We start from the raw sequence: 55,692 nt of genomic DNA on the forward strand, positions 1-55,692 counted from the left end.
CGACGTAGCACTTGCGCCCGTTGAGGACCCATCCGCCGCGGCGGCGTTTCGCGGTGGTCTCCATGCCCAGCACGTGTCCGCCGGAGCCGTGCTCGGTCACCGCGATCGTCGGGAGACAGCGGCCTTCCGCGATCTCGGGCAGCCACTTCTTCTTCTGCTGGGAGTTGGCCCAGTGGAGGATCTTCGCGTCTCCGAGGATCGACGCTTGGGCTATGCCTCCTGCTGCTGCGGAGTACCGGGACAGTCCTTCGATGATGAGGACCCTGGCGAGGTGCCCGGCACCCATCCCTCCGTAGCCGGTGCCTATGGTGACTCCGAACCAGCCCTGTTGCGCGATGAGCCGGGCGAGTTTGTGCTGGACCTCCTTGGAGGCTTCCATCTCCGGGATCCTGGGTACGACCTCGGCCTCCGCGAAAGCGCGTACCTGGGCGCGGAGGTCCTCGTGCCGTTTCGTGATGAAGTGAGAGGTCACGTCTCGTTCCCCTTCTCGTCGTCCTCGGCCTTCCGGTTACCTGGGGCCTCCGCCGGTGCTTTCGTGGATGTATTCCATGACGTCTCTCCGGTGAGCCTTGAGCAGGTCGATGTGTTCCTGCCGGGTGTTCTCGTCGCGGGTGACGGTGTCGACGATGCAGAACGTCCCGAGCATCGTGTTGGTCCGTTCATCCACGAGGCCGATGCCGTAGTAGGAGTTGATGTTGAGGCGGTCGTGGACCTCGTTGGCTCCGAATGCGGCCCACTTGGTCACGTCATGCAGTGCGAGAGCGCGGCCTTCCTTCTCCAGCACGTGCGGGCAGTAGCCGTGATCCCTGGGCATGTTCCGGGAGACCGTCTTCGGAGCCAGCGCGTCTTCGGAGCTGGCGGTGGCGTTGGTTGCAACGTAGAGGCCGGCGAAGTATTGCGTTCCCTCGACCTCGTCGTTGGTGAAGTTGATCATGGCGTACGGGGCCTTGGTGGCCTCCCCGAGCCGCCGGGCAAAGGCGTCCAGCGCGCTGTCGGGGCGGTCTCCGAGTCCGAGTTCCCTCAGCCGGGCTATGCGGTGTTCCAGGCTGTAGTTGACTGTCACAGCAGTGCTCCCGTCGATGCGGTAGGGGTTGCGGGGCTGTTCGTGTTCAGGGCGATGTGGTGGCGCACCAGCGCGATGAGGACGTGGGCCGAGCTGACCGGGTCGCGGGCGTCGCATCGCACGAGGGGCACGGACGGGCCGACTTCCAGTGCCTCGCGGACGTCGTTCAGGTCGTACCAGTTCGGTCCCGTCGGCTGGCTGCCGGTGGTGACGGTGCCGGCCTGGTGGGAGTGCTCGAAGCGGATGCCGTCAAGTCCTCGCCACGTCTCGGGGCCGTCGAACTGGTTGACCGCGACGATGTACGGAACGCCGACGTGCTCGAAGTAGTCCACCGCGTGGAAGCTGGCCTCCAGACGGCGGGTGTCGACCATGACGATGGTTCCGATCGCCCCGCGTGAGAGGTCGGGCCAGGTGAACCAGTACCTCAGCTGTCCCGGCACGCCGAACAGGTGCAGGACCACGTGCAGGTCGGTGAGGGTGCGTCGGCCGAAATCGAATGCCACGGTGGTCGCCGTCTTCTCCTCAAGCCCTGACAGGTCATCGACCGGTTCGCTGGCGCGGGTCATCAGGGCCTCGGTTGACAGCGGCTCGATCTCGCTGACCGAGCGGACCAGCGTCGTCTTCCCGGTACCGAATCCTCCGGCGACCACCATCTTCAACGGGAGTGGTGGGCCCACCGGTTGCTCAGGCAATGTCCTTGAGACCTGCAATGACTCTCTCCAGAAGCTGGATGGACGGACGGTCGTTGGTGGTGGGCATAGCCATGACGAGGAAGCCGGTGTCGATCAGGTCAGAGACGAGGATCTTGACGACCTGCAGCGGCAGTCCGGTGCGGCCGGCGAGCTCGACCACTGCGGAGGGACCGGCGCGGCACTCGGTGACGAGGTCCTGTTCTTCCTCGTCCAGGTGGTCTGTGCTCCCGGCCTCCGCTCGGGTTCGCACGTAGCTGGAGATGTCTACCGGCTGTGTCGGGTGCGTCCTCCCACGAGTTACGGCGTACGGGCGCAGCTCCTCTGAGGACTCGGTGGCCCACGCTGTTTCCGGTGTGGTCATCTCAGCCGAGCGGTCCCGGCGTCGTGGTCGGGTGGTGTACCCGCGGGTCTACTCCCAGGTGCTCACCGACGCGTTTGACGAGCTCTCCGAGTTCGTGGCCCACCATGCCGACGTCGGCCGTGGGCTCGGTGAGCGCGGCGAGGATGCCGCCTTCGCCGGCGGACGCGATGATGGCGATGGTGTCGTTGGCGTTGACGACCGTTTCCACGTGCCGGGTGTTCGGCAAGCCTGTGACTTTCTGCAGCGATCCGTTGAACAGGGGCAAATGACCGCTGACGATCGCGCTCAGGTAGTCGGCCCGCTCTTCGTCCGCCAGGCCGTGGCTGGCGAGCTTGAATCCGTCGATGCTTGACAGCTGGACTGCCCTGACATCCGGGATGGTGCTGACGAACTGGTTCATCAGCCAATCCAGGTTCGGCATGGCGGGCGCGCGGTGTCCGGTTGTCTCGGTCATGTCTGGTCCTCCTGGGCGGTGTTCTGGTGGCTGGCCGACGGCGATCCGTAGCGGCCGGCGAAGTATTGGCCGGCGATGCGTCCCGGGTTCTCCGACACCGGCGGCGGCTCGGCAGGACGTGTGAGGTCCATGTCGGACATAGGCCCTCGGCCGGCGGCCTCGCTGCGCCTCGGCAGGCGGGGCTTCTGGCTGCTGCGGGTGGGCTCAGCGGCGCGGCGGGGCATCGGCTCACGGCTGGTGGAAGGCACCTGGGGCTCTGGGTATGTGGGGCGAGCTGCCGGTCGCTGCCGTGCAAGTCGTGGGGGCGGCGGTACTGCGGCGGTGTGCTGCGGCGTGGTGGCCGGTGGGCCTGCCGGGTGTACGGCTGTTTCTTCGTCCTCTGCCCCGGTGGCCAGGAGCTTCTTGGGGATGATGACGAGGGCCCGGTTTCCGCCCTTGCGGTTGCGTCCCAGGTGCACGTCGACTCCGTAGCGCCGGGCGATTTCGGCTACGACCCGCATGCCGAGCCCGATGTACTGCGTGTCCTGGGGTTCGGTGGGGGTGGCCGGGTCGAGGACGCGGTTCAGGGCCATCAGTTTGGTCTGGCCGATGGGCAGTCCTACGTCATCGATCTCGATGGACAGCCCGTTGGGCACGTGTGTGGGCTTGACCTCCACGTCCTGCTCGGGTGGCGAGTATCGGACGGCGTTCTCCACCAGTTCGGCCAGGAGGTGAATCAGGTCGGGCACGGCGTAGCCGAGGACGGCGCTGTCGCGTCCGGGTATGCGCCTCACACGGCCCTCGTTCTGGACCTCGGAGACGGCCGAGCGGACCATCTTCTTGGTCAGGGTGTTTTGCTCCTGGCGCCTGGGCCTATCTCCGCCGATGATTGCCAGGCTCTCGATGAAGCGACGCATCTTGGTGACACGCTGGTCGACCTCGAAGACGAGGTCCATGGTCGGTGGGTCTTCGATCTTCCGGTTCAGCTCGTAGAGCCAGTCCAGTGCCTGGCGGACCGTGGAGTGGAGCCGCTTGGTCACGTACTTGGTGATCTCGCTGTGGTCCTTGGCTGCGGCGCGTTCGACGGCTCGCTGGGAGTCGTCTACGAAGGCTTGGAGGGCCGCAGAGAACTCGGCGTAGGGATTCGCTGCTGGCTGAGTGCCATTGGGCGAGAGCGGGGGCTGCTGCTGGAGAGGCAGGAACTGGCGACCGCGGCGAATGTGGGGCCACAGTTCCACCTGGAGCCAGTGCTGTACGCGGCCGATGTGCTCCGAGGTGTGCTGGGCTTCTGCCTTGAGGCGCTTGTGCGAGCTGTTCAGGGCCTTGGCGTAGTGGGCCGCGATCATCGTGGCGCTTCCGCATACGAGTACGGCGACCGCGGCGGCGGTCCAGGTGCGTGCTCCTTCGATCGCGGTGACGTTCCAGGTGAGCCATGTGCCCATGCAGGCCGTTCCGATGGTGAGGAGCGGCAGAAGGGCCAGGAGCCTGAGCTGCGCTTCGGGCTTGGCTATGAGGGCCCGGGGCTTCGCCCGGCGTCCGCGGTGCCGCCGGGCTGGGGCGGGGTGAGTGGAGGAGTCGGACATCACGATCCTGAGATGAGGAAGAGGAGGTGCGCCGGGCCGGGGCCAGGTGCAGGGGCCTGTGAAGGGTGTCCCGGCCCGGCGCGGTCTGGTGGTAGCGGTTTTCGGCTTCCGCTATTCCTCGTGCGTGGGTGTGTCCGTCCAGGTGGTCCGGGTGTGGGTCATCGGTGTCCTCGGTGAATGTGCGGGGCGGTGTGATGCCAGGGTCGGCAGAGAGGGCTTCTGCCATGGGGGATTCGGTGGAAGCTCCTGTCGGCCCTGGCGGTCTAGAAGCTGATGCTGGAGAGCATCTGGGCAACGCTGGTCGTGGCGTTCCTGATCGTGGGGGCGAGTGAGGTGCCTGCGAGGTAGAAGCCGAGGAGCACGCTCGCGATGGCGTGGGACGGCTTCAGTCCTCCCTTGCGGATCAGGAGCACTACGACGACCGTCAGGACGACGGTGGCCGAGATGCTGAGCTGCATCAGGCTGCGGCGACGATCACAGGGTCGACTCGCTCATGCTCGGTGGCATGTACGGGGCTCGTGGCCCCAGGGTTCTTCTGCGTGCGGTACGCCTCGTAGAGGCTCCGCAGGTCGGTTCGGTCGGCCCGGAGGACGTCGTCGGGCGGCAGCATCCAGAGGCGGCCGTGGCTGAGCGGCTCTCCCATCCGCACCTGCGCGGCGCAGTCGGCGGTGTGGGCGAGCTGGCAGCCGGCTTCGCCGGCGAGGAGCCAGGCGACGTTGAGGTCCTGGCTCACGGGAACCAGGTACTGCATGTGCATCGCGCAGGCGATGACGGGAGAGATCGGGACCTTGTTGTGGCGGAGGATGTCGAGGGTGCGGGCTCCGATGCCGGCGCCGAAGGCGGCGTAGAGTCCGGGCCTCGCGTGCTGTGGGGTCTCGGTGAGCTGGACTTTCCAGGGGTGCTGCGTCTGGAGCACGCTCGGTGGGGTCATGGGGCGGCTTCCGTTGAGGGGTCTGGTGGAGGGGTCTGGGACTTGCGGCCGGGATCCCGGCTCGTGCGCTGTGCGGGCGCACGATGTGCATGCCGGGTCTCTCGGGCCGTATCAGGTCCGTCGGGTGGCGGACCTCTGTTCTTCTCGTGGTGGGGCTGGCCTGCTGAGTCGCGCGAGGAGAAGGAAGAGTCCGATGCCGATGAGGCCGGTGACGCTGATGGCCTTCCAGATGTCCGGCACGAGGTGTTCCCTCCCTTGTCTCGTGCGTTTCTGCTCCCCGGTGTGCATCCGGGGCGGTCTGCGTGGCTGGTCACCGAATTCGGGCATAGCGGCACCCCGCTCTGTCCGTGACCCGGTGCTGTGCTCCGGTCGCGCAGGGCACCCATCATGACGCAAAAAAAGGACCCTGACTTTCACAAAATGTGAAAGTCAGGGTCGGGGCTGAGCAGCGGTGTTGACGGTGAGTCAGACTCCGATCCAGCGGGCGTAGTCCTTCAACCGCTTGTGCGGCTCTCCGTTCCGGCGGAGCAGCGCGAGTACGGTCTCCCTGGTCGTGGGGTGGTACCGGGTCTGGTCGGAGGCGAGCCTTCGTGCCTTGAACAGTGCCTGGCAGCTCTCCTCGTGCAGCTTGATCTTCTCGTAGGCACGGGCCATGTCCATGTAGTGGTGCGCAGAGCGGTTCCTCGCCCACCCCTTCGGAAGCCGCACCGTCTCACCCGTTTCGACCGCCTGTCCTGGCTCGCACAGGTCGATGCGGATGGAGGTGTCGTGGACGTCGATGTTGTGCTGGTCGAAGATCAGGCCGTACGGGTCCGGGCCGGTGAGCTTCCCGGCCAGGTCGCGGGCTGCTGCGATGCGGGCGAAGGCGTCGTCGCGGGCGGAGTCCCGGCGCTGCCTGGAGTGGAGCACTGCTGCCTTTAGGTGCATGGTTCCCATGGCCGAGGTGGCGGTCGGGTCCCCGCGGCGGACTCCGTCCTCGAGGAGGCGTTCCATCGCTCGGATTCCGCGCAGCCCGAGATCGTAGGCTCCGTGATGGAGGAAGTAGTCGGACCGGTAGTGCGTGACCACCGTGGGCAGGTAGGGGTCGCTGGACTGCTCTGCTGCCATCTGCATGCGGTCCAGAGCGATCAGGGACAGGTCCAGAAAGCCGAGTTTGTGGGCGAAGCAGTTCGCCAGCCGGTACGCCTGCGCCAGGGTGCCGTATGCCTGCTCACGACGGTGGAGTGACGGGGCGTCGTGAACGTGCTCGATGAGCTCGTTGATGACGGCCGGCACTTTCACTCCGAGGCTCATGTACTCGCCTCGGAGGCGGCTGCTGTCGAGTTCGGTGAGTTCGGCGTTGACTTCGTCCAGAGCCCGTGGCGGCACGTCGGTCTCGACTCCGGGCAGGATCGGGTTCGAGATGGCGTGCCGGAGGGGCTGCACGAGCTGTTCCAGGCCCTCGTCCTTGAGTGGCGACAGGTAGGGCTGACCGGTGAGTTCGGTTACCGACACCTGTAGGGCTGCCGCGCAGGCTGCCGTGGCTTTCGGTCCGGCGGTTCGGAATCCAGCCTCGACCTTGGTGATGAGGCTGTAGGAGAGGTTGGCGCGATGGGCCAGCCCTTGTTGTGTCATGCCGCGCTGCTTGCGGATCGCGGTGATGTTCTGGCCGATGCTCGGGTTTTCCGGCCGGCTTTTAGGGGTCTGAGACATACTGGTCTCCGTTCCTCTCATCCACGTGGAACGGTACCCGCGGGTAGCCGCATGGGTACATGCCTTGGGGCCCCGGGGCCGACCGCAGCCCGTCCCGGGGTCCCGAGGCGTTGTTGTCGCTTCGGTCCGGCTCTACTTCCGGTGTTCTTCTGCTCTGGCGTCCGGTAACGGCACGTCAGGGAGCTGGCGGGGTGTCCGTCGGCTGTGGTGGCGCCTGCACTGGGCGGACGCGCCATCATCAGCCCTGGCGCCGTGTCTACTGCTTGATGCCGATTCCGGCCCAGATGGACACTTCCTCGTCCGGTACGTCGGTTCCAGTGCCCGTGAACGCCTCGTGCTGGGGCCGTGTCTCGGGGCGCCACTTGTGTGCTGGCACGATGCCCGGATCGAGGAATTCGAGACCGGTGAAGAACCGCTCTACCTCGTCTCGGCTGCGGGCCTGCGCGGACACTCCCTGCGCGTTGTATACCTCCACGACACGCGGGATGTACGTCTGGTCCAGGTCCGCGGTGACGTGTGTCAGGCAGAGCGCGGAGCCTGACGGGAGGGCGTTCAGGAGCTGGGCGATGATTCCGTATGGGTCGTGGTCGTCCGTGACGAAGTGCAGGACGGCGTTGGCCGACAGCGCGACGGGCTCTGCCAGGTCGAGTGTGCTTTGGAGCTCCGGCGCGTCGAGTATGTGCTCGGGCTGTGTGATGTCGGCCTGCACGAAGTCCGTGTGGCCTTCGTCCGTGCCGGTCAGAAGTGCTCGTGCGTGGGAGAGCACTATCGGGTCGTGGTCGGTGTAGACGACGCGGGCTTCCGGTGTCACCGCCTGCGCGATTTCGTGCAGGTTCGGTGAGGTGGGGATGCCGGTTCCGATGTCGAGGAACTGGCGGAACCCCTGACGCGCCAGGGTGTGTACGGCGCGGTGCATGAAGTGGCGGTTTGCTCGTGCGGCCTGTGCGACGTGGGGCCACACCTCGCGAGCTTTGTCCGCTGCGTTCCTGTCGGCTGCGTAGTGGTCCTTCCCTCCGAGGAAGTAGTCGTACATGCGGGCTGCGTGGGGTCGTTCCTGGGCCCCGAGGGTGATCCCGCTGTCTGGACGTGATTCGTCGTGCTGCACAGGTAGCTCCGTCGTATGAAGGGGTCTGCCCGCGCGGTGGTGATGCGCGGGGGCGGGCTTGTGCGCCGTAAACAGGATGGCTGATGGGGTGGTTGACGTGCCAGCGATCTTGGTGGCAGATCCGTTGCTGGTGTCCGTTGTTGTGCCGGTGGGTGACGTGTTGGGCGATCTTCACCCGCATAGCCCATTACCATGCGTATGTGCTTGGTATCTCCGTGTTTCTGCTGACCCTTGGCTCTGTCGCCCGTATCACCCGTTTCCTCAACACGGACGTCCTTGCTGCCCCTATCCGCGCGAGAGTGATCGCCTGGCGCGGACCTGACTCCAAGGCATCCGAGCTCATCCAGTGCCCCTGGTGCCTGTCCATCTGGGTCGCAGCCGCCGCGGTCCCGACAGCATCCTTCGCCGGTGACAGCCTCTGGTTCCAGATCCCCGCAGCCATCCTGACGATCAGCTACCTGTACGCCATGGTTGCCCAGCTCCTCGACCACTGACCCGGGAGGAGTGGTTGACCATGGCTTTCCGCAACAAGAAGACCCACACCAGCTCGCCGCGCGAGCACCTTCCCGGCTCCCCTCCCGTCGTGATCTCCTCCGCCGCTCTGGTGGACATGGGCACCGTCGGGAAGGCGTCGAAGAAGACGGAGTGGCAGCAGCAGGCGTGGTCGTACTACGACGACGTGTCCGAGCTTCGGTACGGCGTCGGCTGGCTCGCCAACGCCTTGTCCCGGTCCCGCCTGTACGTCGGTAAAACGGATCCGGAGAACCAGGCCCGCCCGTCCCCCGTACGGTCCGGTGCTCCGCTCGTGCCGCTGGAGGAGCTGTTCGAGGGCACCTCCGGGCACGGGCAGATGCTCTCCCGCATGGCCACGCACCTGTCGGTGCCCGGCGAGACGTACCTGATCGGCATGGACCACAAGGGCAAGCGCCGCTGGCTGTGCTCCTCCAACGAAGAGTTCGAGACCACCCGGCAGGGCAAGACGAAGGTGCGGCTGCCGGAGAGCGACCAGCAGGTTGAGATCACCCTCGGCTCCTCCACCGTGCTGCGCCTGTGGCGGCCCCATCCGAAGCGGGCGTTCTACTCCGACAGTCCTGTGCTCGGGCTGCGGTCGGCGCTGCGGGAGCTGACCGGCACCTCCGCGCACATCTCCGCCACCCTGAACTCTCGCCTCGCCGGCGCCGGCGTGTGGCCTATCCCCGAGTCCGCGAGCTTCCCACAGCCCGCCGAGTCGGAGAACGTCAACCCCGTCCACTCCGACCCGGCCATGAACGCCCTCATCCAGGCGATGGTCACCCCGCTGTCCAACCCGGACAGCGCGGCCGCGATCGTGCCGCTGCTGATGCGGGTCTCCGACGATGCGCTGAAGAACCTCAAGGACCCGATCAAGTTCCACACCCCGTTGGACGACAAGATCGTGTCGATCCGGGACTCCGCGCTGCGGCGTCTGGCGATCGGGCTCGACGTTCCTCCGGAAGTTGTGCTGGGCAGCGCAGATCTGAACCATTGGTGTGTAGACGACAGTACAGAGATCTTTACGCGTGATGGGTGGCGCAGCCACGACCAGCTCTCCTCCGGCGACGTCGTGCTGACGCTGAACCACGACACCGGGGCGAGCGAGTGGCAGCCGGTCGGTCAGGTGAAGCGGTGGCAGGTCGAGGACCTTGACATGGTGGCGATGGAGGGCCGCTACCACTCCTCGCTCAGCACGCTGAACCACCGGTGGCCCGTGCTTCGCGGTAAGCACGCCTCCCGGCGCGACCGGGTGTTCACCACCTCCGAGAACCTGCAGCAGGACGACTTCCTGGTGACGGCCGCCCCGTGCTCGGACGTCCCGACGGAAGCGAAGTACGCGGACGCCTTCGCTGAACTGGTGGGCTGGTTCTTCACCGAAGGGTCGTGCCGTCGCCGCGAAGGCCGCGACTGTCCGCAGGTGTGCATCAACCAGTCGATGGACGCCAACCCTGAGAACATCTCCCGCATCAAGGCGTGCCTCACGTCTCTGTACGGCCCTCCGGCAGCCGGTCCGCTAGGCAGCGGGGGTAGGAAGTCGACGCCGGAGTCCCAGGCCCGCAGGGAGGAAGCTCGCAGGCTGTGGGCGCAGGACCCGCGGCCCTCCAAGCAGGAGATCGGCCGCCGTCTCGGTGTGTCTGCCACGATGGTCGCGAAGTACCTGACCAAGGACGCCTCCACCCACGACTCCACGCCCCGGTGGCGTGTGGTCTACCGGGACAACGGCATGGTGACCTTCCTGCTGAACCGAGCCGCCGCACAGCCGCTGGTCGACGTTGCTCCGGACCGTGCGGTGTCCCTGGACTTCGTGCGCTCGCTGACCGCCGGGCAGCTTGAGCTCTTCATCAACGCGGCCATCCGCGGTGACGGCTCCACCCAGGCCGGCGGCACCCGGTGGATCAGCCAGAAGCAGCTGGAGATGACCGAGGCGTTCGAGCTCGCCGTCATTCTCTCCGGACGGTCCGTGCACTCGTATCCGTCGCAGCACCACGGCTACCGCACCCACGTGCAGCACGTCGTCTCGATGCGGGAGAAGGGCGTCTTCGGGCCCCGCCACCGCAACACCAGCCGCCGCAAGTACACCGGTACCATCTGGTGCCCCACGACGCCTAACAGGACGTGGCTCGCTCGCCGCAACGGCAAGGTGTACTTCACCGGGAACACCGCCTGGCAGGTGGAAGAGTCCGCGATCAAGCTGCACATCGCTCCGCTGCTGGGGTTGATCTGCAACGCGCTGACGGAGCAGTACCTTCGGCCGGCGCTGACCGCTCTGAAGGTCAAGGACGCCTCCAGGTACGTCATCTGGTACGACACCAGCGATATCCAGATGCGGCCGAACCGGGCTCCGGAGTCGATCCAGCTGTGGGACCGCGGGCTGCTGTCGGACGACTCCACGCTGCACGAGCACGGCTTCTCCGAGGAGGACAAGCCTGGCGAGGACGAGCGTCTGCGGCACCTGGCGGTGACGCTGGTGACGAAGAACGCCGCTCTGGCGCCGTATCTGCTGCCCTACCTGGGGCTGGAGTCCACCGTCCCGGCCGGAGCCGCCGGCGGCGGTGGGGGCGGTGAGGGCAGTGAGGTGGAGCGGGCCGACGGCGGCGGGGATCCGCAGGACGAGCCCTCGCGTCCCCGGGCGCTCCCGGCGGCCGACGCGGACGAGGCGCCCGGAAACGTCCGCTCCTCGGCCGCACAGTGGCGCCTGAACTGCCTTGAGGTGTCTGTCGTGCGTGCCCTGGAGCGGGCCGGGAACTGGCTGCTTAACCGGAACCGTTCCGCGCGTGGCCGTATGTCCGAGGTGCCTCTGCACGAGATTCACGCGCACCTTCCGGTGCCGGATCGGCAGCTCGACCAGATGCTGTCCGGCGCCTACCGCGAGCTCGTCACGGCTCTGCCGGAGGAGACGTGCCTGCACGCCACCGTGGACGAGTACGTACGGGCTCTGCTGGTCTCCGGCCAGCCGCACGAGCGCCGCTACCTCTCGCTGGCTCTGCTCCGCTCGGGGTGCGTGACTGATGCGGCGTGAGGAGCCATGGCCGGCCGGGCGCGGTGAGGTGGAGCTGCTGTGTGAGGAGCTGACAACGGAGATCTTGGTCCCCGCCCTGTCGGCCCTGGGGGTTCCGGGGCCCGAGCTGTACTGGCTGGTCTTCGATGCCCGCCCGCTCCGTTTTTTCAGGAGCCGTGATGCCTCCTGAGCTGAACGACCCGTGGCTGACCTCCCGCATGCGGGGGGCGGCGCAGATCGCCCGCGCGGAGCAGGCGATCCACGCTGGCACCATCGCGGCTATGACCGGCTACCTCGACGCCGTACGAGCCGGCGTCCTCGAGGGTCGCGCGGTCACCGCGGCCGCCGGAGGATCGGGCGGGGAGCCGGACCTGAACGGCTGGCCCGAGCCGTCGGTGTGGCAGCGGCTGGTGGAACGGCACATCCTCCCTCCGATCGTGGCTGCCTGGGGCGAGCGGTTCTCGCGGCTGGCTCGCGGCGCGGCGGTGAGCGACATCCGGTACCGCGAGCAGTACATGGAGACCGTGCGGGACCGGCTCTCTCCTCGCAGGTGGCCTCGGGGAGTGTTCGAGACGGTGCGGTACGAGCTCGCGGAGGCCATCGCTCAGGGCGAGTCGTTCGCAGCGATGCGGCAGCGTCTCGGGGATCTGTTGCACATCAACGCCGCCTCCCGGCGGTACCGGGCGCGGGCGGCCGAGCTGCGGCAGATCCGCGACGATCCTGACACGCCGTCGGCCGATCGGCGCCAGGCGCGGGCGGAGCTGCGGCAGGTGTACGAGGGCTTGGACGACGCTGACCGGCAGTGGCAGCCCGACGCCATGCGCATCGCTCGCACAGAGTCTGTCGGGGCTCATAACGGGGGTGCGTACGCCGGGGCGCAGGCGTGGTCGCAGGAGTCGGGTGTGGAGCAGTACAAGCAGTGGCTCGCCACCCACGTGCGCGGCCCTGGCGGCGCCCCGGGCGGGTTCGATGACCGTGTGCGGCCCACCCATCGGCATGCCGACGGGCAGCTGGTTCCGATGGACGAGCCGTTCTCCGTGGGCGGGTTCTCTCTGGACTACCCCGGCGACCCCTCCGGACCCGCAGCAGAAGTCATTCAGTGCAGATGCGCCCTACTGGTGTGGGAGCCCGACGATCCCGAGATTCAGCACCTCATCGCTTCTGGAGGAGCCATGGCTGACGACATCGACACCGAACAGCTTCCGTCCCGCTGGTCCGGGCCGCTGGCGCCTCTGGACACCCCGTCCGGGGACCGTCGCATCCTCGCCGCACCGCCGGATGGTCTGCGGGTGCGGGAGATGCCCCTCCCTCTGCTCTACAAGCCAGTCACCGGCCCCGGGCACGACGACGCCTACGAAGTCGGCCGCATCACCGAGGCGTGGGTCGAAGACGGCCAGCTGATGGGCGCCGGCGAGTTCGACCTGGCCGATGAGACTGCGGTGAAGGCCGTGCGGCGCATCGTGGACGGCTACTCCCGCTGGGTCTCGGTCCGTGTGGACGACGAGACGATGACGCTCCGCTACGAGAACGCGGACGGCAAGGAGGTCTCCGCGGAGGAAGCCCGTGAGCTGGCGGAGCAAGCCTGGGACATGGGCGAGGAGCCCGACATCACGGTGTACTTCGTCACGGCGGACTGGCGGCTGATGAACGCCGTCCTCGTGGGCGAACCTGCGTTCGACACGGCGAAGATCTATCCGGTGTGGGACGAGGACGGCCAGGACCAGGACGACGAGGACGGCGACGGTGAGGGCCGGTCTGCGGAGCACTCCGCGCAGGATGCTGCGGAGGTGTCCGAGTACGCGCTGGCGGTCGCGGCGACGGAACTTGTAGCGGACGAGGGCGCTCTGTCCGAGGACTACCAGGTCGGGGAGTCTGCGGCGGTGTTCACGGTGGTGGGGGACACCGACCTTCCGTTCGCTCCGCGGGGCACCAAGTGGGACGGTTCCGGCGCGAAGAAGCGGATTCTCGCCTGGGCGGACGGCGACGTGAGCAAGATGCGCAAGGCGTTCCTGTACCGGGACCCGGACAAGGACCCGGCCACCCGTGCCGCGTACAAGTTTCCGTTCGCGGACGTTCGGGACGGGCGTTTGGAGGCGGTGTTCGCCGGCGTGCAGTCGTGCGCTGCGTTCTTGGAGAGCGGCGACATCTCGGAGAAGGACCGCGACGCGATCCGGAAGAAGCTGACGACTCTCTACAACCGTGCGGCGCGGGATTTCGATGACGACGGCATCAAGCCGCCGTGGAAGAAGAAGGCCGGCAAGGAGTCGTCCTCCCACTCGGCGGCCCTGGAAGCGGAGGCCCCGGCGCCCGGATCCAGTTCTGAGTCGAAGGTTCCGGCGCAGCGCAGGAAGGAGGTGCCGCGTCCTGTGGTTGCATCTGCGGTCACGGACCTGGTGACGTTGACGGACCCGGCGACGGACGAGGCGTGGCGGCCACCGCACGGCTGGTTCACCGATCCGAAGCTTCCCGGTTTCACCCGGGTGGTGATCGAGGAGTCCGGGCGGCTGTACGGGCACATCGCGGACTGGGAGGCGGAGCACATCTCCTTCCCGGGGCAGGGGGTGACGCCTCCGCGCAGCCAGACGGGGTACGCGTACTTCCTGCGGCGGGCGATCGAGACGGACTCTGGCGAGCACGTGCGGGTCGGGCAGCTGACGTTCGCGGCTGGGCATGCGGACACGTTGTGGTCGGCGTTCGAGTCGGTGGACCACTATGACAACACCTGTGCCCAGGGGGCCGTAGTGGCGTGCGGAGAGGACGAGCACGGCATCTGGGTGGCTGGTTCGGTCCTTCCACACCTGCAGGTGCCGGAGCGGAACTCGCTGGGGCTGACGGACTGGTCGGGTGACTGGCGCGTGATCGGCGGGAGCCTGGAGATGGTCGGCGCGCACGCGGTGAACACGCCGGGTTTCCTGGAGCTGACTCACGAGCTGGAGCGGGAGCGGCTTGGGCTGACGGCGGCCGGGCCGACGGCGACGTACCGAGTCACGGCTCCAGTCGTGCGTACGGGCAACGGTGGGCGTCCGTGGGCGCTGATCGCTGCTGGGATGCGACCTCGGCGCCCGCAGAAGGGCCTGAACCAGCGGGAGATGGTCCGCGAGATCACTTCGGGCGTGCTGGGTGAGCTGCGCGCTTCCGGTGTGATCCCGTCCACCCCTGCTGGGCGGCAAGACGGTGCCGAAGAACCATCCAGGCGTGCGGGCGGTGCTGCTGGGGCTGCTTCCGGCGTGACGATTCACACGCCCGAGCAGACTGGCGGGGGCTACGACTCGACTGCCGGGCGGGCGCTTGCCGCGCGGGCGCGGATGGCGCAGGCACGGATGCACTCTGCTGGCCGGCTCAGGTGAGCTGGCGGTGCTCAATCAGTCGGGCGGCCCGAGCAGCGTGGGCCGCGTTCAAGGAGGGACGTGACATGGGTTGTGGATGCGGCGGCGGTGCTTCGACGCGCCGTACGGGCGGCGGTGGCACTGCTGCTGGTGGCGCGGGCACGGTGTGGCGGCACCTGCGCCCTGATGGGAAACATCGGGACTACTTGACGTCGGCGGAGGCGTACTCGGCGCAGTCTTCGGTCGGGGGCCGTGTGGAGCCGGTCGCTCCTGGGTCGTAGCTGCGACCGGGGCGTGATCGTCGCTTAGGGTGGTGGTGCGCGCACCCGCTGCGGGGTGGGGAAGCGTGCGAGGGGTGTCGCGGTGCTCCCGTGCCAAGGCTCCACGAAGTGCCGTGACGGTCCTCAGATGCCGTTTTCTGCCCCTTGGGCGGGGCGGTTTCGTGGATGGTGAGCGTCCGCGGTGACGGTGTCCACAGCAGATGGGCCCGGCTGGTTTCGCGCCTGCCGGGCCCATCTGTGGTGTTGTGGTGTCCGGTGGCCAGTCCTCCTGGCGTGGGCCTGCACGTTCCAGTTCCGTGCGGCCTCGGCGTTGTGTTCAGCCGGTGGTACTGGCGTCCCAGTCCCAGGTCCCGAAGTATGCGGTCCTTCCGGTACGGCGTGCCTTGGCGACTGCCGTGAGCCGGGCGAAGTCGCGTTGCGGCATGTGCGGCTCCCACTCCTTCAGGGGCAGTACGGCTGCCCGGTCGTGCTCGGTGGGTGCGAGGTTCAGGGTCTCGATCTGCTGGTCGGTGAGTCGTCCTCCGTCGAAGACGAATCCGACCGTGGCGTAGGGCCAGTGTCCTCCGGGGAGTCCGAACACCGAGGCGAGCAGTACCGGCGGACCGTCGAGGGTGAGTCCGGTCTCTTCCTGGCACTCGCGGATGGCGGCCTCCCATGGGCGCTCGCCGGGGTCCACGTTCCCTCCGGGCATGTGCCATGGGTGGGCCTGGGAGTACACCGCGTGGAGCTGCAGTGGGTGCTCGTGCTTGTCGGTGAAGTAGACGCATGCGAACGCCACGGCCTTCTGCAGGGTCTCCGCGTATTCCTCCATCAGCAGCAGGTTCGGCTTCGTTCCGTTCGCCTGACTGGGGGTGGCGTTGCTCATGAGGTCGTCTCCAGGTGTTTCCGCGCCCCTGCGGGGACTCTCCGGTCTGGTCAGTCGACGTCGCGCGTCGGTGGGCGTCCGTGGCTGGTCGCGCTCGGGTCGTAAGGGCGGCGGTCGGGAACGGAGTGCTCCTACACGTTCTCGTTCCCGACCGCTCAGTGTGGTCAGGGCGCAGGCGGTTGATGCCCGCTGTGGCTGCTCAGATGATGCCGAGCTCGGTGAGACGTTGGGTTGCGTGCCGGATCTGGTCGCCGGTCATGCGCTTGTTCTGGGCGTCCTTCTTCGGCTCGCTTGCGGCGCCGTATTGCCACCAGGACTCCCCTGTGGCGCGGTCGGCCACGAGAAAGCGGTCCTTCATGGCGGGGCCGCGGACGATGAGGGAGACGGTGTAGGGCTCGGCCACCGCCGCGTGGATCATGCCGTGGTGCAGCGTGTATCCGTGCCCGGCCTGCTCGGTGCGGACCATGTACGGCTTCAGGTCGGCCACGGGGGTGTCCTCGTCGAGGTCGTCGTCGAGGCCGTAGAGGGTGTGTTGGTAGCTGCCTCGCAGGAGGCGGGAGCTGTAGGTCCAGCGGTGGTTGTGCGGGCGGTCGTAGTAGCCGGGCAGGAAGACGTGAAGCCGAATGCGGAACCCGAGGTCGTCGTCGTGGAGGACGATCTTGTCGAGGATGTCGTAGTGCTCTGCGAGCTTGCACAGGCGCTCGTCGTCCGGGACCGCTTCTACGGCGCGGCGGAGAAGATCTCGGTCAGCGGCGAGCGATTCGAGGACCTTGCCGGTGGTGGCTTCGATCTTGGGGACGTCATTCCAATCCAGGGCGCGCAGAGGCTCGACCAGCTGGCTGATGTCGGTGGTCATACGGGTGTCCCTTTCTCAGGATGCTGCGGATGCGGATGCGGATGCGGATGCGGGTGTGTGCAGGTGCGGTCGGGCCGGCGTGCTTCCCGGTGGCCGTGTTGAGCAGTGGGCGGACCCGACGTCGCATGCCTGCCGGAGGGCGGAGGCCAGTGGGCGGCCCTCCAGGTGTGCGGTGGCTAGTCCGGCGGAGAACGCGGCGCCGGCGCCGTGGGTGTGTACCACGGGCACGGCGCGTGCGGTGACTCGGTGCGTTCCTTCGCTGGTGACTGCGACAGCCCCTCCGGCTCCGAGGGTGACCACGGCGGCGTGCGGTCGGAGCGCCCCGAGCAGGTGCGTGGCCACGGCTTCGGCCTGGTCTTCCTGTTCTTCGGGCAGGCCGGTCTGGACCGCCCACACGGTGGCGTGTTCGGCCGCGCTGCGGACCGCAGGGTCCAGCGGGTCGTTGCCTAGGTTGAGCAGGAGCGGCACACCGCAACGGGCGGCGGTGCGGATGGCTCCGACAGCGTGTTCGGTCAGTACGCGGTAGCAGTCGATGTAGGCCATCCGTGCTCGGCCGAGCGGGCTGGTGTCGGTCTCCTTCAGGCTGATGTAGGCGTGGGTGAGGTCAGCGAACCAGGTGCGTGTTCCGGCCCGGTCGGCCACGACGGTCATCTGCGGTGTCGCGGAAGGCGTCGGTCCGGTGGCCTCGTTGCGTACTCCTTCGGCGGCGAGGACCCGGCGCACGTGCTGCCCAGTGGCGTCGCTTCCGACCTGGTTGGTGACCAGGGTGGTGCGCAGTCCGGTGCGGGCTGCGGTCAGCGCGGTGATGGGTCCGTCGGCGGCGAGGGAGGTGACCGTGCTGTGCACCTCGGCTCCGTGGTCGGCTCTCGGGTAGGTGTCGACGTGGAGGACCTGGGTGTGTGCGAGGTAGCTGAAGCACGCCAGGTCGGCCTCTGCCGCTGTCACTGCGTGGTGTCCCATCCGCGCTCGGAGTACGGGCGCTGCTTGGCGATGTGGTCCAGCGCGGCGGCGGCGTAGGGGATCATCTGCTCGGGCAGGGCGTCGGGCGAGAACCACTTCCATCCGGCGCACTTGTCCGGCTCGCGGTTGGTCACCTCGCCGCTCCACTGCGTGGCCTCGAAGAACAGGGCGAGGCGGCCGGAGTTCGTCCGGTGGTGCATCGTGTGGACGAGGGTCAGGTCGGCCGGGTCGATGCGGATGCCGGCTTCCTCGTCCGCTTCCCGGATCAGGCCGGTCGTGGCGGACTCTCCGTCCTCGAGGTGTCCGGCGGGCAGGTGGAACGCGCCGTCCATGAATCCGGTGTTGACGCGTTCTCCGAGGAGGATGCGCTGTTGGCCGTCGCGCAGCACCAGGTGGAGGTCGATGCAGGAGGTGTAGCGGTCGGACATGGTTCGGGTTCCCTTTCTGTGTGGGTGGCCGGTGGGGCAACGCTCGTGTTGCCCCACGGTGGGTCAGTTGGCGGGGACGGACTTCCACAGCCGGCACACCGGCACGATTTCCGGGTACTCGGCGCACGAGGAGCCGCCGTCAACGATCTCCTCGGCCGGGCAGCCGCCCATGCACGACGCTGAAGCCTTGCAGCCGCCACAGGCTGGCTTGGTCAGTGCGCTGGTGAACAGGTCGAACTCGTTGTCGCCCTTGTTGAGGACGACCTGGCCGTCGCGCATCTCGGCGTAGTGCAGGTCGGTGTCGAACAGGAACGAGCAGACGTAGCAGCGTCCGTCAGGGAAGATGCTGATGCGGTCCAGGGTGCGGCCGATGCAGCCGCGGTATCCCTCCTCCTCGAAGCGGTGCATCTCCTCGCGCCGCGCGAAGGTCGGCTGGTACCAGACGCGGGTGCGGTATCCGGCCGATGCGGTGTGGAGGCGGTCGCAGAAGTCGAGCCACTCCGGCGGAGTCATCCCGTCCTCGAGACTTCCGTGGCCGCGGCCGATGACGGAGAAGACGTGGAATTTCAGCAGGCTGACGCCGAGCTCGTCGCACAGGTCGAGGAGCTTGAGGCAGTCGCTCTGGTTGGTCTTGTTGACTGTGCAGATGATGCGGGTGTCGAAGCCGCGGTCGCACAGCTCTCTGATCGTCTCCACGGTCTCCGCGAACCGGCCGGGCCCGCGGACGGCGTCGTGCGTCTCCGCGGATCCTCCGTCGACGCTGATCTGGACGTAGGAGAAGTCGTCCGGCTCCATGCGGGCGAACTTTCGGCGGGCCGGAATGAGCCCGTTGCTGGTGGTGATGACGTGCTCGTATCCGAGCTGTCTGGCCAGGCGGATGGTGTCCTCGTAGCGGGGGTGGAGCGTCGGCTCCCCTCCGAGGATGGTCAGCTTCGAGCCGCCCATCTGCCGCCACGTGGTCAGCGTGGAGCGGATCTCCTCGTAGGGCATCTTCAGGGCCCTCTCCAGCCGCTCGCCCATGTAGCAGCCGGAGCAGCGCAGTTGACAGGCTTCGGTGATGTACAGGTAGACGTTCCGGAAGCGGCCGTAGGGCACGCGGTCGATCTTGGACGGTGCGGTGTCGTGGGCGGAGGCGGGCATGCGGGCGTGCCCGTAGGCGTCCGTCTCGCCGGTGCGGAGGCGGGGTGTCGGCAGCGGGACAGTGGTCATGACAGGGCTCCTGCTTCTTCGGTGACGGTTCGGTACGTGCTCTTGGCTGCGCTGATGACGGCCGCTTCGCTCTGGTTGGCGTTGATCCGGTGCCAGGGCACCTGGTGGCGGCAGAGGTAGGTGCGCAGGGCGAGCGCGTGGTGGTGGTAGCGGGACCGGCGGAGCGCGGTCAGGGTGCCCAGGTCGCTCTTGCGGTGCTGGAGCGGTCCGCCGCAGCGGTTGCAACTGCCTGGCCGGTCAGGGTTGGGGTGCGCTGGACGGCGCGGGCCTCCGGCTGCTTGATCGCAGGCGGGACACACCTGGCGGCGCGCGATACGTGAGGCGGTCTGGTGGTCGGGGACTTCCAGCTCGATCACGCTGAGGTGCGATGGGCCCGGGAGGTGCTGCAGCATCCTGGCTGCCTGTGCTGCGTTTCCCGGGTAGCCCTCCAGCAGCACGGGCCGGTCCGGCGTGGGGGCGTAGTCTCCGCGCAGTGCCTCGGCCAGCAGGCGGTCGGCCACTTCGTCGGAGAGCCATCCCAGCAGGTCGGTGGACCGGCGGATCGCCGCATCCACCCATGGCGTTGTGGGTGCTTGGTCGTGGGCGAAGTCCCGAAGGCGCCATACCAGCGGCTTCTCGGGCAGGGACTGCAGTGCTGCTGTGACCGTGCTCTTGCCTGTGCCTGGTGCTCCGAGTACGGCGACGAGTGGTCCGGAGAGCTTGATCATCCCAGCGCCTCCTCGGGTTGAGGGGGCTGGTAGTAGCGGATCGTCGCCCGCTTCGTGAAACCGAGGTGCTGCACTAGCCGGAGGGCCGTGGTATCGCGGTCATCCACGACGGTGCGGGCGATGGTGGCTCCCGCTGCGTGGGCAGCGGCAGTCAGGGCCCAGCGCGCGGCGTGCAGCGCGAGGTGTGAGCGGTCGTGAGCATCCGGGTGGAGCAGGAGGTCTCCCAGCAGCGCCTCTGCTGATTCCTCCGGGTGGGTGTGGGCCAAGGGGTAGACGAGCGCAGCGGCGAGCAGCCGGTCTCCGTCGTCGGCGAAGGTCAGGCACGAGTTGCGGAAGCGCTCGTCGCTGCGCCACCGGTCCCCGGCTCGGGCCGCGTTGCGATCGCCGGGACGGGCGGCTGCATAGAGGGCGTCGATCCGTGTGAGGTCTTCATCGGGCTGGGCGCATCGGACCGTCGTGGGTGGTGGTCCCGTTGGGCTCGTCAGCGGCAGCAGCGCCTTCCACAGAGTGGCTCCGTTCAGGTCCTTTCCCCATCCGGCGGTCTGGAAGAAGGTGTGGGTTCCTGGCCGGTCGTTGGGGATTTCGGTGGTGGTCACCGTTCCGTCCATGGAGCGGAGGGCGGGGGTGAGGGCGATGAGGAGACGGCGTCCCAGCCCGCGTCGACGGTGGCCGGGCCGTACGAGAGGCCCCCACAGCCGTCCGGTTCCGCCGGGAGCTGCCGGCGGCCGCAGGGCGGCGGCCCCGATGAGGGTGCGGTCGCCAGACGAGCGGTAGGTGGCCAGCATCGTGTGCGTGGCTGTTCGGTGTTCGGCCAGGCGGGAGCGGACGAGGCTGGGGGTGATGGGCCTCTGGTCTGCGAATCCGCGTACGCAGTCGTACCCGAGGTCAGCCAGCTCGGTGTCGAGTGCTGGTACGGGCGTGTAGGGGGCGAGGTCGGGCGCTCGGTAGGTCATGGGCGGCTCCTGGGATGCGGGCCGGTGGCGGTGATGCCGACGCTGGTGCTGCCCCTTCCGGCGCGGACCGAGGGGGCGAGGGCGAGCGGCACGGTGTGCGGGGCGGTGCGAGTGTGGGTGCGTACGGTGGCGAACACCTCCTCGAAGCAGGCGGCGACGTCGCCGGTGCTGCTGAAGGGAGCGGGCCGGGACGGCCGGGTGCGTTCCGCGTGCGCGAGGCTGATCCGCTCCCGTGCTGATCCGGGCCAGGAGGTGAGGGCGGTGACGGCCATGATGTGGCGGCCGATCTGGTCGTACTCCAGCGCGCCGCTGTCTCCTGCGATGCGTGCCGTGTAGAGCAGCAGTCCGTCGCGGGCGAGGAGCTTCGCGAACCGGGCGACGGTCGCGGTGCGCTGCTCTGGTGTGGTGAGGAGGGAGAGCAGCCCGTCGGTGATGATCAGGTCGTAGTTTCCGTCGCAGGTGGCCAGTTCCGGGGCGTGGTCCTGCCGCTCCGTCACGCGCAGCCCTGTCCAGTAGGCATGGGCGCGGCAGAGGGCGAGTGGGGTGGGGCAGGCGTCGATCACGTGAATCTCGAGTCGCTCGCTGCCGAGGAGCCGTTCCAGCACGTTAAGCACCGTGTGGTCAGCGGCTCCCGCGACCAGTACCCTCAGGCGGCCGGGCGGCCGTTCCCAGTGCTCCAGGGCGGTGCGGTAGAAGCCCGTGTGCCACCGGGGTGTTCCCTTGAGGCCCGTAGTGCGGAAGAGACCCCAGGCGGCGTGGTAGCTGAAGCATTGCTCGGTGCAGTGTTCACGGGCTGTACGGAGGCCATCGAGTGGGCTGGTGAAGGTCAGCTGCTCGCTCACGTGTCGTCCCGGGTGATCCGCGCGTAGGCGATGAGGTGGAACAGCCTGGCGATCTGCCGGTACGGGTCGGTGCGGCCGGCCTCCCACTCGGCCTCCAGGACCTCGGAGAAGTCTCCGCCAACGGGTTCGTTTCCGAGGTGGTCGGTGAAGCACCTCACTCCGTACCAGTGGTCGAGATCGATGCGCTGGTCGGCAAGCAGCTGGACCACGGACTCCCGGTCGATACCCCGGCTTACCGTGCCCAGGCTGCCGGACTCGACGTTGCTGTGAAGCGCGGTGAGGACCCCGCTCCAGTCACGTTCGAGTCCTCGGCGCATGGCCAGCGAGCTGGCCGCTTTGGCGAGGATGGAGACGAGTCCTCCGGGCCTCACGCAGCGGGCGACCGCGTGCATCAGCGGGCCGGGATCCTCCACGTACATCAGCACGCCGTGGCACAGCGCCGCGTCCCATCCGGTGCCGGCCAGGTGCGGTGCCTCCTCGCCCGCGCCGAGGAGAAAGGTGACGCTTCCCGGACAGGAGTCGTCGTGCTGTCGCTCGGCGCGGGCCTTGTCGAGCATGGCCTGGTCCGGGTCGAGCACGGTGACATGGTGGCCGCGGTCGGCCAGCATCCTCGCCTGCACTCCGGTGCCTCCCCCGATGTCGAGGACACGCTGTGGTGCCGGTGGAAGGTGCTCTGCCAGTGCCCGCCCGACCAGCTGGTGGCGGAGGGCTCCGCGCAGGCTGCCGCTGTGGTCGGCGTATGGATCAGCGAGTGATGCTCCGTCGGTGGGGGTGATCCAGGTGTTGTTCATCGACTACTCCCGCTGGTGGTGATCAGGGTCCGGACCAGCTCGGCGTGCTGCAGGACGAACCTGATGGACAGGTATCGCCCGGTCAGAAGCCGACTCAGCTCCTCGGGACCGCCATCTGTGCTGGACCGGCGCTTGAGGCCGAGGAGCTGCTCCAGGTGCTGCTCGAAGAAGTCAAGGTCTCGCTGGCGGATCGGTCCTCCCAGCCACGCCTGGGCAGCTTCGGCCGGCAGCAGCTCCCACACGGGAAGGTGATCCTGGCTGGTGGCGGTGGAGCGGACCAGGTGCGGTAGGCGCACGGTCCCCGTGGGGAGCGGCGCGGGTGGTGCCAGGCAGCAGGGGCCGACCACGGCTCCCGGTCCGCGATGCTGGGCAAGGTGCTCGGCCACCGCCAGGGCCAGGCCAGCGTCGTCTTCTCCGCTGCCTTCTGGGCACAGTTCGACGGGGCCGTGGGCGGATGCTTCCAGCGCCTGTCCCAGCAGCTCCGTCCCGGGGCAGGAGGACCACCACAGCGGAGTGTCATCCGTCAGGCGGACTCCGGCGGCGGCGTGCTTCCGGGAGGCGCCGTCCTCGGCCTTGGCGGAGGTCAGGTAGCCCGGCCCCGGGTGGGGAAGGACGAGGCCGATGTCTCCGAAGGTGAAGTGCTTCTCGATCATGCGGCGGGCTCTCTGGCCGCGTTGCGCGGGCCGAAGCAGGCGTAGTAGCGCTCCAGCAGCCCGGATTCCGCGAGCCTGGCGTCGGTGCGCGCGACGTTGTGGCCGGGTGCGAACCCGTGGTCGGGGTGGGCGAGCGTCGTCGTACCGACGATGAGGGAGGCCAGGACGAGGTCCGCGTACTTGTTCGGCAGACTCTCGGCCCAGTGGAAGTTGATGGGGTATCCGTCGGCTATGAGGGTGGCTCGTGTCCCGTGGGGGAATCCGAGTCTGGATCCGACCTGGCCGGCGTCCTCGATGTCTTCCGCGGCTGCGCGTAGCTCCGTCAGGGCGAACTCGCGGTCCCGGCTGGTGACGGACACCAGGTAGCAGTCCCGGAGCAGGGAGGCAGCGTGTTCTCCTCGCAGCGACGTGGCACCGGTGGTGCCCATCACCAGGATCGGCTGATGCCGGCGCAACAGCGCGTGCAGGTCCGGGCTGGTCTCGAAGCCCTGTTCCATCGCCGTGACCAGGGCCTCGGTGGAAGTGTCGTGTACGGCGACCCGCATGCGCTTCTGCCGCAGTACCTCTGCGAGTGCGCTTCCGATCCGGCCGAAGCCCAGCACGCAGGCGGCTTGGCCCTCCCACTTCTCCTCCGGCACCAGCGCCCTGAGGTTCCGTACCGCAGCGTCAGCGATTCCGTACGGCTCGATCGCCGCTTTCAGCCGTGACTCAGCGACGGAGAAGACGGGCATCGGGAGGTCCGGGTACTTGGCGAGCTTGGCGATGCCGCTGGCTGTCTGCTCGACCAGGCCGACGAAGTCGGTCAGGAGTTCGGGGCACTGCTCCATGAGAACCGGCAGCGTGTAGCCGCCGTCATCGACCAGTACGCCCTTCCTCTCCGCTCCACAGGCGCGCGCCACATGGTCCTTGAGGGCGGTGGCGGCGTCATTCCACGGCCACACCCGTACCCTCTGGGCCTCCAGGTGGGCGTCGACGCGTTGGGTGTTCCGGTATCGGTATCCCTTGTCGAGCACGGTCATGGCTTCCGGCGGGACTCCGAGGCGCTGCAGCGCCTCCACCATGACGAGGAAGTCGTACATGTGGTGCACCGTCAGGACGGGCGCGATGTGCGAGAGGCAGTTCGGTGGAAGGTGTTCGGGTATGCCGGCGGTGAGTGGCATCTGCCGGGTCAGCTCTCGCTGCTCCAGGCTGGTCAGCGGTACCCGCTTGGCGACGGTGAGAGCGGCCTCTGCCTGCTCTCCGTACAGATTCGTTTCCGGACCGTCCAGGATGACGGTGATGGTGAACGTGCCGGCCGGACGGGACCTCGGCGGCCACATCGGCTGGGCGAGCAGCCGCACGTTGAATCCTTCGTCCGTCTCCAGGTAGCGGCACGATGTGCGTTGCGTCGCAGCCGTGACGTGCAGACCTTGGCCCATCGCGCTGCTGATCTGGTTCAGCACGAGCTCGCGCTCCTCAGGGTCTGCTCGCACCTCGAACGTCACACACCGGAATTGGTCGTCCGCTTGGTCATGTTCGGGCTCACGGCTTTCGGAGGCAGGGGGGACGCGTTCGTTCACGGGTATCCGTCCTTCGTGCTGGGCACTTGGTCGCTGCGGGTCAGGTGTCCGGTAGGCGATCGGTCGGGTCTGCTGGCGGTCCTGGCTGGAGCGCGGCTCGGCGGCGATCACGTGCGTCGCTGGTTAGCGGGTATCGACCTGGGTGCCTGCGCTCAGTACCGTCCTGGTTGGCGTGCTGCGCCTGGCAGTTCCTCCTGCGCTTCTCCGGCTCTCTCGTCCGCGGCCTCCGCGGTGGTGGGTGCTGCGGCGGTGAAGCTGGCGCCTTCGGTGGTGGTGAGCTGGCCGAGGATCAGCAGTGCTGGGACGTGGAGAGCGGCCCAGAGCGTGCAGAGGAGCGAGTTCCTGTCGGAGGGCGCGCGGTGTCGTGCCCCGCGAGGTGTGCTGAGGGCCGGGTCAAGCAGCGTCGTGGTGTTCATGGTCGGGCTCTGCTTTCATCTCGGCCCAGACCAGCTTTCCCCAGCTCCTCATGTCGGTTCCCCACTTGGTGGTGAAGGCGTCCACGAGGGCGAGTCCCCGCCCGTTGTCGTCGTTTTCTCCCGCCGGTCTGATGGCCGGCAGGCGGTGGGACTTGTCGACCACTTCTATGCGGACGACGTCGTACGACGGGCGGTCGATGGAGACGCGGATGCAGGAGCACCGTGTGTGCAGCACGGCGTTCGTGACCAGCTCGCTGATGACCAGCTCGCCTTGGTCGGTGAGCGTGTTGAGTCGCCAGGTCATCAGCGCTGTCCGGATGAGCCCGCGGGCGAGGGCTGCCGCTTCGGGTGTTCGCGGCATGTCCTGTCTGTAGCCCGGGTGCCCTGTTGGGCGGGCTCTCACGATCTCGTGCATCTGCGCCTCAGGAGAGGTTGAGGAGGGGTCTGGGCAGTGCTTTTCGTGGTGGGGCCGTGCGGGCTGGCTGTGCGTCACCAGCCCGCTGGTCACCACCGCTTGTGCGGTAGCGGTGGCATGGACAGCATCGTGTGCGCGAAACTGCCCGTGCAACCCCACATGGGATTTTCAGGGAAATGGCATATGCGATGGGCTGGGCTACGGGCTGCGCAAAGGGGACTGGGAATGTCACACTCTGAGCACGCGGCGCGACGTGGAGGGCTCCCTCCCTCACGCGACTGGCTCGACCCCTCGGGAGGCACACACGTGGCAGCACCCACCGGACCGACGGTCCGCCGCATGCAGTTGGGCTGGGAGCTCAAGCGTCTCCGCGAGAAGGCCGGCCTCACTCTGACCGAGTCGACGGACGGGCTTCCGTTCTCGACATCCAAGCTGCACCGGGTGGAACGGGCGCTGACCGGTCTCCAGTCCGCTGCTGACCTCCGGGCCCTGCTCACTCGGTATGGCGTTTTTGACGAAGAGGATCAGGAGTTTCTGGTCGAGATACAGCGCGACTCGCTGAAACGCGGGTGGTGGTCGCAGTATCGCAGGAACATGCCCTCCGGAATGGATCTGTTCGTGGGGCTGGAGAGCGGCGCCCACACGATCCGCGGGTGGCAGCCGAACGTGGTGTACGGGCTTCTCCAGACCGAGCGCTATTCCCGGGAGATGCTTCTGGCTGCGAAGCCGGTGGAGGAGACTACGACCGAGTTCGTTGAGCGGACCATCGACTTGCGGATGGACCGGAAGAAGGCCATCACACGCTCCGACAACCCGCTTGAGCTGTGGGTGATCCTGTGCGAGGCAGCTCTGCGCAGGACGGTCGGCTCGTCGGACGTGATGCTGGAGCAGTACGAGGAGATCGCGCGGATTGCCAAGGCCGACAATGTCACAGTTCAGGTCCTGCCGTTCGACATGGCCACGTACCGGTCGAGTACCGACTTCGCTCTCATGGAATTCGACCGTCCTCTTCCCACAGTTGTCCAGAACGACGGTGTCGGTGAATCGAATGTCACTGACAGAGACACCATCGTCTGGGCGTTCTCCCGCAAATTCGACACCTTGCGGGCGGGCGCTCTCGCCCCCAGCGAGACGCCCAATTTCCTGTCACGACTATCCCGAGAGATGTGAGATGTCTTCTCTGCGTATAGCTCCAGAAGGTTCCTGGTTCAAGTCCTCGTACAGCGGAAACGACGGCACCAACTGCGTGGAGGTGGCTGATCTGACCGCCACCGACCACCACGGTGTCGGCATCCGCGACTCGAAGGTCGAGTCCGGCCCGGCCCTGGTGGTCGGCCCGGATTCGTTTGCGCAGTTCGTTGCCAACGTGCGCGGCGGTCGTTTCGACGCCTGACCTTCCCTGGTCCGTCCTGCGGCGGTCCGCCCTCGGCGAGTGAGGGCGGACCGCCGCTTCGTGTCTAGGCTTCCCCAGGGCTCTGCCAACCCTGCTGCTTGGAGCGCTTGTCTTCGAGCTGGCGGTGGAGGTCGGCGGTGGCGTTGGTGAGGCGTTCTGCCTCGCGTTCGATGGCGGGGCGTGAGTCCTGGGCTGCCCATCGGTGGAAGAGGCTGGCGCGGCGTTCGGTGAGGTCGGTCAGTCGGGTCAGCCAGTCGATGTCGCGGTCGGCGGTCGGTGTGGCGTTGAGGTGTTGGTTCTCGTCCCTCGCTTTTTCGAGGTCGGCCAGGAGGTCGTCGGGGAGGGTTCTGGGTGCGATGAAGCCGGTTCCGACCTTGATCCCGTCGTCGGTGGTCGGTCGTTTCCCGGTGCCTCTGTTGTTTCCTGAGCCGTTGATGATGGCAGGTAGGGGGGTGGTGTCGGTGGCGTCGCCCCATCCGGGCAGCAGGATGAGGTGCGCGTCGTGGAGGTCGTGGCAGATCTGCCGTACGGCGCGGGGGCCGATGGGTGCTCCGTTGTCGCCGTGGATGAGGCCGAGCTGGGCGCGGGTGACGCGTCGTCGGGCTCCGGCGGCCCAGGCGATGTAGGCGTAGACGCGGGTCTCGGTGGTGGTGAGCCTGTTGAGGCGTTCGGGGGTGGGCGGCATGCCGGTCCACCGTCGCTTCGGTGTGCGCTTCCCGGGTGTGGTGGTCAAGCCTGTGCTCCTGGAGAGACGAGCGGGCCGCCGGGGTGGTGGCGGCCCGCTGTAGCTGTTGGTCAGGTACGTGCTGGTGTGCGTTGCCGGTGTGTTGGTGCAGGCACGACCCGGAATCCGCAGGTGTCGCGGATAGCGCAGCCGCTGCAGGTGGTGGCGGCCTTGCGGCGGTCCTTGTTGCTGGTGCGGGAGAACGTGACGAGTTTCTCGAAGATCTCGGGGTCGTCGGCGCAGGCGGCGAGTCCGTTTTCGCTCCTGGGGACGGTTACGACCTTCTCCGTGGATTTTTCTTGCATGCGTGCATATTTGTCGTTCTTCATTGCGTGTTGACGTCCTGTTGTTCTTCGGGGTCTGGGTTGATCTGACAGCAGTATGCGATGAGTACGGGGCGCCAGCACATACTGGTGCCCTTCCTCCACATGGGTGAGTAGTGCGGGTTTTGTCACCTGTTTGGCCGGTAGTGTGCGTGATCCGGGTGCCTGAGCGACGTGGTCGCTCCCGCTCTGCGCGGGCCCGGCCGTTTCCGTATGCCGAGAGGGGCACGCCGCCGTGGTCTGTGGTGCGTCGCGGCTGTGGAGTCGTGAGCGGTGGGAGGCGGAGCTGGAGTCCCCGTGGTGTCCTACGTGCCGGGCCGTCCTTGAGGGGCTGGATGTGGCGGTCCCGGACGGGGCGCGGCTGTCGATTGCCGTGTGGCGTCCGTGCGGTCACGTGGTGCTGGTGTCGGATCGCCTGGATCGGGGCCCGTATTCCGGGTGACGTGCGTGGTGCCGTGGCAGGGCTTCTGGAGTGCTGGACGGTTTCTCGTCAGCAAAATACCCCCTTTGGATATTGCTTTTTGAGTTGCCATAAACTAGGATGAAGGCACAAGGAAAGGCACAGTCCCCCTCCCCGAAAGAGAGGACCAAGCATGTCCACGATCATTCGGCCGCACGACTTCCGCTTTCCCTTCAGCGACCCGCAGCACGACGTCTGGACCGGCTCCGCGTTCGCCACCGTCGTCTCGGTCCTGAAGGAGACGACGGTGCACATCGTCACCGACACCGAGACCGGCCACACCGTGATGGACGCCCGCCTCGGACCCGTCGCCGCACGCGGCACCGGCAGCCTCCACAACACCGGTCACGTCCTCATACAGGCCCCCAGCTTGCCCAAGAAAGGCTTGTGGCACCCGCTTGACACGTGCGGGATCGTCCTCCCGGTCGAGGCTCACGACGCCAAGTGGGACGCCATGGTGCTCTTCCTGGAGCAGCGCTCCGAGGCCATCCGCTGTGTCCGTGAGCACGAGGAGCACGGCAGCCACGCCTCCGGCCGTATGTGGGGCCGGTGGACCGCCGTTCCGCTCTCCGCTCCCGGCACTTTCGTGGTGAGGTACGAGCCGAACACCCGGGACAAGACGCTTTCCAAGATGTGGGGCGAGCCGTTCTCCGGCCACGTCGCCCTCGACTCTGACGGGCGCGGCCAGGTGACCGACGTCTACCGCACCCGCCGCGCGGCCCCGGGTCGCACCTCGGCGGAGCGCTCGGCCCGCCGAGCACTCGCTGAGGGCTGACCGCCCGCACTCTGCCCGTTCCCCACCCCTCTCGGCCCCCGGCACGCGCCGGGGGCCGACCCGTACGCGCTCAGGAGGACCCTGTGTACGACCCCGACGACCTCGAGCACCGCGCTTGCGCGGTCGCCGTGTTCCGTGAGTGGGACCACTCACACGAAGGCGCCAGTGAGCTGCTGTTCCTCAACAACGGCGGCCGGTCCAAGCTCGATCTGCTTACCGGTTTCGGCCAGCCGGGAACCACGAAGCGGCTGGCCCCGGTGATGCACCGCGCCTTCGTTGCGGAGACGATCGCTGCCGCCCACGCCTACGCCAAGACGGTCTTCGGGCGTCGCGCGGACTGGCCGGTGCGGTTCACCATCTCCCGGCCGGATCCCGCGCTGATCTGGCTCCTCGTCCACTGCTCCTCGTGCCCGTCGGGGCACTACCGGCCCCGGCAGGGACGGTTCGACGGTGTGTGGGTGTGCCGCTGCGGACACGCCGTCACCTGCCCGGACCTGGACGGCGGCACCGGCGACCGGTTCCGCACCGACGGGGGCGCGCTGCAGCGCGGCACCCCGGAGACGGCCGAGTACCGCATGGGCCACCCCTCCGATGACCGTGACCGCCTGCTGAGTTCACCCGAGGTCCTGGCGTTGCCTGAGCTGCTGCGCTCGCTGCGGGAGTACCGGTCGTGGTCGTCGGAGGAGATCAGCCGGACGCTCGGCTACGTCAACACCCGCGGTGTGTACGAGCACGTGTCCGGCTACGGACTGCGCACGCACATCCGTCGCCTTGCCTGACCTCCTGCGCTCCCGGCGGGTGCGGGCAGATGCCTGCACCCGCCGGTCCCCCTCAACTCCCCTTCACGGAGAGGAATCTTCCATGTCCAACGCCCTGCGCCCCTACGACTTCAACCCCGACGGCTCCGACCCCCAGCGGCAGATGTGGTCCGGCGCCGTTTTCGCCGCGATCATCGACGTCCTGTACGAGCGGAAGGTGATCCTCGTCGTGGACGAGTCCACCGGCCGCACGCTGATCAACGTGCGGCTGGGCGGGATGCGCACGATGAACGGGACTGCGCACGTGCAGGTCTTCCATGATGCCGCGGGCGGCGCCGGCGTCTGGTACGTCCTGCGCGACTGCGGGCCGGTGATCCCGGCCGAGGCCATGCCGCACAGCACGCTCGATCTGGACGAGACCAAGCGGGCCGCCCGGAGGCGGGTGCACGACCAGCAGCTCAGCGCCGTCGCCGTCGCCCAGGACGACGCCCGGTTCGGCATCGAGGCGTCCGGCCGCTGCCGTGGCTGGTGGTCGGCGCTGCCGATGGACGAGCGCGGCCTGTACCTCGTGCTCTACGAGCCCTCGGCCGACGCCGCCCCGGACGAGGCCGGAACCCGCCTGGCGCTGGAGGTGAAGGTTGACCAGCACGGCGACTGCGGCGAGGTGCGCAACGTGGTCACCGATCTCTCCGCCCGCCTGACGCCCCTTCCCTGACGGGGACGCAACCCGATCGTTGCCCCGTCCTCCCGGCCGGGGCACCCACCTTCACCAGAGAGGACTCCTGGCATGGCTACTGCCGTCTCCGGCCTCGTCCCGCCAGATGCGTTCACCGCACGCGAGCTGATCGAGTACCTGAAAACGATGCCCCCCGGCACTCCCGTGGTGCTGTCCACGGACCCAGAAGGCAACTCGTTCCGGTTCGCTCAGTCGCACACGATCGCGCTCTACAGCGACGGTGACCTGCTGCCCATCCCGCCGGACCACACCCGGATCGCTGCTCGGCACGGCGTACCCGAGCACCAGGTGCTGCCCTCCCACACGCCCACGGCGGTGCGCGCGTTCGTGCTGTACCCGGGCAGCGCCTGACACCCGGCTGACGACCTGCGAAGGGGGCCGTGCCGCCGCACCCCAGCGGCACGTCCCCCTTTTCCTCTTGGGGAGTGATGACGATGCGGACACGTGACGTTCTGCGAGTCCTGGACGACGTGCGGCGGGCGGGGGCGGCTGCGGCCGCGTACCGGCGTGCCGTTCAGACGGCGCGGGCTGGAGAGGACGGCGTGGTGCCGTGGCGCGAGGTCGAACGTGCCTGGCGCCGGGCTGAGACCGCGGCCTCCCGCCGTGCCGGGCTGCGCCCGGTTCTCTCGCGGTGGCCGGCGCCGGGTGACCGGCGGCGGGTGACGGGCGTGGTGCTGGACCGGCTGGCCGACGGCCCGGTGGAGCTGATGCGGGCGGCGGACGCGGTCTGTGTGCAGTCGAGCGGCGGGAAGGACTCGGCGGTGGCTCTGGACCGGGCGGTCGAGGCTGCCCGTTCGGCTGGGTGCGTGGAGAAGCTGGTGGTGGTGCACGCGCATCTCGGTGAGGACGCGGAGTGGCCTGGGGTGGAGGAGCTGGCGCGGCGTCAGGCTGCGCGGTACGGGCTTCCTCTGGTGACGGTGGCGGCCGATGGCGGGTTCACGGGGATGGTGGCCGAGCGCGGGCGGTGGCCTGATGCAGCTCGTCGGCTGTGTACGGCGCGGCTCAAGCGGGACGCGGCGGCACCGGAGATCACCGCGGTGGTGGACGCGCTCGGGTTGGACGAGCAGGCGGTGGTGCTGAACGTCTTCGGTATTCGGGCGGCGGAGTCGCCGTTCCGTGCAGGGAGGCCGCGGCTCGCGTTGGACGAGCGGGCGACGAGCGGCCGGCGGATGGTGCTGGCCTGGAACGTGGTGCACCGGCTGTCTGAGGCGGAGGTGTGGCGGGAGATCGCGGAGCGTGGGCTGGAGTACCACGAGGTGTATGACGCGGGTCTGGAGCGGCTGTCGTGCGCGCTGTGCGTGATCGCTGGCCGAGAGTGGCTGGTGCGAGCGGCTCGGGTGTGCTTCGCGCTGGGGCTGGCGCACCCGCAGGTGTATGTGGCGCTGGAGGCGCGGATCGGGCACGACTTCAAGCACGGGCTGCCGATCAGTGATGTGGTGGCTCGGGCGCGGGAGCTGGAAGCGGTGGAGGGGCCGCTGACGTGGCGGCGTGGTGATGCGCTGCGGCGGCACGTCGGTGAGGAGGCGGCGGAGGCGTACCTGTTGCGGTTGGCGGCCGACCGGTCGGTTCCGTTGTTCGTGTAATCCACCCAAAAATACCTCCCTTGTATATTGCATATAGGTGTGCAATAAAATAGAATAAAGGCACAAGGAAAGGCACGGAACCCCAGCAGAGAGGGCGGAACATGAGCGAGACCCCGGACTTGGCAGCCATCTTCGGCAAGGCCGCGCAGTCGACCAGCTGGCTCACCACGAACCTCGGCGTGCGCACCGACGTTTCCCACCACGGCTCCGCCTACACCGTGTTGTTGCCGAAGGAGGGCGAGGGCGCGGCGTACATCTCCGGTTGCGAGCACATCGGTGGCACGGACCTCGCAGAATGGGAGGCCACCCTTACCCAGACCATCCCGATCGTGGGAGCGGCGCGGTCCGCCCTTCGGATTCTCTGACCTTCCTTCGGCTGGCGCCGTCTCCCGGGTCTTCCGGGAGACGGCGCCAGCACCGTTCCCCAGACCCCTTCACGCAAGGAGCATCACCCGATGACGCATCCCGAGCAGTCGCAGCCGGCGTGGCTGACGGCCTGGCACGCCCTCGCGGACGAGGAGTACGGCGCTGACCAGCTCAACGAACTGCGCTCCCTGATCGAGTTCGGTGTTTCCGAGCCCGAGGACACCCTGAACGTGGCCGTGGCCGCCGCCGAGAGTGGACAGGCCCTCGCCTCCGCCCTTGAACGCCCCTGGTCCCTCTACACCCCGGCACAGGCGGCGCAGGTCGCCTCCGCCGCCCTGGCCCAACTCCATTCCGGCGCCCAGGCCCTCGTGCAGCTGGGGGAGGTCCTGCAGACGGTCATCGGACGCGGTGAAGCCTCGGCTCCGGCCGACGGCGACTGCTGCCCTCTGCGCCTTGCCAAGGACCTGGCTGCTGAGATCGAGGTATCAACGGCCCGGTCCGGGCCACTCCTGGTGAGGCGCCTGCAGGAGTGGCCGTCCCGGCTGAGTCTGCCCGAAGGCTGCCACGAGACGCTGGCCGCCGTCTGCGGCCTGCTCCCGGCCGCCCGCATGGAAACAGCACATGCCGAGGACGCCTACGAGGACGACGAGGACTTCGGCTGCGGATGTTCCGTGGTGTTCGACCACGAGGGCGAGGAGTGGAACCTGTCCCGCGGCGACAGCGGCTGGTCCGTGCACCGTGTGCGTGAGGAGCGACCACTCGGTGACGGTTCCATCGTCGTGACGCCAACGTTCGTGACGGTGACCGATGCGACTCCGCATCCCGGTGCTCTCGTCGCATCTGTTCTTGCCGAACTCGAGGAATCGGGCTGACTGTCCTGCAGCAACACGCCCTTGATGCTTTCAACGTGCCTGGTCGCAACATCTTCCACCACAGCGTGGATGTCACGTGCATGGGCGGCTTGTGGCCGTCCTGCGGATACTCGAATTGCCATACGCCACATCAGTCACCTGGTGACTGATGTGGCGTATGGTTCTGCCGTCGTGACGATCACTCAATCGAGGAGGGAGCGTCGGGCATGAAGCACACGTCCGTGGCGACGATGGACCCACAGAGCGTGACGGTGCCCTTGTGGGTGCTTGATCGCTGCAGGGGCGTCTCGTCCTGGGTATACGCCCGGTTGACGGCTCTCTCCGGCGACGGTCAGGTCATAGACGGGTACGCGCTGCCGGACCTCGCTCGGCTGCTGCACCTGTCTCCTCGGATGGTGCAGCGTCACCTCGCGGACCTCGCGAAGGCGGGCGCGGTCGACATCCACCATCAGGCCAGCGTGACGGGGCAGCGTCTCCCGAACCGCATCGTGATCAACACCCGGCCTCCCGAACACGCGGCCGAGGACGTCCCGGAAGGAGGGACTGCGGTGTAAGAACGCGCTTCCGGCTCTCTCTCTTCCCACGGCCCTTCGTTCGGCACGACGGGCCGCTGGGGTATCGCCGGCTCCGGCCGGTGGCGCACAGAGAGAACGACCCCCGGATGCTGTGGCAGGCAACGGTGGGGGTCGTTCTTCTCGATCGGCGCTTCGAGGGTAACCCGCGGCCCTGGGCAGTGCGAGTGCGGTGGGTTGAACCTGAGAGGCAGAGACGTAAGGAACGTCCATGACACAGATGAGAAGCACCGCCCATACCGCTCACCGGCAGTCCCGGGCCGCCGCCTCCTGCGACCGAGGGGAGCTGGTGCCGGATGAGTGACGGCGAACGGTCCTCCTCCCTCGAGGGCGCTCCGATTCGGCACGAGGTCCCGCAGGGCTACTCGATGACCCCTCTGTGGGTGATCGTCCGGTGCCGCAAGGAGGTGTGGCTGTACGACTTCCTGCGGGCGCGGTACGGCGGCATGGAGGCCACCTTTCCCGGCATCAAGACCGTGGCCGAGGAGATGGGCGTCTCCCGCCGGACGGTGGAGAACGCGCTCTCCCGGCTCAAGGACGCCGGGGCGGTAGCAGTGATCAACAGGACCCGTGACGACGGGAGCCGCACGACGAACGAGTACCGCACCTACTTCTACCCGCCCGAGCAGCGCGAGCGCTGATCCCAGACCCCGCCTGGTGGCCCCTCCGGATTCCCGGAGGGGCCACCAGGCGTTTACGCAGGTCACCGGATGCGCAGAAAGCTGCGCAGGGGTAGCGGTATCCCCCCTGCGCAGCTTTCTGCGCAGGGGGGTGCGCAGGATCGTGCGCAGGGGGTGCGCAGTTTTCTGCGTAGGGGGTGCGCAAGAAGTTGCGTAGGGCCTGCGCAGAAAACTGCGCGGCGTAAGTACATAGACGGGAAGTACATAGAGATGAGGTACACAGACCTCTACCCACACAGACGGTGGAGGCACACAGATGTCGCGTGCTCCGCACTCTCATCTCCTGCTGGGGGCTCCTCGCCCCCAGCCGCCCCCCGCCAGCGCCCCGGATGCGCTGGACCATCCAGCCAGTCATGGTTCTGCGCTTCGCGCACCACTTCGTTGAACCATGCCTATGTCATGGACTGGTTGCTGTGCCTCGTGGCTGAGGAACCACCTCAGGTAGGAACAGCAACCACAGGACGCGCACGCGCGAGGCGTCGTTGCAGCGCTCCGGGACAGTGGGTCCGCTGACGGCTCCAGGAGGGCTGTGAGCGGCTGTCGTTGGGGCGACGGGCGCCGGATCCGGGCAGACCCAGGCAAGGCGGGAGTAGGGCACTGGAGACCTCCCCCCGACACCCCATGAGACTCCCTCCAGGCACCCCGAGAACGCCTCTGTGCTGCGCTCTGAGTCTCCGGCACCGGCCTGCGGGCGGGCAGCCCGGACGGAGGCCCACGGGATCGCGAGACGGGCACAGCGATCTACCGCCGCCGGCGACCTGCAACGTCGCGCAGCCGGATACGGCTCTGGGCGCTCGGCACCCGTGGGCGGTTCTACTTCGCTCCTGACCAGCAAGGCGGCTACGCTGGCCTGTAGCTCCGCTGGACCGGTCGGCCGGGAGCACGTCACGACGTGCCCTGGAGGCCCCCAGCTCATGAACGAGCTTCTGCAGCGACTGCTTGCTGCCTTCTCCGACCACTCCGACGCCGACGCCCGGTCGAGCGCCGTACGCGAAATCCTGGCCGAAGCCGACGAAGACCTTTCGTCCGTCAGCGACGCCGTCTCCGCCCGGTTCTCAGAGCTCCAGACCACCGACGAGCAGACCAGCGAGACCGTTGACGAGATGGAGGCCCTGGCCGGCATTGCCGAGGCCACCACCGCTGAGATCACCGCGCAGGCCGAATCCGCCGAACGCGAAGCCCGATCGGCCGCCGCCGCCGAGCGAATGCGGAACGCCTCCGAGGCTGCGGCGAGCCGTCAGGCGGCCGACAACGACCTCGGGGTGGACAACGACGACCAGGAGCCGGAACCCGGCCCCGGCCGGTCTCCCGACGCTCCTCAGACCGAGGAGGAGGCCGGACAGCCCTCCGGCGACGCCGGCACCGGAGATGGCAACGAGGAAGTCGACGCGGGGGCCTCCGGCAGGGAAGCCGTTGCGGCCTCCGGAGGACGCGGCCGAGTTCCGCTCGGCGGCGTCCCGGGCTCCACGCTTCCCTCCAACCGTGAGGCCGCCCATTACTCCCTGATCGCCGCTCCGGACATCCCCGGCGTCCCGATCGGCGCCGAGCTGGAGGGCATCCCGGCCCTGGCTGAGGCGTTCACCAACCGCGTGCAGTCCCTCGTCCGCGTCGGTCCGGGCAAGACCGCGCAGGCCCCGATCGCCTCGCTGCGCCGCAACCGGCCCCACCAGGACATCGTGCGCGAGGCCGGTGACGTCACCTCGCTGGTCGAGCGCATGTGCTCGGAGCGCAACCTGCCCGGCGGCAACCTCGTCGCGGCCGGCGGATGGTGCGCGCCGAGCGAGCAGCTGTACGACATGTGCCCTACCGCCACGCTGGAGGGTCTCCTCGACCTTCCCGAGGTGTCCACCCGCCGAGGCGGCATCAAGTTCCACACCCCGCCGGACTTCGCCACCATCTACGCCAGTCTCTGGCCCGACGGCACCGGCGATGACCCGAATAAGGGCTCCTTCCACTACCCCGAGCCCACCCCTCCTGCCGAGATGCCCGACAAGCCCTGCTGGTCGATCCCCTGCGTCGACAACGAGAAGGAATGCCGTCTCGAGGTCGACGGGCTGTGCATCGAGTCTCCTCTGCTGCAGGAGCGCGCTTGGCCGGAGATGGTCGAATACTTCATGGAGCAGGCCCTCGCTGCCCATGCCCACCGGCTGAATGCCTGGAAGATCAGCAGGATCGTCGCCGGGTCGACGTCCGTCGACATCCCGTCTCCGGGCTTCCCTTCCGGGACTACCGAAGTCACGCGCGATCCGCACGGCCCCGGCGCCACCGCCAGCATCCTCTCCTCCGTCGAGCTGTTCGTGGAACAGGCCCGCTACCGGCGCCGCCTGTCGCGGAACACCACGCTGGAGATGGTCGCCCCGTTCTGGCTGCGCCCGATCATGCGCGCGGACCTGTCCAAGCGGAACGGCGTGGACATGCTGTCCGTCACTGACGCCCAGCTCGACAACCACCTGCGCGCTCGTGGCGTCCAGCCGCAGTGGATCTGGGACTGGCAGGACGCCTACGGCATGGCGGCCGACGGCACCCAGACCACCACCCTCTTCGGCGGCGCCACACCGGCCACACAGTGGCCCACGCACGCAAGCATCCTGCTCTACGTCGCCGGCACCTGGTTCTCCCTCACCCAGGACGTCATCACCCTCGACGGCATCTACGACAGCAGCAAGCTCGCGAAGAACACCTACACCAAGCTGTTCACCGAAGAGGGCGTTCAGGTGTGCACCCGCGGCTGCGGCGACTCGTGGCTGCTGAACCTGCAGCTGTGCCCGAACGGCATCACCGGCGGCCAGGAGATCGTCGCCTGCTCCGAGCCTCCGGCCCCCATGGCTCTGTCCACGACAGGCAGCAGCGCCAGCGAGGACAGCTCGGCCGACTCCGGTGTGTCCGAGACGGCCTCCCGCACCTCGCGGACTTCGAAGAAGTCCAGCTGACCACCTGTGACGAGCGAGTCCTGGAGGGGCTGCATGGAACGTAGCGGGGTGGTGGCGTGACGACTCCTGTGATGCCCCGTGCCCGTGTGGAGGCGCCCGTGCTGCAGGCACCTCGGTACGGACTGTTCTCCGCCGCGCGGGTCCTTAGCGACGTGCGCGGGCACGAGCTCGGCGGGATCGAGTACGAGGCAGTGTGCACCAACAAGGTGCATTGGTATCCGCTGCCGTGCGATGCGCAGCCTCCCGGGTTCGACCCGCAGAAGAAGTCCGAGCGGTCCACGACGCAGGTCGTGGCGTCTCCGTTCGTGCTGTACGTCGCGGACAACTGCCCGTCGCTGGGGCGGCAGCAGGACGACGCGCGGCGACAGCTCCGGCAGCGGCTCACCTCCGGTGAGGAAGCCGCGGTCGAGTACCTGCTGTGGACTGGTGCTCTGGGCACCACGCCGTCGCTGGCAGGGAACGCGGAGGTGCTGACGACCACTCCGCACGAGCTGGAGGAGGCGGTCGGCCTGCTGGAGCACTGGCTGGCCGCCTCCTCCTCCTACCCGGATGGCACGGCGCCTCCGTTCCCCGGGGCTCCGGGCTCGCTAGGTGTGCTCCATGCTCCGCGGTATCTGACGCCGAAGCTGACGTCGCTGCGGGTGCTGGATACCGGTGGGCCTCAGGCGGAGGACCCGCTGGGGAATCGGTGGGCGCTCGGCGGCGGCTACCCCGGCACCGGTCCCGCAGCACGGCCGGCGGACCAGGCGGTGTGGCTGTACGCGACGCGGCCGGTCACCGTGCGCCGCTCGGAGGTGATCGAACCGGCGGACTGGTCAACGGGTGCTCTGGATACGCGGACGAACGACACGATGCTGCTGGCCGAGCGCATGTACGTCCTGGACTTCCCCTGCGTGGCCGCTGCGGTTCCAACCACCCTTCCCCGGCTGCCGAGGTCGGCTTCGACAGAGCTGGCAGCGGAGCAGGACTCCAGCCGGACTGTCTCCACCGTGAACAGTACCGATTCCGAGGACCATCCGGCGTGACCAGAGAGCGGATCCCGTGGCCTAAGAGGCAGTCATCGGCTGGTCCTCCACCATCCACCCCTGGCCGTAAGCACTCCGGGCGGCGGACGTGGTCCCAGCGCATGACCGGTCCGCACGCCGCTGCTCCCCGACATGCGTGAAGGGAGGCGGTGGCCGTGGGCTGCCGAGAACTGACACAGCAGACGCTCAGCGGACACCGAGTACGTGAGCCGGAGGGGTTCCGCGCGCACAGCCGTGGCGACGGCCGGTGGTACCTGGAATGGAACCCTGTGCCCGGCGCCACCGGCTACCAGGAGGACCACGAGTTCAGCCACGGCATCAACCCGCTGTCCGAGACGCGCGGCACGCTCTTCGCTGTTCCGAACGGCGACGAGCGGACGGCCCGGGTGCGGACGGCCGGTCCCGGCGGGTCGGTCTCGGGCTGGGTGAAGTGCACGGTCAACTGGCGCGGGATGCTGACCATCGAGAATGAGGATGATCCCAAGCCTCCCGGACCGCCCCCGGTCCCCGTATTCAGCCGGGCGGCGGCTGGTCAGGGATACGTGTCCTCCGCATGGGACCGCGACCCCGAAGCCTTCTCCTGGAGGGTGCGGCTGCTGGACTCGGACCAGTCCGTACTGGACCAGGACGACACTGATCGCCCCGAGGCGCTGTTCACGGCCCTGATGCCCTACACCCAGTACGGGGTGCAGGTCCGCGCCATCGGCGCCTCTCCCCAGATGGTGTCTCGGTGGAGCGCAGTGCGGTGGATGCGCACCGAGCCGGAGGACCCTCCGAACCGGCCGGCGAAGCCTAGGAATCTGGCGACGCACTGCATCACCGCCACCTCTGCCCAGGTCACCTGGAACAACGACCCCAGCGTGGACCACTGGACGAGCTCCGTGAACGACGGGCCGAGCGAGACGACGTACGACAACGGGCGCCGACTGACCGGCCTCACCGCCTCCACCGCGTACACGGTCACGGTGATCGCTCACCGCGGCGAACTGTCGTCCCCGGAAGCCGAAGTGTGCTTTTCCACGCTGGACGGCGCACTGGAGCCTCCCGCTCCGCTGCCTGCTCCTCACGACCTTGTGGTGCGCGCGGTGTCCGCGACCGAGGTGGAGCTGTCCTGGAGCCAGGACGGCAAGGTCTCCACGTGGTTCGCGTCGGTCGAGCCCGACTGTCAGAAGCGGGTGGACGGGCGTCGCCACGGCCGGACCGTGCGGTTCTCCGGCCTCGTCCCGGGCTTGGAGTACACCGCTGAGGTCTACGCCCAGGACGGCTGGAAGCTCTCTCCGATCACCCGACAGGCCGTCGTCCTCCCGGAAGGAGCATGATCATGGTCGTCGCTGTCTTCTCCCGTCCTTCCTCGGAGTACGGCGCTCGGCACGGGTACGCCGAGTTTCCCCTCTCACGCGCCCGCTGGTGCCAGAAGGGCGGTCTGGACTGCGGCCCGATCTCGTACGAGCCGCAGTCCGTGGAAGGCCCGAGAGGCTTCCCTGCAGGCGGTCCGCGCGACGGCGAGCTCGCGTCCGCGACCAACCAGCGGTTCTCCGAGCTGGATGGTGTGTGGGCTCCGAATGGGAAACCGTGGCCGGTCACCGACCTCATGGCCGGGTGCCTGTACCAGTTCCGTTGGTACCTGACCGCACCGCACTCGACAGCGAAGTTCCACTACTACCTGACCCTGCCTGGCTGGAATCACACCGCGAAGCTCACCCGAGCCTCCTTCGACTCGGAGCCCTGGCTGACCGTCGAGTTCCAGCAGGGAGAGATCTCCGGCAGAGAGGTCTCGCACTGGGCCCGCATCCCGTCCGGGCGCGGCGGTCGACACGTGCTCTACGCCGTGTGGGACGTCGCTGACACCTCCAACGCCTTCTACTCCGCCTGCGACGTGAACCTCACCGGCCCCTGACCTCCTGAACCGGTCTGTCCGGCGGCACGAGGGCGCCGCCGGGCACGACCACTTCTTTCCCGTACCGCCGCCGGACGGCGGGCCAGCACACGAACGAAAGGAAGACGCCGATGGGTACGGTTTGCCCGTCCTTCGTGCGGGGCCGCCGGATGCGCGTCACGCGCCTCGACAGCGGCGGACGCCCCGTCTACGGGCCCTGCAACATGGTCACCTCCTCCGGGTTCATCCAGGTCGAGATGAGCGCAGAGACCGAAGACGGCGAGGAGATCAACCAGACGAACGCCGCCGGCGAAGCCTGCGTTACCGAAGCTCCGTGCCCGCAGCTGAAGTGGCGCAACGTCAGCATCGACTTCTGCCAGGTCGACCCGGACCTGGTGACGATCCTGAACCCCACCTGGCGCAAGGAACTGGACGACGTCGGTAACGTCGTCGGCTGGCGCGGCACGAACAGGCTCACCTGCGACACCGGCTACGCCCTCGAGGTGTGGACGGACATCGGGAAGAACTCCGGGAACCTGGACCTTCTCCGCGGCGGGCAGGGCCGGTGGGGCTACCTCCTGCTTCCGTTCGTCGTCGGCGGCGTCCCCGGCGACTTCACCGTCCAGAACGATGCGCTGACGATGCAGTTCTCGGGGAAGGCGCAGGCCGGCTCCTCGTGGGGCAAGGGCCCGTACCAGGTGATCATGAGCAACGGTCTGCCGTCGCGGCTGATGACGCCGATCGCTTCGGACGAGGACCACCTGATGCGGGTGGTCACCCTCGCCCCTCCAGCCGCGCAGTGCGGCTGCCAGGAAGTCGTCCGCCCGATCCCCGACCCGGCGACCATCTCCATCGAGGGTGTCGCTACGGAATCCCCCCGCCGCACCGTCCGCCTCCGCGTGGACAACCACGGCTTCGGTCCCGTGCTCGTGACGTGGGGCGACGGCAGCCCGGACCAGACCGTGCAGGACGGCGCCCTGGTGGAGCACCAGTACCCCGAGCCTCCCGAAGACGGCCAGGACACCTACACCCTGACAGTGCGGGACAAGCAGACCCCGACCGTGCTGGTGCAGCGCGACATCACCATTCCGCTTCCGCCGGACAACCCCACCGTCACCGTGGCGGTGGACGAGACCGACACGACCCGCCGCACCGTGCTGGTCGACTGGGACAACCACGGCAACGGTCCGGTCACCATCGACTGGGGTGACCTCACCGACCCCGAGACCCTGGCGGACTCCGGCACCGGCCGGAAGCACGCCTACGAGCAGGACGGCTACTACACGATCACTGTCACCGACGTCGACCAGCCCTCGCACCTCACGCGGGTGCAGCTGTCCATCCCGGTTCCGGCCACGCCTACCGTGTCCGACCCGACGGCGGATCCGGCGGACCCGTCCGGCCGTACAGCGGTGATGAACGTCGACAACGGCGGCCGCGGCCCGACGATGATCGAGTGGGGTGACGGGAAGTCGGAGATCGGCCCGTCCGACGCCTCCGACGTGAAGCACCAGTACCCCGCGGGCGGCAAGGAGTACACGATCAAGGTGTACCCGCAGGGCAACCCCGTCGCCTCGGTCACCAAGACCTACGCGGTTCCGGCGGTGGGTCCTGTGGCTCCGACGAACGCGGCCACGGCGGCGGAGCCGACGACGGCGGGCGTCGATGTGACGTACGAGCACGACGGGACCAACGTGACCGGGTTCCGGCTGGAGCGCGCCGAGGGCGCGTCGGGCGGGACGTTCGCGGAGGTCGCCTCGACCAGCACGGCGTCGGACCGGCAGCTGACCGATCCGGGCCCGCTCACTGCGGGGACGACGTACCGGTGGCGGGTGATCGCGCTCAACGACACGGCCGAGTCGCCGCCGTCGAACGAGGCGTCCGGCACCGTTCCGGCGGTGGGTCCTGTGGCTCCGACGAACGCGGCCACGGCGGCGGAGCCGACGACGGCGGGCGTCGATGTGACGTACGAGCACGACGGGACCAACGTGACCGGGTTCCGGCTGGAGCGCGCCGAGGGCGCGTCGGGCGGGACGTTCGCGGAGGTCGCCTCGACCAGCACGGCGTCGGACCGGCAGCTGACCGATCCGGGCCCGCTCACTGCGGGGACGACGTACCGGTGGCGGGTGATCGCGCTCAACGACACGGCCGAGTCGCCGCCGTCGAACGAGGCGTCCGGCACCGTTCCGACGGCGCTCGCCTCGGGCAGCCAGACCAAGCGGAAGAAGTAGCAGGGCTGTCTGCGGGAGGTGCGGCCGATCACCGGCCGCACCTCCCGCACGTTCCCTAAGAGAGGAGCCGCCTTGTGGCGGAGGAGTGGCCGTGCGAGCCGTGGCCTATCAAGCCGTCGTGCTGCCGCGGCTGGCCGGAGGACCCGGAGGAGTGGACCTCCGACCATGTGCTTGCGGTGCAGATCGCCTCGGAAGCAATGTGGCGGCTGACCGCAGGCCGGTACGGGCTGTGCCGGGAGACGGTGCGGCCGTGCCGGAAGCAGTGCCGTACCGGTATCCCGCTGGCGCCGGTCGACGTGGCGTGGATGACGCCCGTGATGCGCGGCGGCAGCATCACGAACGTCCCGGGCGGCTGCGGCTGCGACGACGGTCCGTGCGGCTGCGGACCAATCTGCGAAGTCGCCATGCCCGGACCTGTGCACCAGGTGGAGGAAATCCTGGTCGACGGGCAGCCGCTGCCTCCGGATGCGTGGATGGTGCAGGAGAAGCGGTACCTGATCCGCACCGACGGGGCGTGCTGGCCCGAGTGCCAGCAACTCGACCGGCCCGACAGCGACCCAGGCACGTGGTCGGTGCGCTACCTGCGCGGCCGCCCGATCCCGCCAGGCGGCGTGCGGGCCGTAAGCGTCCTGGCCTGCGAGTATTACAAGCAATGCGCCCAGAACGGGAAGGGATGCAAGCTCCCGCAGCGCGTGACCAGCGTGGAACGGGAAGGGCTGACGTACACGCTGACGGACCCCATGGAGTTCCTGGACCGCGGCCGAGTCGGTCTGGCGGAGGTGGACCAGTGGCTGTCGCAGGTCAACCCGCACGGGCACTGGTCCCCGATGTCCGTGTGGTCGCCTGATCTTCCTCAGCACCGCACGACGGGAGCCGGCTGGTGACCGAAGACTCCGTGCTGCCCGCAGACGAGGAAAACCCGCCGCCGGCGCACCAGGACCTCCGGCTCCTGGCCCCGGTCGCGACCGGACTCCTCGCATGCTTGAACACCGAACTGGACGAGGCAGGACGGCCCGTGACCCGGGCTGCGCTATACCACGGGACGACCGGCCCACCGTGGGACGACTGCGACTGCGAGACCGGTGCCAGGAAAGGACAGGCATGGGTACGCGTCGTGGAAGTGCGGCCGGTGTCGCAGACCGCGTTCAACTCCGGAGGGAAGCCTCTGGGCTGCCAGGTGGACCAGTGGCAGGCCCGGTTCGAGCTCGGCGTCGTTCGGTGCGTCAGCATGCCGGACGACTCTGGTACGCCTCCGACCGGTGCGGAACAGACGGCGGACGCGCTGTCGGCGTACGCGGATGCGGTGGTGCTCCAAGATGCGACTGATTCGTGTGATGTGCTGGTGGATCGCTTGGTTTCAGTTGAAGCTTGGCGTCCGATTGGACCTTCCGGTGGATGCGCGGGATCGACGCTCACTCTTCTCGTGGAACTCTAAGAAAAAGAAACCAGAGAGCCACGAAAGGGCGCTCTGACCTGCGATTTTATGATATGATCAAGGCGCATCGAGGCCAAAGAAAAGGCCTTGGTTTCGGTGGATGCGTCACCCGCTCCTGAATTCCAAGAATTCCGGGTGACCAGCCTGAGTCAATCACGGCGAAACGCCAGAAGGAGGTGCATTCGATTGGCTACGTTCCGCGCGAGCGAGAAGACCCACCCTGCCGTGCTTCCTCAGCGGCAGGCTCTGGAACCGACGTCAGCAGACAACCCCGGGAGCAGGGACGAAACGGGACGCCGGCGCCGAGGTGACTCGGCACCTGGTGCGGGACATAGGCGAGGGGAGATCCGGCCTGCCAGCACCCGGCAGCCCGGACGTCACCCGGAATCCGCTCACGCGGTGGACGGAGAACAGGGCCGTGAGGCCCATCCATCCGTGCTCGTCCTCGACAAGCACAAGCGTCCCTTGCAGCCGTGCAGTCCCGCACGGGCAAGGAAGCTGCTGTCCAAGGGCCGTGCCGTGGTGCATCGGCACGCCCCGTTCGTCATCCGTCTCCGAGACCGCACGACGGACGAATCCACCGTCAGCGGAGTCGAAGTCGCCATCGACCCCGGAGCGGAGCGCACAGGCATCGCCCTGTTCACCGCTCCCGCGCCCGAGGAACGCCGTGGCCTGCTGGCGATCGAACTGACACACCGTGGCGGGCAGATCCGCGACCGCATGACCCAGCGGTCCGCATACCGGCGTGGGCGCCGCACCCGGAACCTCCGGTACCGCGCGCCCAGGTACTCCAACCGAAGCCGCCGCGAAGGCTGGCTCAGTCCGTCCCACCGGCACCGCGTCGACACGACCGTGTCCTGGGCCAAGCGGCTCCGGCGCTGGGCACCTGTGCGTGCGCTTCACGTCGAGCGTGTCGCCTTCGACCTCCATGCCCTCGCAGCTGATCGGCCGTTGCAGGGAGTCGAGTACCAGCGCGGCACTCTCGCAGGCACCGAGGTACGCGAGTACCTGCTGGCCAAGTGGGACCGCTGCTGCGCGTACTGCCAAGCCTCCGGCGTCCCGCTGAACATCGACCACGTACATCCGGTCTCCCGTGGAGGCACGAACCGCGTGTCGAACCTCGTCGTGTCCTGCGTGCCATGCAACCAGGCCAAGACCAACAGGCCGGTCACCGAGTTCCTGTCCCGGAAACCTAAGCGACTCCGCGCCGTCCTGGCCCAGGCCAAGGCACCGCTCCGCGACGCGGCCGCCGTCAACAAGACACGGCGGGCCCTGTGGCGCTCCCTGACCTCTACCGGCCTCCCCGTGCACGTGGCTTCCGGCGGCCGTACGAAGTGGAACCGGCAGCGCAACTCCCTGCCGAAGACACACACGCTGGACGCCCTCTGCGTCGGCCGTCTCGACCGCGTGACCCAGCACCCGAACGCCGTCTGGGAAGTCCGTGCCACCTGCCGGGGCACCTACCAGCGCACGACTCCCGACCGTCACGGATTCCCTCGTCTCATACGTCCTCGCACGAAGCAGCAGCACGGCTTCTTCACCGGCGACCTCGCCCGCGCCACGGTCCCTCGCGGAAAGTGGAAGGGAACGTGGGCAGGACGCATCATGGTCCGCTCGAACGGTCGGCACTCCATGCCGACTTCACTCGGCCGCCTGGACGTGCTGGCCCGTCACCTCCGGCTCATACAGCGTGCCGACGGATACGGGTACAACACGCGACGAGAAGGAAGGCCCGAGGATGGCTGAGGTGTGCGTGCGGGTGGAGACGCAGATGGCCGGCGTGGGGATGCCGGTCGGGTCGGTGGTGCGGGTCGAGCGCACGTCGTTCGTGTCGGCGCTGCTGGCCTCGGGGAACCTGTCGGAGGCTCCGGAGGAGGAGTGCCCTCCCCACTCGTAAATACCCCCTCCTGATATTGTATTTGAGTGTGCGTATAAGTATACTTAAAAGGTACACATCGGATCAGCCCTAGGAGGCTCGCCATGGCCCGCATGTCCGGCCGCGCCTACCGCCTGCCGACCTGCTGCAAGAACTGCGTCCCCGGCGACGCCCGGAAGAACCACCGCCGCCGCGCCCGACGCCGCGAGCAGCGCGAGACCCGGGCGATGGCCTCCGTCGCCCGGCGCCGCCGCGATTGACCGCCCCTCGCCCCTCGGTGCCCCCGCGCTCCTGCGCTCGGGGGCGCCCGCCCGTACCCCGTCCCATGGAGTCCGCTGGTGAGCGAGATCGAGATCCGCATCAACGAGTCCGAGTGGCGGGAGTTCCTGACCGGCCCCCGAGGGGTGCTGGTGCGGGAGGCCCGGCGGCTGGGGAACCGTGTGCTGAATGCCGCGAAGCGGCGCTGCCCGGTGGACGAGGGTCAGCTGCGGGCGTCGCTGGCCATGGCGATCGACGTGCAGGGCCCGGACCGCGTGGTGGTGATCATCGGCTCTCCCCTCGAGTACGCCCGCTACGTGCACGAGGGCACGGGCATCTACGGTCCCCGTGGGCGCCCGATCCGGCCGGTGCGTGCGCAGGTGCTCCGCTTCGAGGTCCGCAATCCCCGCCGCACACCGCGGGGCCGGGGGAACGTGGTGTACGCGACGGAGGTCAAGGGGCAGCGGCCTCAGCCGTTCCTGTGGGAGGCGCTGGTGGAGGTCATCCCCGACGCGGTGCGTAACGGGACGTAAACTCGCGGTCATGGCTACGGATTTCGTGCTGGACGCTGACGAAGAGGACGAGGACACCACCCCGCAGGAGGGCCGCCCCAGCGTCCCCATCCGCATCGGCGGGAAGGTCTACCAGGCGATGTGCCCCAAGGACGTGCTCTGGGCGCAGTTCGCGGCCTCGCAGAACACCCGCGATCCGCTGGAGATGGTCCGCCGCGCGTTCCAGTTCCTCGACGGCGCCTTCTCCAGCGAGGTGTCCTCCGAGCTGGAGCGCCGCTACACCGACCCCAAGGACCCGGTCTCCCTCAAGAACGTCGTCCGGGCCGCTCGCCAGGTCGAAGAGCACTACGGTCCGCAGATGCGTGAGGAGATGAAGGCCCTCGGCCTGGACATCGAGCAGGACTCCGCAGCGAACCGTGAGGAGCGCCGCTCAGAGGAGAAGGCCACCGGCCAGCGCAAGACGACGAAGAAGACCACCTCGGCCAAGCCGCGCCGCCGTACGGCCGCGAAGGCGGCCCAGGCGGAGTGACCTTCGGCCCCTCCGGGCTCCCCCTCGCCTTCACCATCGACGGCCGGGCCTACGAACTCCCGGACGTCGGCACCCGCTACCTGATGGACTGCCTCGCGGCCGGCGACTGGATCGGCCTGGTCCCCGAAGCCGTGGCCCAGCCCGGACGTGACGAACTCTGGTACAGGCTGATCGATGGGCGCGACCCGGCCGACTTCGTTGCGATGCAGCGCATCGTGTGCGCGCTCGCGGAAGAGATCCTCGGCGTCACCTGGCACAAGGCTCAGCGCCTGGCGGCGGCCGCCGCCGAGCACTGGCTGATCTTCGACGGCTGGTGCGTGGAGCACGGCTTCGACCCACTGACCTCCGAACCGCGGCGCGTGCTGGCCGCCATCCAGGCGTGGCTGCGGTCGACGTGCACGGAGGACCGTCAGTGGCGGCAGATCCAGGGCCAGCTGGAGGATCCCGTTCCGCCGGTGCTTCGGCCGTGGGAGACCCCGGACGACGTCGAGGCGCCCGGTTGGTCCGCCGAGGAGGAGGCAGACATGTGGTTCTCGGCCGCCGAGACCATGGCCAGCGGACCATAACCCCACCCTCTTTGAGATAAGAAAAAGATATACTGAGCGCATGAATTTTTCTTCGTTGCCCCGCCGCTCCTACCCCTGCCACGAGTGCCCGTTCCGCCGGGACGTGCCCGCCAAGTTCACTGTCCAGCGCTTCGCCGCTCTCCGCTCAACGAGCGAACAGCCGGACCCTCCTCTCCCACGGGACTTCCTGCAGCAGCCGATGTTCGCCTGCCACCTCGGATCGCCGGGGAGTGGAGAAGACCTTGCCTGCGCGGGATGGCTCGCCACCTCCGCCGAGAACAACCTTGCCGTTCGTCACTCCCTCAGCACGGGCCGCCTTCCCTTCGAATCACTTCGCCCCGGATCCGGCTGGCCGCCCCTCTTCGGCTCCTACGAGGAGATGGCCCTCCTCCACTCCGCCGGGCCGGACGGCGCACCCCTGCTCAACACCGACCCCGGCGCCTTCCGGTCCCTGTTCGAGAACTTCACCTCCAGCGCCTTCCGCCTGGAGACCCGTACCGCGTACGGCGTCCCCGAGGAGGACGAGCCGTTCCATACCTGGCTGTCCGGCGAGGACCCCGGCACAGCGTGGCTGCAGGACTGGCTCGACCTCATGACGGCGCAGACCGGCAACGGCCGAACCGTGCGCCGAGTCCGCGTCGTGGACCACCCTCCGAGCGACTACCTTCGCTTCGAGATCTCCGTCACGCCGCACAACCTCGCGGCTGGCGAGGTCATCCGCTACCTGCCACGCCAACGATCCGACGAACTCCAGCTCCCCGGAAGCGAATTCTGGATCTTCGACCGGCGACTGCTGGTGTTCCTCGCCTTCGGGACCGATGACCAGTTCCTCGGCTTCGCCTCCACCGACGACCCCGCCGCCGTTTCTCGGCACGAACGGATACAGCAGCACGCCTGGTCCGAAGCCCTGCCGTACGAGCAGTATGTGTCCGAGCAACTGACAGATTTGACGCCGTACGACACTGCAGCCGGAGGTTGAGGCTGATGGGAACTGTTCTGGACCCGACGGTGGACATGTCCCCCTGGTGGAGGAGAGATGGAAGTCTGCACAGCTTCTACCTCGTCACTCTCCCGTACGCCGGGGCAGTCGTCCGCGAACTCGCGGGCGAAGGCGCCGTGACCGCCTCCGAGCGGGCCGGGGCGTGGCATTCCGCTCCGGACGGGACGCTCACCGCACCGGGTGGCACCGAGGGCCTTCTGTCCGCGCTCGACCAGGTGGCCCGGCACCCCGCATACACGACGTGGGCAGCCGAAGGCCCCGGGAACGGGAAGTCCGACGCCACCGTCACGGCCGACGGGCACCTGGCGCTGCGGGTACCGTGCCAGGTCTACGGTGTGGACTCCGGCGGCGGCCGCTCCGGAGCGGTGGAGATCAACTACCGGCACCTGGCGGCGCTGCGTGACGCAGTGGCCGCCCTCGTCCCCGCCGCCTGACACACGACACCGGGGCCCAGCGGAACTGAATCCGCCTGGCCCCGGGTCGTTGTCGAGAAGCGCGTGTCCTCGAGGCCGCCCGCTCCCGAGGCGGGTGTCAGCTTGTGCGGTGGTTGGCGAGGTCGCTGATCATGGCGCGCGCCGTTCCCGCGTCCAGGTCCATCGTTCCACGCAGGAACCGCAGGTACGCGGAGTCGAGATCGACCGCCCACACGGTCTCCATGACCTGCGTGGCGTGCTCGCGGGCCTGCTGCACGGTCCAGGTACCCAGCGTCCTCGGCTTGTCTCCGTCGTCCAGGTGGACGACGATGCCCGGCCGCATCTCGCGCTTGTTGAGACCCGGCTGCAGCAGCATCGGCGCGATGGCCGTGCTGTCGAGGTCAGGGCGGTCCTCCCAGACGTCCCGGAGGACACCGACGGCGGCGTCCACGTCGATGTCCGGGAGCGTCGTGAGCTGACGGACGACGGCGGCGTCGTACTCGGCTCGCTGGGCGGCGTCGAAGATGGTGGAGGCGTACGCGAGGGCCGCGTCCTTGTCGAGGATCCGGGAGTGGTCCCTGCCCCAGGCGATCGTGGCCCGGTAGTCGCCGGTTACCGGGTCGGGGTCGGAGGTCACCCACACGTCGCCCTCGTCGGGATCCTCCCTCGTCCCGGCAGGCGGAGTCGACGCGTCTCCTCCGCTGCTGCCTGGGCGCGGCCGGTTCGGCTTCTGGCGGCCCATCAGGCAGTGGCCCCTTCTGCTATCTCGCGGCGAGTTGCGGCGATGTCGGCGGTGAACGCCTCGGCGCTGCCGTCGGGAAGCTCCAGCCGATCGCAGGTGCGGCGCACCGCGGCCTCCGTGACGGCCGCCTCGGCAACGTCGAGCCAGTGGCGGGCGATCTGCTTCACCTCCTCCGGTGTGAGCTGCCCGATCTTCTCTGCCCAGCTCAGCAGGCAGACGGGGGCGCCGGTTTCGGTGTCGACAGCAGGCCGCAAACGCAGATGCGCGGGGGTCTGGGATGTCTCGGTCATGGCGCGAGCCTAACGGCGGCCGGTGACGGGCTGCCCGTACGCTGGTGGGAAGCGCTGTCTGGACAGGTCGGCCGGGCGTGATCCCCCGACCTGCCCTGGGACGCGCTCTTGGCTCTGGCCGATGCCTCGGTTCTGCTGACGCTCTCCGCCTCCGATGTCCGTGAGGAGATGGAGCGTGAGCTGCGGGCTGCCGCGCGCAGCGCTGGGCGTGCGCTGGACGAGGGTCTTCGCCGGTCGATCGCCGGCACCGGGCTGGCCATGGGCCGCCGTATCGCCAGCGATCTTCGTTCCGCCCTGCGGGGTGTGGCGGCAGAGATCGCTCTGGCGGCCGACGTGGCCAGGTTCCGTGCTCGGTTGGTGACGCAGCTTCGTGCTCTCACTGTCGAGGTCCTGCTCGATGTCGACCGCTCTCCGTTGCGGAATCTGCGTGACCTCCAGGTGACGGCGGACGTCGAGGTGGACCGAGACGGGTTCCGCCGGGCTCTGCGGGGGCTGGGGAGCCTGGCCCGGTCCGCGGCCGGGGCCATCGGCAAGACGCTCGGCTTCTCGCTGATTGCTGCTCAGGCCGCGGCGGCGACGGCTGGCCTGGTGCAGTTCACCGCGGCTCTCGCCCCTGCCGCTGGGGCTCTCGCGGCGTTGCCTGCTGCTGCGGCGCTCGGCGCTGCCGCGGTCGGCACGCTTGCCGTCGCGCTGCGGGGTGTTGGTGACGCGTTCGGTGCTGCGCTGACCGGCGACGCGCAGGAGTTCTCCGAGTCTTTGGAGGGGTTGGCTCCGGCCGCTCAGTCCGTCGCCCGGGAGCTGCGCGGGCTGAAACCGGAGCTGGCTGGGATCCAGCGTGCCGCGCAGCAGGCCCTGTTCGCTCCGCTCCAGGGCCAGTTGACCACGATTGCGAAGAACCTTTCCGGGCCGGTGAAGTCTGGTGTGCGGGGTGTCGCGGCCGAGTTTGGCAACGCGGGCGCGGCGGTCGCGGAGTTCGCCGCCGAGTCCGAGACGGCTGACGCCGTCACTGCTGTGTTCTCCACGCTGCGCGGGCAGCTCCAGAATCTGGTCCCGGCGATCCAGCCCGTGCTGGCCGGGTTCCGCTCCATCACCGTCGGCGTGCTGCCGGCGTTCGACCGACTCTCTGCGAAGGTCGCGGAACTGGCGACGTCGTTCGGGCAGTGGATGCAGCAGGCCGGTGACTCCGGCCAGGCCCTCAGGTGGGTTGAGGACGCGTTCGCGGTGTTCTCCCAGCTCGGGACGATCCTGTCCGAGCTCGGCGGGATCTTCGGCTCGGTGTTCTCCGCCGCGCAGGCGTCCGGCGGGAACCTGCTCAGCACTCTCGGGCAGCTCCTGGCGGGGGTGAACGACTTCCTGTCCTCTGCTGAGGGGCAGGACGCGCTGCTGTCGATCTTCAGCGCGCTCAGCCGAGTCGGGGCGCAGCTCGGTCCCATCATCAGCGCGCTCGGCAGCGCTCTGGCGGCTGTGGCACCGCAGATCGCGGACATCGCGGTCGCGCTCGGTCCCGGGCTCGCCACTGCGATCGACGCTCTTGGTCCCGCGTTGGCCGCGCTCGGTCCCGGGCTGACGGCCATCGCGTCTGGGCTGTCTACCGCTTTCGCCTCGCTCGGCCCGGCTCTCCAGCCGCTCGGTTCCGCTCTGTCCGGCATCCTGTCCTCCTTGTCCCCGCTGTTGCCGGTGATTGGGGAACTGGCGGCTGTTGTCGCGTCAGCCCTTACCGGTGCCCTGCGGGTCCTCATCCCCATCTTGCAGCCCGTCGTGGATGCCCTGGCCTCCGCGCTGCTGCCGATCCTGCCGAAACTTGCCTCCGCTGCCCTGCAGGTGGCATCAGCCCTGACACCGCTGGCGGCTGCCCTCGGAGACGGGCTGGGCCAGGTTCTCTCGCAGGTCCTTCCGCCGATCCTGGAGCTTGTTCCCGCCCTGCTCCAGGGCCTGATGCCGGCCTTCCGGCAACTCATCGGCGCCTTGACCCCGTTGATCCCGCCGCTGACGCAGATCATCGTCCAGGGCTTTCAGCCGCTTATCTCGATCTTGCCCGAGCTGATCCCGCTCGTAGTGCAGATCGTCTCTTCCGTCGCTGAGCTGGTGGCTGCTGCCTCGCCGCTCATCTCGATCCTGCTGCAGGTCGTCGCCGCGTTCCAGAAGTGGGGCATCGCGAACGTGGTCCTCCCGATCCTCAAGGGGATCGTCGCAGGGCTCGGCCTTCTGGTATCGGCCCTGACCACGGTGGTCGGCTGGGTGACCAGGGCGGTGAACCTGATCGTGGCGCCGTTCCAGTGGCTCTACGACACGCTGGTGGGCCACTCGATCATCCCGGATCTGGTCAACGGGATCATCGACTGGTTCGCGGGGCTGCCGGGCCGTCTTCTGGGCGTCCTCGGGTCACTGGCGAGCCAGCTCGCCGGACTCTTCGGCCAGGCGATGTCCTCCGTCGGCCGCGCGGTCCTGGCCGGTATCACCGCGGTGGTCGGGTTCTTCCTCCGCCTTCCGGGCCGGGCGGTATCCGCGGCTTCCTCGATCGGCGGCCGGCTGGTGGGCATGTTCACCAGCGCGTTGTCGCGGGCTCGAGGCGCCGTCTCTTCCGGTATCACCGCGGTGGTCGGGTTCTTCCTCCGTCTCCCGGGCCGGGCCGCGAGCGCCGTCGGTGGACTCGCGGGGCGGGTTTCCGGCGTCATCCGCGGCGCGATCGGCGCAGCGAAACGCGCGGCCAGCGCCCTGATCAGCGGCGTAGTCGACCTCTTCCGTGGACTGCCCGGCAAGATCGCTTCCGCGATCGGCAACATCGGTTCCCAGGTACGGTCTTCGATCAGCGGCGGACTGGGAAAGCTCGGCAGCCTCATCGGCCTGCGGAAGGGTGCCGTCGTCACCGGCCCCACTCCGGCGCTGATCGGTGAGGCCGGCCCTGAGGTAGTGATCCCGCTTCGGGACAAGCGCCGCGCGATGCAACTTGCCCGCGAATCCGGGCTGATGGCGATGATTTCCCAGCAGACCGGGTCCGCAGTGGCCGCCGCCCAGCAGTCTTATGCAGTGCGGTCCGGGCCGACGGAGACGATCGGCGGCGTCCACGTGAACGCTCCGATCACCGTCACCACGTACGCCGCGGACCCGGAGACGGTCGCGTACAAGGTCCAAACCCGCCTCGCCCGATTGGCGGTGAGCTGACCCTTGCTACCCGATTTTGCGAGCCTTGCCGGAGTCGAATTGGTCTCGACAACTCGGGCCTACGCCTACAGCCGTAGGCTGGGAATGAACCTGCGCTGCAACCCGTGCCCCGAGCTGCCTCAGGCCCTCGAGGACGACCCCTACGTTGCACCGGCCATGGACCCGGCTCCGTGGTTCGACGCCCTGGTTCCGGCATCCGCGTCGCTCGTGGGGTTCGTCGGCCTCGGCGTGGACGGCCTGGACCGTGCGCCAGTCTCCCGTTCTCCGGTACCCCTGCTGACCGATGGCAGCCTCCTCGGCCCACTGCGCCGCCCGCACCGGGAGATCACGTTCACGGTGCTGATACTCGGCCTGGACGAGGCCGCCATGTCGTACGGAATCTCATGGCTTGCCTCTGCCCTGCGTGGCAGCCTGTGCGTCGGCCAGTCCTGCGGCGGCGACACCCTGTGCATGTTCTCCTCGTGCCCGCTGGTCACTCCGGGGAAGGGCAACCTCGGAGACTCCGAGCTACGGATGCTCTACGACGTCGGGCTGCTGGAAGGCCCGTCGGTGCTGGAGAAGACGAAGCTCAACCGCGGGCTGATGGCCACCGTGCAGTTCACGCTCGTCGCGGGCACTCCGTACATCTACCAGTTGCCGCTCGCCGTCACGCCGGACACTCCAGAGTCGTGGCTGCCGATCGGCCGGGACGGCACGGCGATCGTGGACCCGAAGGGCCCAGACCCGGAGTTGTGCCAGCCGGCGGCGGACTGCCTGGACGACCCGGAGTGCCCGAAGGCTCCGCTGCCTCCGCTTCCTCCGGCGCCGACCGACCCGTGCTTCCCCACCGACCCGTACGAGGCTCGGCGGACAGTGGTGACGATCCCACCCTCGCAGATGCCGGACTGGCAGGAAGTCGTCCCGGTCATCACTGTGCGCACCGGCGCGAAGGTCGCGCGGCGGCTGACGGTGCGGTTCCACGTCAATCCTGCCGGGCTGGACTGCACGGGCCCGATCGACCCGTGTGCGTCGTGCGCGGACATCTCCGCTGCCTACCTTCCCTCCGGGTCGGAGCTCGTGGTCGATGGCCGGGTGCAGCGCGCGTACGTGGACTGCGGCGGCGGCGGGACAGCGGAACCGGTCCTGTACGGGCCGGGCGGCGAGCTGTTCGAGTGGCCGGTCTTCGAGTGCTCCACCGGCCTGTGCATCGAGATCATGGCCGACTCCGGGCAGATCGCTGACGACGCCACTGCTCAGGTTCTCCTCGTGGCCCGGGAGGACGCTGCCTGATGCTGGGATGCGCGCAGAACTACCAGGTTCAGCTCCACTGGCGGCGTGGTGAGCAGGTCTACGCCTCCACCTTCGACGGCACGAGGAAGGTTGAGTGGGGGCGGCGACTGTGCGAGACGTCCGAGTCGATCGTCACCGTCGGGAAGCGGCTGGCCGGCGCTGAATGCTGCCGTCTGCTCGGCCGGGCGCAGCCGTGGGCACACGAGATGAGCGTGTACCGGGACGGTGACCTGGTGTGGCAGGGGCCGCTGACGAACGTACGGGAGCGGCGCGGGGACTTCATCCTGCAGGCCCACGACATCACCGCGTGGGCTGCTCGTCGGTGGGTGAATCGGACCGTGTCCGAGGAAACCAAGGACATCGCCCGGCACGTGGAGTGGCTGTTCGCCAGCGTCATCGGGGATGACGGCGAGAACATCCTTCCGTACGTGCAGGTGCGTGATGCCGGTATTCGTGAGCCGTGGGCGTTCAAGAAGTTCTCGCGGTACGCGCTGGATGAGCTCATCCGCATCGCTGATCTCGGCGTGGACTGGACGACCGTCGGCCGGCACATGCTCATCGGCCCCGAGGCCGACAAGAACACCCCGGCGCAGGGCCAGTTGTCCACGAACGACTTCCTGTCCGACCTCGAGATCGAGGTCAACGGCATGGCGGCCGCCACCGACGTCGCAGCGGTCGGTGACGAGGGCAAGGTCGGCCGGGTC

The 55,692-nt window shown here is 68.4% G+C and carries 60 protein-coding genes (2 of these 60 running past the window's edge); 33 read left to right on the forward strand and 27 right to left on the reverse strand.

Features of this window, described 5'->3' with window-relative positions; genetic code table 11:
- From ACL06G_RS15220 to ACL06G_RS15265, 10 genes are all read right to left on the reverse strand, one after another.
- Positions 1-472, reverse strand: partial view of an acyl-CoA dehydrogenase family protein gene (locus ACL06G_RS15220; protein ID WP_412836090.1) — the 5' end (the start) only. It extends 722 nt beyond the left edge of the window; 472 of the gene's 1,194 nt are visible here — the first part of the coding sequence; the start codon lies at positions 470-472; its stop codon lies beyond the left edge, outside the window.
- 36 nt (positions 473-508) lie between these two features.
- Positions 509-1,063, reverse strand: coding sequence for a GAF domain-containing protein (locus ACL06G_RS15225; RefSeq protein ID WP_412836091.1), 555 nt, complete (start codon positions 1,061-1,063; stop codon positions 509-511).
- On the reverse strand, positions 1,060-1,716 hold the full coding sequence (locus ACL06G_RS15230; protein WP_412836180.1) for a GTP-binding protein: 657 nt from the start codon (positions 1,714-1,716) through the stop codon (positions 1,060-1,062). The genes ACL06G_RS15225 and ACL06G_RS15230 overlap by 4 nt, the downstream gene beginning before the upstream one ends.
- A 31-nt stretch (positions 1,717-1,747) precedes the next feature.
- Positions 1,748-2,116 carry a DUF742 domain-containing protein gene (locus ACL06G_RS15235; RefSeq protein WP_412836092.1) on the reverse strand — a complete coding sequence of 123 codons (369 nt, stop codon included), beginning with the start codon at positions 2,114-2,116 and terminating at the stop codon, positions 1,748-1,750.
- Between the two features lies 1 nt (position 2,117).
- Positions 2,118-2,570 carry a roadblock/LC7 domain-containing protein gene (locus tag ACL06G_RS15240; RefSeq protein WP_412836093.1) on the reverse strand — a complete coding sequence of 151 codons (453 nt, stop codon included), beginning with the start codon at positions 2,568-2,570 and terminating at the stop codon, positions 2,118-2,120.
- Positions 2,567-4,132 carry a sensor histidine kinase gene (locus ACL06G_RS15245; protein WP_412836094.1) on the reverse strand — a complete coding sequence of 522 codons (1,566 nt, stop codon included), beginning with the start codon at positions 4,130-4,132 and terminating at the stop codon, positions 2,567-2,569. Before ACL06G_RS15245 ends, ACL06G_RS15240 begins: the two co-directional genes overlap by 4 nt.
- 263 nt (positions 4,133-4,395) lie before the next feature.
- Positions 4,396-4,590 (reverse strand): hypothetical protein, encoded by a 195-nt coding sequence (locus tag ACL06G_RS15250; protein ID WP_412836095.1) that lies wholly within the window; start codon positions 4,588-4,590, stop codon positions 4,396-4,398.
- A complete protein-coding gene (locus ACL06G_RS15255) occupies positions 4,590-5,063 on the reverse strand; it encodes a hypothetical protein (protein ID WP_412836096.1) in 474 nt (157 codons plus the stop codon). The genes ACL06G_RS15250 and ACL06G_RS15255 overlap by 1 nt, the downstream gene beginning before the upstream one ends.
- Positions 5,064-5,528: 465 nt before the next feature.
- On the reverse strand, positions 5,529-6,755 hold the full coding sequence (locus ACL06G_RS15260; protein WP_412836097.1) for a helix-turn-helix domain-containing protein: 1,227 nt from the start codon (positions 6,753-6,755) through the stop codon (positions 5,529-5,531).
- A gap of 256 nt (positions 6,756-7,011) precedes the next feature.
- Positions 7,012-7,860, reverse strand: coding sequence for an SAM-dependent methyltransferase (locus tag ACL06G_RS15265; protein ID WP_412836098.1), 849 nt, complete (start codon positions 7,858-7,860; stop codon positions 7,012-7,014).
- A 299-nt stretch (positions 7,861-8,159) separates the two neighbouring features.
- On the opposite strand from ACL06G_RS15265, the gene ACL06G_RS15270 reads away from it, so the two are divergent.
- From ACL06G_RS15270 to ACL06G_RS15285, 4 genes are all read left to right on the forward strand, one after another.
- The gene (locus ACL06G_RS15270; RefSeq protein ID WP_412836099.1) at positions 8,160-8,354 is read left to right on the forward strand and encodes a DUF1360 domain-containing protein; all 195 of its coding nucleotides are present in this window, start codon (positions 8,160-8,162) and stop codon (positions 8,352-8,354) included.
- 20 nt (positions 8,355-8,374) lie between these two features.
- The gene (locus ACL06G_RS15275) at positions 8,375-11,392 is read left to right on the forward strand and encodes a hypothetical protein (protein WP_412836100.1); all 3,018 of its coding nucleotides are present in this window, start codon (positions 8,375-8,377) and stop codon (positions 11,390-11,392) included.
- A gap of 158 nt (positions 11,393-11,550) precedes the next feature.
- Entirely contained in the window at positions 11,551-14,718 is a 3,168-nt protein-coding gene (locus tag ACL06G_RS15280) for a phage minor head protein (RefSeq protein WP_412836101.1), read from the forward strand.
- A gap of 60 nt (positions 14,719-14,778) precedes the next feature.
- Positions 14,779-14,907 carry a hypothetical protein gene (locus ACL06G_RS15285; protein WP_412836102.1) on the forward strand — a complete coding sequence of 43 codons (129 nt, stop codon included), beginning with the start codon at positions 14,779-14,781 and terminating at the stop codon, positions 14,905-14,907.
- A 387-nt stretch (positions 14,908-15,294) separates the two neighbouring features.
- Here ACL06G_RS15285 and ACL06G_RS15290 read toward each other — a convergent pair whose 3' ends face one another.
- The 13 genes from ACL06G_RS15290 to ACL06G_RS15350 all read right to left on the reverse strand — a co-directional run bounded on the left by ACL06G_RS15290 (position 15,295) and on the right by ACL06G_RS15350 (position 25,578).
- The gene (locus ACL06G_RS15290; protein WP_412836103.1) at positions 15,295-15,843 is read right to left on the reverse strand and encodes an NUDIX domain-containing protein; all 549 of its coding nucleotides are present in this window, start codon (positions 15,841-15,843) and stop codon (positions 15,295-15,297) included.
- A 199-nt stretch (positions 15,844-16,042) separates the two neighbouring features.
- The gene (locus tag ACL06G_RS15295; protein WP_412836104.1) at positions 16,043-16,699 is read right to left on the reverse strand and encodes a hypothetical protein; all 657 of its coding nucleotides are present in this window, start codon (positions 16,697-16,699) and stop codon (positions 16,043-16,045) included.
- Positions 16,700-16,714: 15 nt separating this feature from the next.
- The gene (locus ACL06G_RS15300) at positions 16,715-17,644 is read right to left on the reverse strand and encodes a carbohydrate kinase family protein (protein ID WP_412836105.1); all 930 of its coding nucleotides are present in this window, start codon (positions 17,642-17,644) and stop codon (positions 16,715-16,717) included.
- Positions 17,641-18,087, reverse strand: coding sequence for an NUDIX hydrolase (locus ACL06G_RS15305; protein ID WP_412836106.1), 447 nt, complete (start codon positions 18,085-18,087; stop codon positions 17,641-17,643). The genes ACL06G_RS15300 and ACL06G_RS15305 overlap by 4 nt, the downstream gene beginning before the upstream one ends.
- A 63-nt stretch (positions 18,088-18,150) precedes the next feature.
- Positions 18,151-19,296 (reverse strand): radical SAM protein, encoded by a 1,146-nt coding sequence (locus tag ACL06G_RS15310; RefSeq protein WP_412836107.1) that lies wholly within the window; start codon positions 19,294-19,296, stop codon positions 18,151-18,153.
- Positions 19,293-20,003, reverse strand: a complete 711-nt coding sequence (locus ACL06G_RS15315) for an adenylate kinase family protein (RefSeq protein WP_412836108.1) — start codon at positions 20,001-20,003, stop codon at positions 19,293-19,295. The genes ACL06G_RS15310 and ACL06G_RS15315 overlap by 4 nt, the downstream gene beginning before the upstream one ends.
- Positions 20,000-20,956 carry a GNAT family N-acetyltransferase gene (locus ACL06G_RS15320; RefSeq protein WP_412836109.1) on the reverse strand — a complete coding sequence of 319 codons (957 nt, stop codon included), beginning with the start codon at positions 20,954-20,956 and terminating at the stop codon, positions 20,000-20,002. The genes ACL06G_RS15315 and ACL06G_RS15320 overlap by 4 nt, the downstream gene beginning before the upstream one ends.
- Positions 20,953-21,798, reverse strand: coding sequence for a class I SAM-dependent methyltransferase (locus ACL06G_RS15325; RefSeq protein ID WP_412836110.1), 846 nt, complete (start codon positions 21,796-21,798; stop codon positions 20,953-20,955). Before ACL06G_RS15325 ends, ACL06G_RS15320 begins: the two co-directional genes overlap by 4 nt.
- A complete protein-coding gene (locus ACL06G_RS15330; protein WP_412836111.1) occupies positions 21,795-22,589 on the reverse strand; it encodes a methyltransferase domain-containing protein in 795 nt (264 codons plus the stop codon). Before ACL06G_RS15330 ends, ACL06G_RS15325 begins: the two co-directional genes overlap by 4 nt.
- Positions 22,586-23,242, reverse strand: a complete 657-nt coding sequence (locus ACL06G_RS15335) for a hypothetical protein (RefSeq protein ID WP_412836112.1) — start codon at positions 23,240-23,242, stop codon at positions 22,586-22,588. The genes ACL06G_RS15330 and ACL06G_RS15335 overlap by 4 nt, the downstream gene beginning before the upstream one ends.
- On the reverse strand, positions 23,239-24,684 hold the full coding sequence (locus ACL06G_RS15340) for an NAD(P)-dependent oxidoreductase (protein WP_412836113.1): 1,446 nt from the start codon (positions 24,682-24,684) through the stop codon (positions 23,239-23,241). Before ACL06G_RS15340 ends, ACL06G_RS15335 begins: the two co-directional genes overlap by 4 nt.
- 269 nt (positions 24,685-24,953) lie before the next feature.
- Positions 24,954-25,217 (reverse strand): hypothetical protein, encoded by a 264-nt coding sequence (locus ACL06G_RS15345; RefSeq protein WP_412836114.1) that lies wholly within the window; start codon positions 25,215-25,217, stop codon positions 24,954-24,956.
- Positions 25,195-25,578 carry an ATP-binding protein gene (locus ACL06G_RS15350; RefSeq protein ID WP_412836115.1) on the reverse strand — a complete coding sequence of 128 codons (384 nt, stop codon included), beginning with the start codon at positions 25,576-25,578 and terminating at the stop codon, positions 25,195-25,197. The genes ACL06G_RS15345 and ACL06G_RS15350 overlap by 23 nt, the downstream gene beginning before the upstream one ends.
- A 360-nt stretch (positions 25,579-25,938) precedes the next feature.
- Between ACL06G_RS15350 and ACL06G_RS15355 the strand changes: the two genes are divergently transcribed.
- Both ACL06G_RS15355 and ACL06G_RS15360 read left to right on the forward strand, forming a co-directional pair.
- On the forward strand, positions 25,939-26,802 hold the full coding sequence (locus ACL06G_RS15355; protein WP_412836116.1) for a helix-turn-helix domain-containing protein: 864 nt from the start codon (positions 25,939-25,941) through the stop codon (positions 26,800-26,802).
- Between the two features lies 1 nt (position 26,803).
- Complete coding sequence (locus tag ACL06G_RS15360; RefSeq protein WP_412836117.1) at positions 26,804-27,025, forward strand: DUF397 domain-containing protein; 222 nt, start codon at positions 26,804-26,806, stop codon at positions 27,023-27,025.
- Positions 27,026-27,089: 64 nt separating this feature from the next.
- Here the strand turns inward: ACL06G_RS15360 and ACL06G_RS15365 are convergent, their stop codons facing one another.
- Both ACL06G_RS15365 and ACL06G_RS15370 read right to left on the reverse strand, forming a co-directional pair.
- Positions 27,090-27,758, reverse strand: coding sequence for a hypothetical protein (locus ACL06G_RS15365; RefSeq protein WP_412836118.1), 669 nt, complete (start codon positions 27,756-27,758; stop codon positions 27,090-27,092).
- Between the two features lie 62 nt (positions 27,759-27,820).
- The gene (locus tag ACL06G_RS15370) at positions 27,821-28,078 is read right to left on the reverse strand and encodes a hypothetical protein (RefSeq protein WP_412836119.1); all 258 of its coding nucleotides are present in this window, start codon (positions 28,076-28,078) and stop codon (positions 27,821-27,823) included.
- A gap of 587 nt (positions 28,079-28,665) precedes the next feature.
- Between ACL06G_RS15370 and ACL06G_RS15375 the strand changes: the two genes are divergently transcribed.
- The 24 genes from ACL06G_RS15375 to ACL06G_RS15490 all read left to right on the forward strand — a co-directional run bounded on the left by ACL06G_RS15375 (position 28,666) and on the right by ACL06G_RS15490 (position 49,546).
- Positions 28,666-29,307, forward strand: a complete 642-nt coding sequence (locus tag ACL06G_RS15375) for a hypothetical protein (RefSeq protein WP_412836120.1) — start codon at positions 28,666-28,668, stop codon at positions 29,305-29,307.
- Between the two features lie 83 nt (positions 29,308-29,390).
- Positions 29,391-30,086, forward strand: coding sequence for a hypothetical protein (locus tag ACL06G_RS15380; protein ID WP_412836121.1), 696 nt, complete (start codon positions 29,391-29,393; stop codon positions 30,084-30,086).
- A gap of 82 nt (positions 30,087-30,168) precedes the next feature.
- Positions 30,169-30,780, forward strand: coding sequence for a hypothetical protein (locus ACL06G_RS15385; protein WP_412836122.1), 612 nt, complete (start codon positions 30,169-30,171; stop codon positions 30,778-30,780).
- 72 nt (positions 30,781-30,852) lie between these two features.
- Entirely contained in the window at positions 30,853-31,152 is a 300-nt protein-coding gene (locus ACL06G_RS15390) for a hypothetical protein (RefSeq protein ID WP_412836123.1), read from the forward strand.
- An 83-nt stretch (positions 31,153-31,235) separates the two neighbouring features.
- Positions 31,236-32,384 (forward strand): phosphoadenosine phosphosulfate reductase domain-containing protein, encoded by a 1,149-nt coding sequence (locus ACL06G_RS15395; protein WP_412836124.1) that lies wholly within the window; start codon positions 31,236-31,238, stop codon positions 32,382-32,384.
- Between the two features lie 101 nt (positions 32,385-32,485).
- Entirely contained in the window at positions 32,486-32,749 is a 264-nt protein-coding gene (locus ACL06G_RS15400; protein ID WP_412836125.1) for a hypothetical protein, read from the forward strand.
- A gap of 90 nt (positions 32,750-32,839) precedes the next feature.
- Positions 32,840-33,622: a hypothetical protein gene (locus ACL06G_RS15405; protein WP_412836126.1), complete on the forward strand. Its 783-nt coding sequence runs from the start codon at positions 32,840-32,842 to the stop codon at positions 33,620-33,622.
- Positions 33,623-33,828: 206 nt separating this feature from the next.
- A complete protein-coding gene (locus ACL06G_RS15410; protein WP_412836127.1) occupies positions 33,829-34,176 on the forward strand; it encodes a hypothetical protein in 348 nt (115 codons plus the stop codon).
- A gap of 314 nt (positions 34,177-34,490) precedes the next feature.
- Entirely contained in the window at positions 34,491-34,835 is a 345-nt protein-coding gene (locus ACL06G_RS15415; RefSeq protein WP_412836128.1) for a GntR family transcriptional regulator, read from the forward strand.
- A gap of 953 nt (positions 34,836-35,788) precedes the next feature.
- Positions 35,789-37,804: a major capsid protein gene (locus tag ACL06G_RS15420; protein WP_412836129.1), complete on the forward strand. Its 2,016-nt coding sequence runs from the start codon at positions 35,789-35,791 to the stop codon at positions 37,802-37,804.
- A 98-nt stretch (positions 37,805-37,902) separates the two neighbouring features.
- Positions 37,903-38,829: a hypothetical protein gene (locus ACL06G_RS15425; RefSeq protein ID WP_412836130.1), complete on the forward strand. Its 927-nt coding sequence runs from the start codon at positions 37,903-37,905 to the stop codon at positions 38,827-38,829.
- A 155-nt stretch (positions 38,830-38,984) separates the two neighbouring features.
- On the forward strand, positions 38,985-40,148 hold the full coding sequence (locus ACL06G_RS15430) for a fibronectin type III domain-containing protein (protein WP_412836131.1): 1,164 nt from the start codon (positions 38,985-38,987) through the stop codon (positions 40,146-40,148).
- Positions 40,149-40,150: 2 nt separating this feature from the next.
- Positions 40,151-40,726 carry a lytic polysaccharide monooxygenase gene (locus ACL06G_RS15435; protein WP_412836132.1) on the forward strand — a complete coding sequence of 192 codons (576 nt, stop codon included), beginning with the start codon at positions 40,151-40,153 and terminating at the stop codon, positions 40,724-40,726.
- A gap of 110 nt (positions 40,727-40,836) precedes the next feature.
- A complete protein-coding gene (locus tag ACL06G_RS15440; protein ID WP_412836133.1) occupies positions 40,837-42,936 on the forward strand; it encodes a fibronectin type III domain-containing protein in 2,100 nt (699 codons plus the stop codon).
- A 74-nt stretch (positions 42,937-43,010) separates the two neighbouring features.
- The gene (locus tag ACL06G_RS15445) at positions 43,011-43,820 is read left to right on the forward strand and encodes a hypothetical protein (protein WP_412836134.1); all 810 of its coding nucleotides are present in this window, start codon (positions 43,011-43,013) and stop codon (positions 43,818-43,820) included.
- Positions 43,817-44,371 carry a hypothetical protein gene (locus ACL06G_RS15450; protein ID WP_412836135.1) on the forward strand — a complete coding sequence of 185 codons (555 nt, stop codon included), beginning with the start codon at positions 43,817-43,819 and terminating at the stop codon, positions 44,369-44,371. Before ACL06G_RS15445 ends, ACL06G_RS15450 begins: the two co-directional genes overlap by 4 nt.
- Positions 44,372-44,770: 399 nt before the next feature.
- Entirely contained in the window at positions 44,771-46,117 is a 1,347-nt protein-coding gene (gene iscB, locus ACL06G_RS15455; RefSeq protein WP_412836136.1) for an RNA-guided endonuclease IscB, read from the forward strand.
- On the forward strand, positions 46,110-46,268 hold the full coding sequence (locus ACL06G_RS15460) for a hypothetical protein (protein ID WP_412836137.1): 159 nt from the start codon (positions 46,110-46,112) through the stop codon (positions 46,266-46,268). Before iscB ends, ACL06G_RS15460 begins: the two co-directional genes overlap by 8 nt.
- Positions 46,269-46,351: 83 nt before the next feature.
- Positions 46,352-46,507: a hypothetical protein gene (locus ACL06G_RS15465; protein WP_412836138.1), complete on the forward strand. Its 156-nt coding sequence runs from the start codon at positions 46,352-46,354 to the stop codon at positions 46,505-46,507.
- 78 nt (positions 46,508-46,585) lie between these two features.
- Positions 46,586-47,038, forward strand: a complete 453-nt coding sequence (locus ACL06G_RS15470) for an HK97-gp10 family putative phage morphogenesis protein (protein ID WP_412836139.1) — start codon at positions 46,586-46,588, stop codon at positions 47,036-47,038.
- Between the two features lie 10 nt (positions 47,039-47,048).
- On the forward strand, positions 47,049-47,546 hold the full coding sequence (locus ACL06G_RS15475) for a hypothetical protein (protein ID WP_412836140.1): 498 nt from the start codon (positions 47,049-47,051) through the stop codon (positions 47,544-47,546).
- Positions 47,543-48,112: a hypothetical protein gene (locus tag ACL06G_RS15480; protein ID WP_412836141.1), complete on the forward strand. Its 570-nt coding sequence runs from the start codon at positions 47,543-47,545 to the stop codon at positions 48,110-48,112. The genes ACL06G_RS15475 and ACL06G_RS15480 overlap by 4 nt, the downstream gene beginning before the upstream one ends.
- Positions 48,113-48,152: 40 nt before the next feature.
- Positions 48,153-49,091 carry a DUF6879 family protein gene (locus ACL06G_RS15485; RefSeq protein WP_412836142.1) on the forward strand — a complete coding sequence of 313 codons (939 nt, stop codon included), beginning with the start codon at positions 48,153-48,155 and terminating at the stop codon, positions 49,089-49,091.
- 5 nt (positions 49,092-49,096) lie between these two features.
- Positions 49,097-49,546 (forward strand): hypothetical protein, encoded by a 450-nt coding sequence (locus ACL06G_RS15490; protein ID WP_412836143.1) that lies wholly within the window; start codon positions 49,097-49,099, stop codon positions 49,544-49,546.
- A 97-nt stretch (positions 49,547-49,643) separates the two neighbouring features.
- Here the strand turns inward: ACL06G_RS15490 and ACL06G_RS15495 are convergent, their stop codons facing one another.
- Positions 49,644-50,162: a hypothetical protein gene (locus ACL06G_RS15495; protein ID WP_412836144.1), complete on the reverse strand. Its 519-nt coding sequence runs from the start codon at positions 50,160-50,162 to the stop codon at positions 49,644-49,646.
- Between the two features lie 104 nt (positions 50,163-50,266).
- The gene (locus tag ACL06G_RS15500) at positions 50,267-50,557 is read right to left on the reverse strand and encodes a hypothetical protein (protein WP_412836145.1); all 291 of its coding nucleotides are present in this window, start codon (positions 50,555-50,557) and stop codon (positions 50,267-50,269) included.
- 108 nt (positions 50,558-50,665) lie between these two features.
- Between ACL06G_RS15500 and ACL06G_RS15505 the strand changes: the two genes are divergently transcribed.
- The 3 genes in view from ACL06G_RS15505 to ACL06G_RS15515 are tightly spaced (at most 39 nt apart) and all read left to right on the forward strand, a layout consistent with a single transcriptional unit that may run on beyond the window.
- Positions 50,666-53,719 (forward strand): phage tail tape measure protein, encoded by a 3,054-nt coding sequence (locus ACL06G_RS15505; protein ID WP_412836146.1) that lies wholly within the window; start codon positions 50,666-50,668, stop codon positions 53,717-53,719.
- A gap of 39 nt (positions 53,720-53,758) precedes the next feature.
- Positions 53,759-54,988: a hypothetical protein gene (locus tag ACL06G_RS15510; RefSeq protein ID WP_412836147.1), complete on the forward strand. Its 1,230-nt coding sequence runs from the start codon at positions 53,759-53,761 to the stop codon at positions 54,986-54,988.
- On the forward strand, positions 54,988-55,692 hold the 5' portion of the coding sequence (locus tag ACL06G_RS15515; RefSeq protein ID WP_412836148.1) for a hypothetical protein. It continues 378 nt past the right edge of the window; only the first 705 of its 1,083 coding nucleotides appear in the window; it begins with the start codon at positions 54,988-54,990; its stop codon lies off the right edge, out of view. The genes ACL06G_RS15510 and ACL06G_RS15515 overlap by 1 nt, the downstream gene beginning before the upstream one ends.

Source organism: Streptomyces callyspongiae (assembly GCF_047200695.1).
Classification (GTDB): Bacteria; Actinomycetota; Actinomycetes; order Streptomycetales; family Streptomycetaceae; genus Streptomyces.

Bases quoted from the DNA above. Each gene is read 5' to 3' on its own strand.
- ACL06G_RS15235 (WP_412836092.1), bottom strand. From the start codon at position 2,116: ATGACCACACCGGAAACAGCGTGGGCCACCGAGTCCTCAGAGGAGCTG.
- ACL06G_RS15330 (WP_412836111.1), bottom strand. From the start codon at position 22,589: ATGAACAACACCTGGATCACCCCCACCGACGGAGCATCACTCGCTGAT.
- ACL06G_RS15280 (WP_412836101.1), top strand. From the start codon at position 11,551: ATGCCTCCTGAGCTGAACGACCCGTGGCTGACCTCCCGCATGCGGGGG.
- ACL06G_RS15465 (WP_412836138.1), top strand. From the start codon at position 46,352: ATGGCCCGCATGTCCGGCCGCGCCTACCGCCTGCCGACCTGCTGCAAG.
- ACL06G_RS15345 (WP_412836114.1), bottom strand. From the start codon at position 25,217: ATGAACACCACGACGCTGCTTGACCCGGCCCTCAGCACACCTCGCGGG.
- ACL06G_RS15295 (WP_412836104.1), bottom strand. From the start codon at position 16,699: ATGACCACCGACATCAGCCAGCTGGTCGAGCCTCTGCGCGCCCTGGAT.
- ACL06G_RS15310 (WP_412836107.1), bottom strand. From the start codon at position 19,296: ATGACCACTGTCCCGCTGCCGACACCCCGCCTCCGCACCGGCGAGACG.
- ACL06G_RS15475 (WP_412836140.1), top strand. From the start codon at position 47,049: ATGGCTACGGATTTCGTGCTGGACGCTGACGAAGAGGACGAGGACACC.
- ACL06G_RS15405 (WP_412836126.1), top strand. From the start codon at position 32,840: ATGACGCATCCCGAGCAGTCGCAGCCGGCGTGGCTGACGGCCTGGCAC.
- ACL06G_RS15320 (WP_412836109.1), bottom strand. From the start codon at position 20,956: ATGACCTACCGAGCGCCCGACCTCGCCCCCTACACGCCCGTACCAGCA.
- ACL06G_RS15400 (WP_412836125.1), top strand. From the start codon at position 32,486: ATGAGCGAGACCCCGGACTTGGCAGCCATCTTCGGCAAGGCCGCGCAG.
- ACL06G_RS15385 (WP_412836122.1), top strand. From the start codon at position 30,169: ATGTCCAACGCCCTGCGCCCCTACGACTTCAACCCCGACGGCTCCGAC.
- ACL06G_RS15255 (WP_412836096.1), bottom strand. From the start codon at position 5,063: ATGACCCCACCGAGCGTGCTCCAGACGCAGCACCCCTGGAAAGTCCAG.
- ACL06G_RS15290 (WP_412836103.1), bottom strand. From the start codon at position 15,843: ATGAGCAACGCCACCCCCAGTCAGGCGAACGGAACGAAGCCGAACCTG.
- ACL06G_RS15485 (WP_412836142.1), top strand. From the start codon at position 48,153: ATGAATTTTTCTTCGTTGCCCCGCCGCTCCTACCCCTGCCACGAGTGC.
- ACL06G_RS15500 (WP_412836145.1), bottom strand. From the start codon at position 50,557: ATGACCGAGACATCCCAGACCCCCGCGCATCTGCGTTTGCGGCCTGCT.
- ACL06G_RS15375 (WP_412836120.1), top strand. From the start codon at position 28,666: ATGTCCACGATCATTCGGCCGCACGACTTCCGCTTTCCCTTCAGCGAC.
- ACL06G_RS15240 (WP_412836093.1), bottom strand. From the start codon at position 2,570: ATGACCGAGACAACCGGACACCGCGCGCCCGCCATGCCGAACCTGGAT.
- ACL06G_RS15305 (WP_412836106.1), bottom strand. From the start codon at position 18,087: ATGTCCGACCGCTACACCTCCTGCATCGACCTCCACCTGGTGCTGCGC.
- ACL06G_RS15435 (WP_412836132.1), top strand. From the start codon at position 40,151: ATGGTCGTCGCTGTCTTCTCCCGTCCTTCCTCGGAGTACGGCGCTCGG.
- ACL06G_RS15335 (WP_412836112.1), bottom strand. From the start codon at position 23,242: ATGATCGAGAAGCACTTCACCTTCGGAGACATCGGCCTCGTCCTTCCC.
- ACL06G_RS15250 (WP_412836095.1), bottom strand. From the start codon at position 4,590: ATGCAGCTCAGCATCTCGGCCACCGTCGTCCTGACGGTCGTCGTAGTG.
- ACL06G_RS15230 (WP_412836180.1), bottom strand. From the start codon at position 1,716: ATGGTGGTCGCCGGAGGATTCGGTACCGGGAAGACGACGCTGGTCCGC.
- ACL06G_RS15420 (WP_412836129.1), top strand. From the start codon at position 35,789: ATGAACGAGCTTCTGCAGCGACTGCTTGCTGCCTTCTCCGACCACTCC.
- ACL06G_RS15350 (WP_412836115.1), bottom strand. From the start codon at position 25,578: ATGCCGCGAACACCCGAAGCGGCAGCCCTCGCCCGCGGGCTCATCCGG.
- ACL06G_RS15490 (WP_412836143.1), top strand. From the start codon at position 49,097: ATGGGAACTGTTCTGGACCCGACGGTGGACATGTCCCCCTGGTGGAGG.
- ACL06G_RS15460 (WP_412836137.1), top strand. From the start codon at position 46,110: ATGGCTGAGGTGTGCGTGCGGGTGGAGACGCAGATGGCCGGCGTGGGG.
- ACL06G_RS15315 (WP_412836108.1), bottom strand. From the start codon at position 20,003: ATGATCAAGCTCTCCGGACCACTCGTCGCCGTACTCGGAGCACCAGGC.
- ACL06G_RS15360 (WP_412836117.1), top strand. From the start codon at position 26,804: ATGTCTTCTCTGCGTATAGCTCCAGAAGGTTCCTGGTTCAAGTCCTCG.
- ACL06G_RS15370 (WP_412836119.1), bottom strand. From the start codon at position 28,078: ATGAAGAACGACAAATATGCACGCATGCAAGAAAAATCCACGGAGAAG.
- ACL06G_RS15245 (WP_412836094.1), bottom strand. From the start codon at position 4,132: ATGTCCGACTCCTCCACTCACCCCGCCCCAGCCCGGCGGCACCGCGGA.
- ACL06G_RS15395 (WP_412836124.1), top strand. From the start codon at position 31,236: ATGCGGACACGTGACGTTCTGCGAGTCCTGGACGACGTGCGGCGGGCG.
- ACL06G_RS15260 (WP_412836097.1), bottom strand. From the start codon at position 6,755: ATGTCTCAGACCCCTAAAAGCCGGCCGGAAAACCCGAGCATCGGCCAG.
- ACL06G_RS15390 (WP_412836123.1), top strand. From the start codon at position 30,853: ATGGCTACTGCCGTCTCCGGCCTCGTCCCGCCAGATGCGTTCACCGCA.
- ACL06G_RS15410 (WP_412836127.1), top strand. From the start codon at position 33,829: ATGAAGCACACGTCCGTGGCGACGATGGACCCACAGAGCGTGACGGTG.
- ACL06G_RS15440 (WP_412836133.1), top strand. From the start codon at position 40,837: ATGGGTACGGTTTGCCCGTCCTTCGTGCGGGGCCGCCGGATGCGCGTC.
- ACL06G_RS15275 (WP_412836100.1), top strand. From the start codon at position 8,375: ATGGCTTTCCGCAACAAGAAGACCCACACCAGCTCGCCGCGCGAGCAC.
- ACL06G_RS15415 (WP_412836128.1), top strand. From the start codon at position 34,491: ATGAGTGACGGCGAACGGTCCTCCTCCCTCGAGGGCGCTCCGATTCGG.